The 42,216-nt window shown below is 48.2% G+C and carries 35 protein-coding genes and 1 pseudogene; 11 read left to right on the top strand and 25 right to left on the bottom strand.

The features are described from left to right. Positions 1-155 precede the first annotated feature (155 nt). From HZB31_11395 to HZB31_11365, 7 genes are all read left to right on the top strand, one after another. Entirely contained in the window at positions 156-1,199 is a 1,044-nt protein-coding gene (locus HZB31_11395) for an NAD-binding protein (protein MBI5848529.1), read from the top strand. A 73-nt stretch (positions 1,200-1,272) separates the two neighbouring features. Continuing rightward, entirely contained in the window at positions 1,273-2,157 is an 885-nt protein-coding gene (locus HZB31_11390) for a TIGR03619 family F420-dependent LLM class oxidoreductase (GenBank protein ID MBI5848528.1), read from the top strand. A 57-nt stretch (positions 2,158-2,214) separates the two neighbouring features. Further along, positions 2,215-3,621 carry a dihydropyrimidinase gene (hydA, locus tag HZB31_11385; GenBank protein ID MBI5848527.1) on the top strand — a complete coding sequence of 469 codons (1,407 nt, stop codon included), beginning with the start codon at positions 2,215-2,217 and terminating at the stop codon, positions 3,619-3,621. Between the two features lie 90 nt (positions 3,622-3,711). Next, the gene (locus HZB31_11380; GenBank protein ID MBI5848526.1) at positions 3,712-4,920 is read left to right on the top strand and encodes a hypothetical protein; all 1,209 of its coding nucleotides are present in this window, start codon (positions 3,712-3,714) and stop codon (positions 4,918-4,920) included. Between the two features lie 160 nt (positions 4,921-5,080). Further along, entirely contained in the window at positions 5,081-5,509 is a 429-nt protein-coding gene (locus tag HZB31_11375) for an NUDIX domain-containing protein (GenBank protein MBI5848525.1), read from the top strand. A 394-nt stretch (positions 5,510-5,903) separates the two neighbouring features. After that, complete coding sequence (locus HZB31_11370; protein MBI5848524.1) at positions 5,904-8,594, top strand: cytochrome c3 family protein; 2,691 nt, start codon at positions 5,904-5,906, stop codon at positions 8,592-8,594. A gap of 124 nt (positions 8,595-8,718) precedes the next feature. Continuing rightward, on the top strand, positions 8,719-10,860 hold the full coding sequence (locus tag HZB31_11365) for a bifunctional (p)ppGpp synthetase/guanosine-3',5'-bis(diphosphate) 3'-pyrophosphohydrolase (protein MBI5848523.1): 2,142 nt from the start codon (positions 8,719-8,721) through the stop codon (positions 10,858-10,860). A 42-nt stretch (positions 10,861-10,902) separates the two neighbouring features. On the opposite strand, the gene HZB31_11360 is transcribed toward HZB31_11365, so the two are convergent. The 8 genes and pseudogenes from HZB31_11360 to HZB31_11325 all read right to left on the bottom strand — a co-directional run bounded on the left by HZB31_11360 (position 10,903) and on the right by HZB31_11325 (position 18,355). Next, entirely contained in the window at positions 10,903-11,139 is a 237-nt protein-coding gene (locus HZB31_11360; protein MBI5848522.1) for a hypothetical protein, read from the bottom strand. A 111-nt stretch (positions 11,140-11,250) separates the two neighbouring features. Next, on the bottom strand, positions 11,251-11,469 hold the full coding sequence (locus HZB31_11355; GenBank protein ID MBI5848521.1) for a hypothetical protein: 219 nt from the start codon (positions 11,467-11,469) through the stop codon (positions 11,251-11,253). 89 nt (positions 11,470-11,558) lie between these two features. Further along, on the bottom strand, positions 11,559-12,461 hold the full coding sequence (locus HZB31_11350) for a diguanylate cyclase (protein ID MBI5848520.1): 903 nt from the start codon (positions 12,459-12,461) through the stop codon (positions 11,559-11,561). Between the two features lie 212 nt (positions 12,462-12,673). Then, positions 12,674-15,349, bottom strand: coding sequence for a cyanophycin synthetase (gene cphA / locus HZB31_11345; GenBank protein ID MBI5848519.1), 2,676 nt, complete (start codon positions 15,347-15,349; stop codon positions 12,674-12,676). After that, positions 15,346-16,242 (bottom strand): cyanophycinase, encoded by an 897-nt coding sequence (locus HZB31_11340; GenBank protein MBI5848518.1) that lies wholly within the window; start codon positions 16,240-16,242, stop codon positions 15,346-15,348. The genes cphA and HZB31_11340 overlap by 4 nt, the downstream gene beginning before the upstream one ends. Beyond that, positions 16,217-17,029, bottom strand: a complete 813-nt coding sequence (locus HZB31_11335; GenBank protein ID MBI5848517.1) for a cyanophycinase — start codon at positions 17,027-17,029, stop codon at positions 16,217-16,219. Before HZB31_11335 ends, HZB31_11340 begins: the two co-directional genes overlap by 26 nt. A 459-nt stretch (positions 17,030-17,488) precedes the next feature. Continuing rightward, positions 17,489-17,968, bottom strand: a pseudogene (locus HZB31_11330) (ATP-binding protein). Between the two features lie 141 nt (positions 17,969-18,109). Beyond that, positions 18,110-18,355: a helix-turn-helix domain-containing protein gene (locus HZB31_11325; protein ID MBI5848516.1), complete on the bottom strand. Its 246-nt coding sequence runs from the start codon at positions 18,353-18,355 to the stop codon at positions 18,110-18,112. Positions 18,356-18,501: 146 nt separating this feature from the next. On the opposite strand from HZB31_11325, the gene HZB31_11320 reads away from it, so the two are divergent. The 4 genes from HZB31_11320 (at position 18,502) to HZB31_11305 (ending at position 23,502) form a co-directional block, all read left to right on the top strand. Next, positions 18,502-20,280 carry a transposase gene (locus HZB31_11320; protein ID MBI5848515.1) on the top strand — a complete coding sequence of 593 codons (1,779 nt, stop codon included), beginning with the start codon at positions 18,502-18,504 and terminating at the stop codon, positions 20,278-20,280. Positions 20,281-20,408: 128 nt separating this feature from the next. Beyond that, complete coding sequence (locus tag HZB31_11315) at positions 20,409-20,708, top strand: hypothetical protein (protein ID MBI5848514.1); 300 nt, start codon at positions 20,409-20,411, stop codon at positions 20,706-20,708. 122 nt (positions 20,709-20,830) lie between these two features. Then, positions 20,831-22,630, top strand: coding sequence for a transposase (locus HZB31_11310; protein MBI5848513.1), 1,800 nt, complete (start codon positions 20,831-20,833; stop codon positions 22,628-22,630). Positions 22,631-23,199: 569 nt separating this feature from the next. Continuing rightward, entirely contained in the window at positions 23,200-23,502 is a 303-nt protein-coding gene (locus tag HZB31_11305; GenBank protein MBI5848512.1) for a hypothetical protein, read from the top strand. A gap of 862 nt (positions 23,503-24,364) precedes the next feature. Here the strand turns inward: HZB31_11305 and HZB31_11300 are convergent. The 17 genes from HZB31_11300 to HZB31_11220 form a co-directional block, all read right to left on the bottom strand. Continuing rightward, positions 24,365-24,730, bottom strand: a complete 366-nt coding sequence (locus tag HZB31_11300; protein ID MBI5848511.1) for a hypothetical protein — start codon at positions 24,728-24,730, stop codon at positions 24,365-24,367. Between the two features lie 164 nt (positions 24,731-24,894). After that, positions 24,895-26,295 carry an amidase gene (locus HZB31_11295; protein ID MBI5848510.1) on the bottom strand — a complete coding sequence of 467 codons (1,401 nt, stop codon included), beginning with the start codon at positions 26,293-26,295 and terminating at the stop codon, positions 24,895-24,897. A 511-nt stretch (positions 26,296-26,806) separates the two neighbouring features. Then, on the bottom strand, positions 26,807-28,756 hold the full coding sequence (locus HZB31_11290; protein MBI5848509.1) for a caspase family protein: 1,950 nt from the start codon (positions 28,754-28,756) through the stop codon (positions 26,807-26,809). Between the two features lie 145 nt (positions 28,757-28,901). Beyond that, on the bottom strand, positions 28,902-29,966 hold the full coding sequence (locus HZB31_11285) for a hypothetical protein (protein ID MBI5848508.1): 1,065 nt from the start codon (positions 29,964-29,966) through the stop codon (positions 28,902-28,904). 64 nt (positions 29,967-30,030) lie between these two features. Continuing rightward, on the bottom strand, positions 30,031-31,116 hold the full coding sequence (locus HZB31_11280; GenBank protein MBI5848507.1) for a hypothetical protein: 1,086 nt from the start codon (positions 31,114-31,116) through the stop codon (positions 30,031-30,033). A gap of 309 nt (positions 31,117-31,425) precedes the next feature. Beyond that, positions 31,426-32,154, bottom strand: coding sequence for a hypothetical protein (locus HZB31_11275; protein MBI5848506.1), 729 nt, complete (start codon positions 32,152-32,154; stop codon positions 31,426-31,428). 158 nt (positions 32,155-32,312) lie between these two features. Continuing rightward, entirely contained in the window at positions 32,313-32,777 is a 465-nt protein-coding gene (locus tag HZB31_11270) for a pyridoxamine 5'-phosphate oxidase family protein (protein ID MBI5848505.1), read from the bottom strand. Between the two features lie 407 nt (positions 32,778-33,184). After that, positions 33,185-34,105 carry an aldo/keto reductase gene (locus HZB31_11265; GenBank protein ID MBI5848504.1) on the bottom strand — a complete coding sequence of 307 codons (921 nt, stop codon included), beginning with the start codon at positions 34,103-34,105 and terminating at the stop codon, positions 33,185-33,187. A 44-nt stretch (positions 34,106-34,149) separates the two neighbouring features. Then, the gene (locus tag HZB31_11260) at positions 34,150-34,821 is read right to left on the bottom strand and encodes an SDR family NAD(P)-dependent oxidoreductase (protein ID MBI5848503.1); all 672 of its coding nucleotides are present in this window, start codon (positions 34,819-34,821) and stop codon (positions 34,150-34,152) included. A 910-nt stretch (positions 34,822-35,731) separates the two neighbouring features. Next, positions 35,732-36,124, bottom strand: a complete 393-nt coding sequence (locus tag HZB31_11255; protein ID MBI5848502.1) for a VOC family protein — start codon at positions 36,122-36,124, stop codon at positions 35,732-35,734. Positions 36,125-36,176: 52 nt separating this feature from the next. Further along, a complete protein-coding gene (locus HZB31_11250; GenBank protein ID MBI5848501.1) occupies positions 36,177-37,091 on the bottom strand; it encodes an NUDIX domain-containing protein in 915 nt (304 codons plus the stop codon). 52 nt (positions 37,092-37,143) lie between these two features. Further along, the gene (locus HZB31_11245; protein MBI5848500.1) at positions 37,144-37,668 is read right to left on the bottom strand and encodes a hypothetical protein; all 525 of its coding nucleotides are present in this window, start codon (positions 37,666-37,668) and stop codon (positions 37,144-37,146) included. Between the two features lie 88 nt (positions 37,669-37,756). Continuing rightward, positions 37,757-38,371 (bottom strand): hypothetical protein, encoded by a 615-nt coding sequence (locus HZB31_11240; protein ID MBI5848499.1) that lies wholly within the window; start codon positions 38,369-38,371, stop codon positions 37,757-37,759. Between the two features lie 225 nt (positions 38,372-38,596). Beyond that, on the bottom strand, positions 38,597-39,190 hold the full coding sequence (locus HZB31_11235; protein ID MBI5848498.1) for a hypothetical protein: 594 nt from the start codon (positions 39,188-39,190) through the stop codon (positions 38,597-38,599). Positions 39,191-39,335: 145 nt separating this feature from the next. Further along, a complete protein-coding gene (locus HZB31_11230) occupies positions 39,336-40,406 on the bottom strand; it encodes a radical SAM protein (GenBank protein ID MBI5848497.1) in 1,071 nt (356 codons plus the stop codon). A gap of 285 nt (positions 40,407-40,691) precedes the next feature. Next, positions 40,692-41,288: a hypothetical protein gene (locus HZB31_11225; protein ID MBI5848496.1), complete on the bottom strand. Its 597-nt coding sequence runs from the start codon at positions 41,286-41,288 to the stop codon at positions 40,692-40,694. Between the two features lie 140 nt (positions 41,289-41,428). Next, positions 41,429-42,097 (bottom strand): histidine phosphatase family protein, encoded by a 669-nt coding sequence (locus HZB31_11220; protein ID MBI5848495.1) that lies wholly within the window; start codon positions 42,095-42,097, stop codon positions 41,429-41,431. Positions 42,098-42,216: the final 119 nt, after the last annotated feature.

Here is a 42,216-nt window from a genome sequence, read left to right as displayed (position 1 = left end):
TCTGGCCGATAGTAACGCTTGGGAACTTCGGAATTGTCTTTGGCTCGTCTCATCCACACACCTTTGCGTCGTAGGGTTCTTGAGAACCCATTATACCGCATCAGAGGCGTGTAGGTGGAATTTTGCGGTTACTGTTTTAAAGATAATGCAATAAAATGAAAAACAAGATTCGTTCACTTTTCCGGCGTTGGCGCGCAGCGTGGCGCGATACGTCATTATTGCTGCGCGATTTTCGCACGCCGTTGGCGCTCTTTTTGCTGCTCATCGTCGGCGGCGGTCTGCTTCATTTTTATGCGGCGGAACAAGCGGGCGAGCAACTGGGCAGTCCTATCGAAGCCATCTATCTCGCGTTGACGATGGTTTTCTTGCAGACCAACGGCGACTTTCCCAGCACTTGGTATCTACAAATTTTCTATTTTGCGATGCCGCTTTTGGGTATCGTCATTATCGCTCAAGGATTGACAGAATTCGCCTTGGTATTTTTCAATCGCCGGTCGCGCAGCAAGGAGTGGCAAATGGCAGTCGCATCGACTTTTGGTAATCATATCGTGCTGATTGGTTTGGGGCATCTGGGTCATCGCGTCGTGCGGCAACTGCGCGAGATGAATCAAGAAGTGGTCGTGGTCGATCTGCATCCGCGCGATGATCTCATCGTCGACTTGCAAAAATTGGATGTGCCGATCTTGGCGGGCGATGCCACGCGCGAAGCCATGCTCGATGCAGCCGGCATTAAACGCGCACAAGTCTTGGTACTCTGCACGCAGAACGATAACTTGAACATGCAAATCGCGGTCAAGGCGCGCAGTCTCAATCCCGATATTCGCGTCGTGATGAGAATCTTTGACGACGATTTTGCGCAAGCGCTCGAAAAACAATTCGGCTTTAGCGCGCTGAGTGCGACGAGCATGGCAGCGCCTGCATTCGCCGCAACCGCAGCGGGCATGGACATTTCCAACCCGATCACGGTCGATGGCGAATCGTTGAGTCTGGCGCGCTTGGACGTTACGCCGAAATCAAAATTGGTCGGCATGTCCGTCGGCGATGCGGAACAGCACTATAATATTAGCGTTGTGCAATTGGTCCACGATAGCCAGCGCGATATGCATCCAGCAGCCGACATCCAATTGTGCGAGGGAGACACGCTCGCCATTCTCGGCGGACCGAAGGAAATCAATCATTTGGTTCAGGAGAATCGTTGACTCGTTGGATCGTTGGATCGTTACATCGTTCAACGATGCAACGAACGAACCAACGAATTAACTTGGAGGCAGAATGATATTCGGTGCAGGTTTGCCAAATTACGGCAAGGGCAAAACGTTTGACGATATTCGGCGCGTGGCGCAAGCCGCAGAACAACTGGGTTACGATTCCGTGTGGACGACCGATCACGTCATCGTGCCGCAAGAAAATATCGAGCCATACGGACATATCATGGAATCGATTGTGACGCTGGCAATGGTCGCGCCCATCACCCAGCGCATCAAACTCGGCACGTCGATCTTGGTGCTGCCCCAGCGCAATCCAATCCTCGCCGCAAAACAAATCGCCACGATTGATGTCGCGTCGGGCGGACGCATGATCGTTGGGCTGGGCGTTGGCTGGAACGAAACGGAATACAAAAACCTGGGAGCAAATTTCAAAAATCGCGGCAAGCGACTCGACGAGGACATTACGCTTTTGCGCACGCTCTGGTCGAATGAGGACGCGACGTTTCACGGCAAGTACACCAACCTCGATCACGCCGTGTTTGCGCCGCTTCCGCCCAAGAAAAATATTCCGATTTGGATCGGCGGCAACGAAGAGCCAGCTTTTCGCCGCGCGGCACGGTTTGGCGATGCATGGCACGCGACCGGCGCAATGCCTGAGGTTGTTGCGAAAGCCGTCACGCGCATCGCAGAACTCAATCCGTCGAAGCGCTTGACCATCTCCGCGCGCCTCAACATCGACCTGAATCCAGCAACGCCGCCTACGTACGAATATCGCGGTGCGCCGCGTCGCCGCTTGAGTGGAACGGATGACGATATTCGGCAAACATTACGCCAATACGCGCAAGCCGGATTGGAACACGCCGCGCTGTGGTTTCCGATGAACGATGTGTCGATTGGACTGGCGCAAATGGAACGATTCATGAAAGACATTGCGCCGGAATTCGGGTAATATTATGGTTGTCATTCTTCGCTCCGCTCAGAATGACAATTCCCAGTAGGATTCTAAATGAGCACTACACTAATTCGCGGCGGGCGCGTCATCACCGCGACGGATGATTATATCGCGGATGTATTGATCGACGGCGACAAGATCGAATTGATCGGACGAGACTTGCCGCTGCAAGCCGATTCCGTCATCGACGCGACTGGGCAATATGTGATTCCCGGCGGCGTGGATTGTCACACTCACATGGAACTCAACGTCGGCGCTGCCGTCTCTTCCGATGATTTTGAAACCGGCACGATTGCAGCGGCGCATGGCGGCACAACCACCATCATCGATTTTGCAACGCAGCAACGCGGCGGCACGATGCATGCTGCGCTTGATGAATGGCTTGCGAAATCAGAACCCAAAGCCGTGATCGATTTTGGCTTGCACATGATCGTGTCGTACTTGCCCGATAACCTCTTGACCGAGATGGACGCGCTCGTGCGCGAAGGCGTTACGTCATTCAAGCTATTCACGGCGTACCCAGATCGATTACAGCTTGACGATGGCACAATTTTCAAAGCGATGCAGCGCACCGGCGAAAACGGCGGATTCATCATGATGCACGCCGAGAACGGCAGCGTGATCGATTATCTCGTGCAGAAATTTATTGCGGACGGCAAAACGACGCCGAATTATCATTTGCTTTCGCGCCCGCATCAAGCCGAAGCCGATGCGACCCAGCGCGTGATTTTGCTCGCCGAACTCGCCGGTGTGCCGGTGTACATCGTTCACGTCTCATCGCATCGCGCCATGGAAGCGATTCGCGCGGCACGGGATCGCGGGTTGCCCGCATATGGCGAAACGTGCCCGCAATATCTCGCGCTCGCGTACGAACAATATGCCGACGGCAGCTTCGACGGCGCGCGCTTTGTGTGCTCACCGCCGATTCGCGAACGCGCCAACCAAGAACCGTTGTGGCGCGCGCTCGCCGCCGACGATTTGCAAGCCGTCGCAACCGATCATTGCCCATTTTGTATGCACGAAGGTTACAAAGGCTTGCCCAAGCAAAAGGAACTCGGCATCGGAAATTTTGCCAAGATTCCAAACGGCGTCCCAGGTGTCGAGAATCGACTGCACGTCGTTTATCAAGGCGGCGTGATCGAACGCGGCTGGAGCATGAATCGATTTGTGCAAGTCACTAGCACCGCGCCAGCCAAAATTTTCGGATTGTTCCCGCGCAAAGGAACGATTGCCGTCGGCAGCGATGCAGACGTGGTGTTGTGGAATCCCCATCGGCCGTACACGATCAGCGCGGCGACGCATTACATGCACGTCGATTACAATCCGTACGAAGGCATGACGGTTGCTGGCTCGCCGTCGCTGGTGATAGCGCGTGGGCGAAAAATTTTTGAGGACGATCAATTCCTCGGCAAGCGCGGGCAAGGCGAATATTTAAAGCGCGGAACGTATGCGTTGCCATAATTGCGGAAATTACTCGACGCTTGTATAATTGGTTCCGATGATTCAAATTTTGGATTCAGCAATTGATTTCGCCTCACACTGAGATAGGGAATGCCTTCAACCGTTTTTTCAAATGATGTCTGGGATTACCTCAGCGATATGCCATATCTGCCCTCGCGTCGCGACCGCGACGAGTTGCGCGACCAGGCAATGAAAAATCCCAAACTCGAAAAACGCCTCCAGATTTGGGATTACTTTTTCCACATCCGGTCTGCCGACGTGGGTAAACCCCAAAAGCAAGCAATCGATTCTGTAACGCGCGAGAAGGACAAGCAAATAACCGCCCTTCGGACGAAGATGGGACAGCAGATCAGAGTTCTCGGCATCGCAGCCGGAGTTCTCGCTGCTGCCGCCGCCCTTACTTATCGATTCGGTTTCGAACAAATCGCATTCGGTGTAATCGCACTTGTACTTCTGGATCTATTAGGAATCTATGTCGTCTGGCAACAGACCAATAGCAAGATTTCCAAAGCTATCCGAAACTCGAATGAGCAAGTCGCAATGCTGCAAAAGCAGATCGTTTATTTGCAGCGCCAAGTCCCCGAACCCACAACGGTCGAGCAGATGCGGCAATGGCTCGAAGAAGACATCGATTGGCTCACCAAGCACGCGCTCGCACAGACGGGGTTGGAAAACAAACGTGTGATGTTGGACGATCAGACGCCCAATCCGATATGCATCATTGGACCCGGTTATCTCCAACGCAATAAAGCAATTCCCGAATTACTGCTTGACCCGCGCGAAGTGGATCGCAACAAACATCTCGCCGCATCCAGGTTGGACTTTATCAGCAACGATCGCTTTGTCGATTTGTACGGCGTCTACTACGTCGAGTTCATCATCGTCGCGGAAGAAGTGTTGGGCAATTATGGCTGCTTTTGGGATTTTATCAGCGGCCGAATTTACAACGAACATACCGCCGAACTGTATTACAACGATGTGGTTGCACTGTCTACGCGCCAGCAATTTCGCAAAGTCGATTTGAGTTTTTTCAAAATGGTGTTGGAGAACGCGCCGACATTCAGTCTCGTTTTGTCGAGCGGCGACAGCATTCAAGTGACCTACGCGAGCAGCGAGTACATCAGAAATTGGCATCGCATGTTGACCATGTCGCCCAATGGCGAATTTGCATTCGATTTGAAAAACTGGGTGGGCAATCCCGAGGTCGTCGCCGAAAAAGCGGTTAAGGCGTTGCGCAAGCAATTGCGCAGGCGCAAGGGTTCCGGCGTGGAAGGCGAAGCCAGAGCTGAGGTCGGCTAAAGCAAGCAGAACAAAAACTCCTCGCGGAGAATATTTGCTGTTCGATATTTGGGCAATTTGCACCTGTTGTTAGTTGCGCCTGTGCGCGTCTGACAGCAGGTGTTGATTATTAGCGAGCATGGATCGTTGCAATTCTAGAATCTAAAACACATGAGGCATTATGCGTAGTCAGTTTCCTGTCGCCATTCATTTGTTTTTCTTCCGTGACGATCACATTTTGTTGTTGCGCCGTTTCAATACCGGTTGGGAAGATGGAAACTATAGCGTGCCTGCCGGACATGTCGAGATTGGCGAGACGGTCACTCAAGCAGCCATTCGAGAAGCGCGCGAAGAAGTCGGTGTCGATTTGAAGCGACAAGAGCTTCAAGTCGTCCATGTCATGAATCGCAAATCCGAAGAAGAACGAATCGATTTTTTTCTTGTCGTGAAAAGTTGGACAGGCGAAATCGTCAATAACGAACCGAACAAATGCGATGATTTGCAATGGCATCCTTTGAGCGCTTTGCCAGGCAATTTGATTCCGTATGTTCGCAAAGGGTGGGAAAACTATCGAGACCGGATTCCTTTCAGCGAGTTTGGTTGGGGATGATAGCGGCAATCTGGGGGATGGGTAATTTTAGAGAAACGTGACCCGGTCAAATCTCTATAGTCTCTAAATTACTTGGATTTTAGAGGGAAGTTGCAGATTTTTGTGTTTAGCCGATCCCAAGTCTATCACCCACCAAATAGTGACATTTGTACTCTAAATTGATACTTTAGATACTCGAATTTGTGTTATGATTCGATTGTAACTTTATGGCGATACTGAGGATGGTATCGTAAAACAACTCGCCGAAGGTGGCGAATGCCTTCGTGCGCGCATCGGCGCGTGTGCGGAGGCATTTTTATTTTCCGAAAACCGGAGAAAGCGAGGTGGGTATCGAATAAAAATTGACCGTTGTCCTCTAGCTTTATTCAACATTTCTCCAACGAAGGAGTATGGTATGCTACGAAAAGCAATCTGCATGCTGATGCTGGCTGCGGTGGTGCTGGGAATCGCGCTGGTCGCCGGATGCACGGCTGCACCCGTTACAACTACAACCGGACCTGCAGGTCCAGCCGGTCCTGTCGGTTCGCAAGGTCCGCAGGGACCTCAGGGGGCACAAGGTCCTGCCGGTCCTGCCGGTCCTCAAGCAAAAGCGGCACCGCTTGCACCAGGCACTGACACGGGAATGGATGTCAGCGCGGCGCTGTCCAAGCCCGCAAACGGCACTCATTACGTCGCGGGCGAAAAACCCGCACTGACGGTGACGCTCAAGGACAAGTTTGGCGGCTCGCTCACCAAAGACGATTTCGCAACACTTAACCTCTATGCGTATGGACCGCAAGAAACGAGCAAGACGGTTACCGTTTCAAAACTGCTCAACGCCAACACCGATCGTTCAAAAACTCCACACCACTACATCGACCTCCTCAAAGACACCAACATTCAAATCGACGGCAACAATTTGAAATATACGTTCCAAGCCGTTAGCAATGAAGCACCGGGGACGTATACCGTTTCGATCTGGGCGGTCAAAAAAGGCGACCCGCCCGTCAATCAAGCGTTTACCCTAGTCGATTTTCAACTCGGCACAGCCACCGCCGAAAAACAAATTGTCGATAAAGATAAATGCGCGGCATGTCACTTGGGCACATCGAATGGTCAGTTCTACCTGCATCACGTCGATCCGGGTCGAACGCCGTATGGCAGTCCATCGATTGATTCTGTTCCTGTGCGCACCTGTAAAGCTTGTCATAACAACGATGGCTATGCCGCTTATACCGTCGATGGCAAACCGGTGCCCGATCCTATCGTCGTGCGGGCACATGGCGTGCACAAGGGCGAAGAACTCAAGAATCCCATCAACACCGATCCCAAGACCGGCGTTTTCAGAAATTACACTGGTGTTGTTTTCCCCGCCAACATAAAGAACTGCAACACATGCCACGTCGATGATCGCTGGAAGACGGCGGTTTCACGCGAATTATGCAACACATGCCATGACAATGTCTGGTTCGGCGACACGGCGAGTATGCCCAAGACCAGTGTCGCGCACAAAGGCGGACCGCAAGCGAATGACTCCACTTGCGCAGGCTGTCACCCACCGGACACGGGCGGAGCCATGTCGGTTGCTAACGCGCACAAGGTCACTCCCTCCGCCTCATTGACCGGCGCTACCCTGAACAAGATCGACTTTAGCTTGACGCCTCCCAAGAATGGCAAATTCTACACCGAGGGCGACAAGCCGATGCTCACCATCGTCATCCGCGACGATAACGGCAAACCCATCGATCACACCAAGATCGATGAGACATCCTTCTCGACCGCCAGCTTTTTCGTTTACGGTCCGCGTGCCCTTCCTGTGCCGGTGCTGACCAATGTCGCCAAAAACGCCGACAGCAAAGCACGTGCTTCGGCTTCGAGCAGTATCGCAGCGGCGGGTACGCCGACCAAAGGCTGGACCTTCGCCGAGGGTGATACGTTCAAGATTGCCGTCAATGGTGGACCCGTGCAGGTGCTTGCTGCACCTGCTGGGTTGCAAACGCCTGACCAAGTTCGTGACTGGCTCAAGGCGAACCTCAAAGGCGAAGTCACCATCACCTCCAACAACACGGCGGGCAGCGTCACTATCGCGAGCACTGTCCTCGGCGCGCCCACTTCGCGCTTTGAAATTTACAACAGCCCGGTCACAACCAAGATGGGATGGAAGCCCGGTCCTTTACCGCTCGCCAAGGGTGGCATGACGGCTGGCACTACCATGGAGCCATACGTGGTCATGGCGAACGCGTCTATCCCAGCCAATGACTTGCGACCCCGCAGTGATCCGTTGAACTTTACCGATCCGCTGGTCATTCGTAGTGCGGACAAAGTTACCTACCAACTCGATGACGTCAAGGGATTGAAACCTGGAACCTACATGATCTACTCCTACGTGATCCCGAATGGCGTCGTGGCAGGCACGCTAGACAAACCTGGACCCGCAGGCGCGCCTAATGCTGCGGCGAAAGCGTTGAACGTTAGCCGTACAGCCATTGGTTTCCTGACCTTCCAAGTTGGTACGGAAACGCCAGAAAAGAAAGTGGCGTCTGGCTGCGCGAGCTGCCATGCCGATACCATCTGGCATCTCGATGAGGGACCGATTCATCCTCAACCGTTCGATGCCGACTATTGCGTAGCGTGTCATGACTACCAGCGATGGTCTGGCACTGGCGATCTCTTCCCCCGAACAGGTGGTAACTCGACGAGCGGCTGGGCCGGCTTTGGTGCTAAACCGACTTCTGCTCGTGTGCACAACATTCACTTTGGAAGATACCTCGAGCATCCGGAGTACGGCTATGCTGGCAATCCCAATGCCTTCGCCGAGATCATCTTCCCGCAGGATGTACGCAACTGCGAAAAATGCCATACCAAAGAAACCAGTGGGACATGGAAGACGAATGCGAGCCGCTTGGCGTGTTCATCCTGCCATGATAATGACAAAGCGATTTCGCATATGGATATGATGGTCAAGAACCCCAATCCCGCCGACCCGTACGATAGTCGGCGAGTAGAGACCTGTTCGATATGTCATGGCGCGGGCAAGGAATTCTCGCCGGACAAGGTCCACAACCTCTCCAGTCCATACAAACCGCCGTACGCACGCGAACCATAAAATCACAGCCAATGTGGCATAGCTCTTAGGCGACTTGCGCGACAGACTTTTCGTCCGTCGCGCAAGTTTTTTCGACTATTGCCAAAACCCCATCGTTTGAGTAAAATCATCGCAAGGAATTGCGATGGATATTCAAGAACTGCTCGCCAAAATCAAATCCTACAACCCCAACGCGAACTTTGAGCGCATTCAGCGCGCCTATGATCTGGCGTATCGTGCACACGAAGGCATTATGCGCTCGACGGGCGATCCCTACATCTCCCACTGCGTCGAGACTGCGAATATCCTTGCCGACCTCTGCCTCGACGAAGATACGATCGTTGCCGCGCTCCTCCACGATGTCCCCGAAGATACCGACGTTCCCCTCGAAAAAATCCAAAAAGAATTTGGCGTCCAAGTCGCAACGCTTGTCGATGGTGTCACCAAGCTGTCCGGTCTGCGCTTTGGCATGGAGCAAACGCAAGCGGAATCGCTCCGCAAAATGTTCATGGCGATGGCGGAAGAGATTCGCGTCGTGCTCATCAAGCTCGCCGACCGCTTGCACAATATGCGCACGCTCTACGCACGCCCGCCGGACAAACAAAAAAAGATCGCGCGCGAGACGATGGAGATTTACGCGCCGCTCGCGAATCGCTTGGGCATGTACAACATCCGCCGCGAGTTGGAAGACTTGGCGTTACGGTACCTCGAACCCGACAAGTACGACTATATCGAAACGTTGTTGGCGGACGATAAAGACGATCAGCAAGCATACATTCAACAAGCGATCACCATCCTCACCGAACGCCTCGCGCAAGAAGGCATTACGCCGCGCGAAATCAGCGGACGCCCCAAACACATTTACAGTATCTACAACAAAATGATCCGCAAAGGTCGCGACTTTGATCAGATTTACGACATTCGCGCGATTCGCGTCATTGTCGATTCGATTCGCGATTGCTACGTCGTACTAGGCACGGTGCATTCTGTGTGGACGCCTATCCCCGGCGAATTCGACGATTACATCGCCAAGCCGAAAGAGAATTTGTATCAATCGCTCCACACGGCAGTGATTGGCCCCGCGGGCAAACCGGTCGAAATTCAGATTCGCACAGTCGAGATGCACGAGATTGCTGAGTTTGGTATCGCAGCGCACTGGCGCTATAAAGAACCTGGGGCGAAACACGATCCGGTGCTCGAAACAAAAATCAATTGGCTGCGGCAGTTGATGGAATGGCGCAAAGACATTGCCGATGCGCGCGTTTTTGTCGATTCGCTCAAGACGGATATTTTCCAAGACCAAGTGTACGTCTTTACGCCGAAAGGCGCGATTATCGAAATGGCCGCCGGTGCCACGCCCATCGATTTTGCGTACCATGTGCATACTGAAGTTGGCAATCGTTGCCGTGGGGCCAAGGTCAACGGTAAAATCGTTCCGCTCGATTATCGACTCAAGACCGGCGAGCGCGTTGAAATTCTCACGGCGAAAAAAGGCGGACCCAGCCGCGATTGGTTGAATCCTGGGTTGAATCTCGTTCGCACCGCGCGCGCCAAAGAAAAGATTCGCTATTTCTTCAAACATCAAGAACGGACGCAAGCCATCGCCGAGGGGCGCACCTTGCTTGAAAAAGAGTTGCATCGACTCGGTATGGACCCGCGCAACTTTGAAGAACTGGCCAAGCTTTTTAATTACAAAAATGCCGACGACTTGTTCGAAGCCATCGGACACGAAGACCTCAGCATTCAGACGCTCGGCATCAAGTTATTGGAAAGCGAAGGCACGAAACCGGAAGAACAAGCGCCGGTTGCGCCAACACCTAAATCGCCTGAAGCCGCTGCCACCGTCGAAGGCATGGGCAACTTACTCGTGCGCGTCGCCAATTGCTGCAACCCACTCCCCGGCGATCATGTCGTTGGCTTTATTACGCGCGGGCGCGGCGTCACCATCCATCGGCGCGACTGCCGCAATATGCTCAACGTGGACGACGGCGAACGCGAACGCTTGATCGCCATCGATTGGAGCCAGACGGACCAAAAAGCGTACCCCGTGTTCGTCCAGGTCAAAGCATTTGATCGCGCCGGACTCGTCCACGATATTTCCGGCATCGTCACTGCCGAACACGTCAACATGATTTCGGCGAATGCGCAAGGCGGTCGCAAAGATCACATCGCCATCATCACGGCGACGCTAGAAATCGCGAGCGCAGACCAACTCACGCGCATCTTGAACAAGATCGACCGGTTGCCGAATGTCATCGAAGCGCGGCGCGTTACGAGTAGAAATTAAGAGCACCCGGGTTTCGTGAAGAAACCCGGGTGCTCATCTCGTTCAGTCGCGCGTGAAAATCTCCAGCAGTTTTAGAAATCCCCAGATCAAACCCACCATCAGCCAAAATCCCAAAAAGAAAAGCAGGGCGGTAAAGAGCCCTGGGATTCCCCAGAACAGCGCAATCAAACCGCCGCCGACGGCTAGCCCAACCAAGACTCCGCCGAAAATAAGTTCGCGTTCTACCTGACCTTGGTACTTGCGTGAGTTGAAAGAGTTTTCGGATTTTTTTGTCATCATTTAAAACAAGACCCCAAAGGTTTCTTTGTTAACCAGTACCTTTGTTAGCCAATGCAACTCTCGTCACCAGTAGATTGACCAGACAAAGAAACCTTAAGGGTCTTACCTGCTTTACTCGTACTCTCCCACCTGATCTTCAGTGAGAATGCCAATGCCTTGTTCTTTCAAATGCCGAAGCATTGTTTGAACCGACTTGTCTTCTTTTTGCAAGATACCGGTAAAATCCTCGATCCCGTTCGCCGCCATCTCGATCGCGAGTTCGCCGAGATAGCAATCCAGGACTTTGTGAAGCAATTCCGCCTCATCGTGAGTCAACTCTAATTTGATCATTGTTTGTTCTCCTTTCGAACCGAATGATCGATTTAGCTGCCTCACTTCCTCGCTTTAATTATACTCCGAAATGTTCCAGCGGTAAATTCTCAAATCGACGGCGAAGTGAACACACAGACACAATTCCGCCCCTTGCCTTTGGCTTGATACAGCGCCTCGTCGGCTTGTTTCAACAAGCTATCGATCAGAAATGGCGGCAGGTTATTTTGCGTCGATGTGATTCCCAGACTTGCGCTCAACGTGATCTTCGTTTGGTCGTTGACCGGGAGCTGAATCGAAGCCAACAGCGCGCGCAAACGTTCGGCGACGACCACGGCTTGATCCAAATTGGTGTTGGGCAAGACCATCAAGAATTCCTCGCCACCCCAGCGCCCCACCGAGTCGTACGCACGTTTGTTTGTGCGCAATATTTCAGCAACCCGCTGCAACACTTGATCGCCCATCGGATGTCCGTATTGATCGTTGACCAACTTAAAATGATCGAGATCGACCAAAATCAAGCTAAGCGGGCTTGCTTCCCGCGTCGCCTGGCTCACCGCAGCTTGCAGTGTTTCGTAGAGCGCGCGGCGATTGAACAACCCGGTCAACAGGTCTTGGCGCGCCATCGCCGCCAATCGCGCTTCGAGATCAAGAATCCGCTGCGCGATTCCCAAACGCGCCACCAATTCGGCGGGATCAAACGGCTTGGTCACATAATCATCCGCGCCGGCGTTAAGCCCCGCCACCACTTGGTCTTTGGTATCTTGCGAGGTTAAGAGAATGATATACGTATAAGAGGCCCAATTTGCCGCGCGAATCCGCCGAATCAATTCTGGACCGGTGAGTGTGGGCATCATCCAATCGGTAATGACCAAACGAATATGTTCTTTCTGAAGCAACTCCCAAGCGACTTGGCCATTAATTGCTTCGACCACTTCATGCCCAGCGCTTTTTAAAACCATGCGCAGAATTCTTAGCTGAACGTCGGAATCATCGACCGCGAGTATCTTCATTCGCTCTTGTGCCTTTCGAGGTATCACAAATTTTTCCGCAACGTCGCGGATAAAATAAGATGCAGCTAGTGTACCATACTGAGCGCAAGCCGTCAAAATTGATCAACGTGCGCTGCTCATTCATTGGAGATAAAGAGACCTTCCAGAGTTCGTAATCTTCTGGAAGGTCTGGCTCTATTTTCCATCACAGGCGGAGCATCCCATTTTCTCGGTCACAGCGCGTCGCCCACCATTTCAAGCTTCGGCGCGAATGCCAGCGCATACTCCTTGGCATCGTCGACCGGCACTGCGCCGAAATGTTCTAACACGCGCTGCGCTTTTTCAAAACTATCGTAAAACATGACGACCAGTTCACCCGCTTGCATCTCTTGCAACGCTTGCGCGAACGATTGCTCTTCATCCAAAACGACCGTGCAATCACATTTGGGATTTTCGTTTTGAATCGCTTGCTGCAACAGTCTCGCGATTTCACCGGGTTGGCGACCGCGCAAATCATGATCCTCGCGCACAATGATTCGATCAAAGCCACGCGCTGCTGCTTGCCCCGCTTGCTCCAACACCCGGTCCGCCCGGTCGCCGGGGACCGTTATCACTCCGGTCACCCGTCGTTTCTGTTGTTCGGCTGCCATTTGCGCGATGGCTTGAAATGCGTGCGCGTTGTGTCCATAATCGAGCAGCACATAGCCGCTTGCAACGCGATACAAATTGGCACGCCCTTCGTTGTGCGTCAATCCCAGGAATTTTACAATGCCACTCGCGACGCGTTCGCGCGAAACGCCCAAGGCGCGACAAGCTGCCACAGCCGCAATTGCATTCATAATATTAAAGTGCGCCTGCCCGCCCAGCGTGACAGGAATTTGGGCCACTTGCACTATTCGATATTCGGCATAGCTGTGCGCTTCGACAATCCAGCCTCTTTGTTCAAAGAAAACAGTCTTGTCTTGCAGACGATGACGCTCGAGGTACGGATTGTCGGATGATTGCGCCAGGTAAACGATCTGTCGTTTGATTTTTTGCACGCGAGGTGCATCGACAATCGACCTCACATTTTCGTCATCGGCGTTTAGAATGAGCGTCCCATGTTCCTTGACGCGTTCTGCCACCAGGGATTTGATATAAATTAAATCGTCGATACTCTCGATGCCATCTTGTCCGATATGATCGGCTTGAATATTGGTGATGACGCCTACATCCGACCAATCGTATCCCAAGCCCGAACGCGCAATGCCGCCGCGCGCAGTTTCCAATACGGCAATTTCGACGAGCGGATCGCAAAGCACAATCTGCGCCGAACGCGGACCGGTATCGTCACCGTGCGTGACCATTTCGCAATTGATCGACACGCCATGGGTTGAAGTCATGCCTACGACATGCCCTGCTTCACTCAAGATATGTCCGATCATGCGCGTGACCGTCGTCTTGCCGTTCGTGCCCGTAATCGACACAATGGGAATGCGTGTAGGTTTTCCGCGTGGAAATAACAAGTTGATAATTGCATCACCGACGGGACGGGATTGACCCTCACTTGGAAAAACGTGCATCCGCAACCCCGGCGACGCGTTGAGTTCCAAAATGCCATTATGCGATTCAAGCAGTTGCGAGATATCGTCGGCGACCAAGTCCACCCCGCAAAGATCGAGCCCCATGATGCGCGCTGCTCGTTCGCAAATTTTAATCGTCTCCGGATGCACCCGGTCGGTCACATCGATGGCGGTGCCACCCGTCGAAAGATTGGCGCTTTCGCGCAAAATCACTTGCTCGTCTTTTGCCGGAATCTGCTCAGGCGTCATACCATATTTCGTCAGTCGCTCCATCACGATCTTGTCCAACACAATGCGCGTGAGCGGTTTCGTATGCTCTTCGCCGCGACGTGGGTCTTGGTTGACCATGTCCACCAACTCGGCAATCGTATGCACGCCATCGCCGACCACCATCGTGGGCAGTCGCTCGCTCGCGGCAATCATTTTACCATTCACCACCAAGACGCGATAATTTTTTCCGCGATACAATTCCTCGATCAACACATTAGGCGCAAGTTCATGCGCGAATTTGAACGCGCGTCGAATCTCTTCTTCGCTATTCAGATTGAGCGAGACACCTTGCCCTTGCGAACCATTGAGCGGCTTGACCACGACCGGTTCGCCAAGCCGCTGCCACGCTGCGACCGCCTCCTCTTCATTCTTGACTGTCTCTCCCCGTGGAACCGGAATAAAGGCGCGCTCCAGCAATGCCTTGGTCAGTTGTTTGTCGCTCACCACTTCAACCGCTACTGCCGACGTCGTATCTGCCATCGCCGCCTCGATTAATTTGCGATGCTTGCCATAGCCAAGTTGCACGAGACTTCCTTGGTTCAAACGCAACCACGGAATCCCTCGGCGCTGCGCGGCCTTGACGATTTCGCGCGTGCTGGGTCCCAGTTCGGTGTCGTCGACCAGGCGGCGCACGGCACGCAATCGTTCTTCAAGTGGAAACGATTCACCTTTGATTAACGCTTCGACTAACGCGACGGAGATTTCCAATAAAGAACGCATCCCCGCTTCATTGGGACACTCGACGATCACATTGTATGCGGTTGATTCACCCGCATAACGCGTCTTGCCAAAGCCGACGGGAATTCCGACTGCGCCCGATAATTCCAACGCGACATGTTCGACAATATGTCCGCAATACGTCCCCTCACGCATCCGCATGACGAATCCACCGGGTTGTCCTTCGGAGCATCGATGTTCCCGCAAGCCCGGTGACTGCGCGAGCAACCGATCCGTAAAACTGGGAAGCTGTGCGCTCGACGTGTTCACCAGATCGTCCAAATAAAGTTTCATCACCAGCACCGGATCGTAACTATAGATATTGGGACCCGGAATACTTTTGAATCCACCGATTCTCATTTCGTCCTCTGATTCTTGCTTTTCGACTTTTTACTGTGGTCACGTTTCTGGGTTGATTTTTTCCGTTCTTCTTTTTGTTTTTCTGCCTCACGCTTCATCAGAGGTTGATGCGCTTCCAAATCAAAGCCATGCCCCGCTGGCAGAATATGCATTTTGACATCATACAACGCCAAACTCTCGCCTTCTTTCGCGTCCGGCACGTTCGTATATTTTGCCGAACCAACGTCAATCACGGTTACCGCGCCCTCACCTAGGACGCGGAATTGATGGTCTTCGAGCAAGATCGCCGTATTTTCATCGATGCCAATGCCTAAATCGTGCGGATGCTGAGCGACCGCCGAAATCAGGCGACCATGACGCCCGCGCTGTGAAAAATGCGTATCGATAATTGCGCCCATGATAAATTCTTCGCCCGGCGCGATTTGCACATCGCTCAAGCGAGGATTGGCATCGCTTTCACCGTCGATAATAATCGCATGAGACATCATCGCCGCACCTGCGCTAGTTCCCCCCAAGATCATGCCTTCTTCATATCGTTTGTGCAGTAAGCGATCGATTTCTGTACCGCCGAGCAAACCCGTGACATCCAAGGCATCGCCGCCGGTAAAGAATACGCCGGTCGCCTTCTCAATTGCCAGCACCGATTTTTTGGTGTGGGTATCTTCCCGCGTGCTAATATCGACCACGGTTATATCCTTTACACCAAAATTTCTAAATACGCGTGCATATTCTTTACCCAGTTCTTTTGCATTTTTAGCGGCGATGGTCATGACGACCAAGCTGGCTTTGCCTTTTGCCAGACGCACGAATTCTTTCAAGATCTCGCACTTGGCTCCTTTATCTTCATGTCCACCGATGGCAAGCAGTCTACCGCGCGGAGCTTCGAGTTTCATTTGATTGCCTCCAATCGACAATTGGCTTGCGACTTTTTAGATCGTATCCCATATTCTCGGTCAACACGTGAACGGTTAGACCGCACAAAGCCAAAATCCCATCGTCACTCGCTTCCGGCCGACTCACATGCGTGATGCGCTTACCGTCGATCACCGTCACTCCGCCAGAACCAATCACCTGAAACATTCCATTTTGGACGATGATCGCCGTGTCTTCGTCGATGCCGATGCCTAATTCAAAAGGATACTGCGCCACCGCCGCCAACAATCGCCGAAAGCGCCATCGTTGTTGAAAGTGCTGATCGATGATCGCGCCCGGCAAAAATTCCATGCCCGATCCCAGTTCGACGTTGTCCATGCGCAGCGAACCATATCCCAGCCCGCCGACAATCATGATCGACGACATGATGGCTGCGCCCGCACTGGTTCCGCCCACGACGAGACCCTCGCGGTGGCGCGTAATGAGCAATCGATCCAGCGCCGTGCCGCCGATCAATTGCGAAATGCGCACTTGATCGCCGCCGGTAAAAAAAACGCCGGTGGCTTTATGAATCGTTTCCAAAGCGCGCGGCGCGACCACATCTTCGCGCGTCGCGAGATCTAATAAAGTCGCCTGCTTGGTTCCAAGTTCTTTGATGATTTGAACATACGTCGAACCGACGACGGTGGGCGTGGCGGATGCAACGGCAATGATAACAATGCGCGCGTCGCGTCCACCTGCCAATTCGACAAAGGCGCGCAGGACTCGCCGCTCACCAGAGCGGTCTTCCGCTCCGCCGATAATCATGAGTGAGCCGCGCGCTTTGGCCAACTGTCGAACTAGACGCGATACGCTTCGCTTGGATACGCGTTTAGGCACAATGATATCATTCCATCAACAATCCAATTTCGGTCCTTAACCTGAACAATCGTCCCAATATTAAAATTTCGCACGATCCAGTTGGCACTCATTCTACGCTTAGGTTCCTTGACGACATATAGGGTGTGAAACGAGGTTTGTGTAATAAATTAGCAAGTTCAGTTGTCAGAAAAATACTACAATGCAAACCGAACGGAGGGAATATGGGCAAATATCGCATCTGCTTTGAGATATTACCGGTTGCGACGACATCGGCAACCGCTACCATTCGGAAACAAGAATCCGTTTTTGGAACGGACGGTGATTAGGCAAACGGAAATAAATAAAGCGCGAAAAGTTTTACCTTCCCACGCTTTCAAAATAATCCCATCCCTCATCACTAGCGATTCAGTTCTGCTTCCTGGGTCGATACTGAATCGCTTCGGCGAGATGCGGCGTCTCGATGTGGTCACAGCCCGCCAAGTCCGCAATCGTGCGCGCCAATTTCAAAATGCGATGGTATGCGCGCGCACTCATTTGCATTTGCTGCATCGCCGCGCGCAACAAATTTTTCCCCGCGTCGTCGACCACGCAATATTTGCGAACTTCACCTGGTCCCATATCGCCATTGCATTGCAAGCCCGTCCCACCAAAGCGTTTGTGCTGACGTTCGCGCGCCACTTCCACTCGCGCGCGGATCTTTTCCGACGTTTCGCCCAGTCGGTCGCCAGACAATTTTTCGTAATCGACGCGCGGCACTTCGATGTGAATATCGATGCGATCTAGGAGCGGACCGCTAAGACGTTTTTGGTAGCGCATCACATTGGTCAACGAGCAGGTGCATTCTTTGACCGGATCACCATAATAGCCACATGGACAGGGATACACACAATGTGCGATTCAAGATACGATGTAGCCTCGAGGGAGGAATAGTGCTACATGCGAACGTCTGGACTGCAACAAGTCTGTCCTACAAGAGCACTCAATTGCATAAATTGAGCTGAGTTCCTGCGATGTCAGACAACTTGACTAGCGCGAGCTAGACTTGCCTCGGCTTGTCTTTCGATTCCGTTTCTGTTTCTTGGGAGTATGGACAACCACCGGTTGGAGCAAAGCTTCTACGTCTTGGCGCTTGAGTCTATATCCTGCAACACCTTGGATTGTGTACGCAGGAAGAGTGCCCTCGCGGATAAGTTTCTTAAGGGTGTTGCGTGCAACTCCGAGGATTTTGCACGCCTCAACGACTGAAATCCAATCTGACCCGGCTTGGTTCATTGCACCATCTCTGCGCTACTGGCGAGTATGCGAACGAGCACATTATAGCCCAGTTGCGCTTTTGAGCAAAAACATCTTACGAGTGCCCAGGTTCGCCTTGAAAGTGATTCAAACAACCTCTGATATAATGCTCTCCGGAGGTCACAATGCCCAAACCCCAAAGTATGTCAAATGCCGAAGAAAACCATTCGCCCGAATTCAAACTAAGAGCAGTGCTGGAATACGTTCGCAGTCCCAAAAGGAAAAACCAAATTTGTCAGGAATATAGAATCGGCGAAGAGTTACTTGTACAATGGCATCAAGAGTTCCTTGCCGGAGCAAGCCAGATTTTCTCGGGTTCTATGAATTCTCCTGCGCAATCCCAATCGGCAAGTCAAGAGATTGGCGCAACCGATTCTCTAAAAGTCGATTCCAGGGTTTCACCCACTGAGCTATCTTGGGGCATTCGACTCAATAAGGGTACGTATGGCTCGTTTCACCCTCCGTCTTGTTCAACCAAACCACCGTCTTGGCTTCCTAAATCTTATCAGGAGGAGTGGATCAATGAGCGCGGCGTCCTGATTTGGGATGAACACATGCGGAAGCTCGAAGATCTTTCTGCTGGTGAAGCGCTAAGGTTATTGGCGAAATTGCGCAAGAACGATGAGTGGCGAAAAGAAGGTATCACCATTACAAGACTCGTCACGCTCCTCGACGTGTCGGAAGATCCGAAGCAAAAACGATCCGGCAAGAAAGAAAAGGCAGAGGCTGATCTAGCCCTTCAACAGAAACAGCCCAAGCCGGAACTGGTCGAGGAAGAACGATTCCGCCTGAAAGTGGAGGTCGGCGATGAGGTATTCGCTTTCTTGGAGAAACACGAAGCTCTTCTGAGGGAAATGGCGGAGGAAGACGACAAACATCGACGAAAGGTCTTAGGTCAGGTTTATACAATGATCCTGGGTTGGGTACAGACAGATGAAGAGAACAAGATTGATCTGGCGAAACGGACATTGCCGTGGTTGCGTCGCGCTGAATCACACACCTGGGTCTGCGATATGCCTCCGAATCGCGGAACGGTCGTTCTCGACAAATCGAATTTGTGTTGGTCCAGTTTTATTGAGCGTCCCAATCGTTTCAAGCACGATAGTCCGTTCTTTCCAGATTTGGAAGAAGCGCTGCGGTGGACCGAACAAGAACTATTGACGATCCAGAACGAGGGGACCGAAGCCACTGAAAAACAAACGTTGGCAAAGACTGAGATGGTGACGGTGTCTAACAAATCCAGGATTGATCTCACACCTTACCGCATCGATCCTGGTGTGCTTGAGCCGGAGCAGGTTACGTATCGGGTGTTGATCGACTTGACGCATCAGCCGGAACACTTCAAGACGATGGAGATGTCATTTGGCAAGCTCTGGCGATACGATGAAGAATTTCCTGGTCCGATGCGGGTCGCTGGTGAATTGGGAATCAGTGACATTGTCGCAACGATTGAGCAACCGGCAGGTCCGAATTACGGGTACAATCTCATTCATTCGACCGCAATCTACTACCAAGCACAAATCGCCACGACGCAAGCACAACATCTGTGGGATGCAAGTGGAATTCAACGTCTATACAAAGAGGGTAAGATCACGCAGGCACGTTATGGAATTGAGGAAGTTGAAACTCAATACTGCACATGGTTAGGAGGATTGGAAGACCCTGAACAACCCTGGCGGTCACCGCGAACCAGAGAGCAACACATGGCAGATTGGGCACTGGAACAAACTCTGGCCTATGCGCTAGATGTGGATGGATTCAGGGAACGACTGCACCTATCGCCTAATCTCATTACCGATGACAAGATACTGGATATTTTACACCATAGGCGTGCGCAATCTAAACACATTCCTGTGGCGGCGCGAACGGAAAGCGAGCAATGGATCAAACGGCATTCAGAATAGGGTTGACCCTTGCAGCGAGCAGTAGGTTCCCAGATTGAGTGACTTTACTTTTGGAAAAGAGTCAAAAATCCAAAGATGTTGCATGTGACAAAATTTGTCGGTCCATGTTTGTGTGGTAGAATTCTGTTATGGACGAAAATACTCAGACAAACCCAGACTCCAATTCTTCGATCCAATTCTCCATTCCAAATGGGTTTCACTTGGAAACACCTTACAACCGCATAATCGAAAACGGACTTGCTATGGTCAAGGTGATTGAAGGCCTGCTTGTCTTGAAAGATTATTCTGGGTCTTGGCGCGAAACCCTCCTGATCAATCTCACTCTCAGCCTGTACCAACACCGGTTGAGGCAAGTGATCAAGATATTGCCAGCTGAGATCGGGGATGAAATACTGCTAGCGGGAAAGAAAGAGGAGCTTGGTCTCTAGGACCTGGGAATAAAAAACGGCGGGGCTTGCGGCTCCGCCATTTGTTTACGCCTGCATTATATGTTTTTTCTTTCTGGTGTCAAATTTCTACATGCCAAGTGGGGCGGTGACCGGAGGTTAGGATGCCCAAGCGAAAAGCGAAACCACAGGTAACGGTAGAATACTCGCCCGAGTTCAAGTTGCGGGTCGTGCTTCAATATTTGCAAGACCCGCAACAAGCCAAGCAGATTTGTGTTGAGAATCAAATCGGAGAAGAGCTACTGACCTTTTGGCATCAGGAGTTTATTGCGCGCGCCAATCAGATTTTTGGTTTTTCTTCGCCAGCGCAGGTAGCGAGTGCAGTAAATAGTTCAAATGGCGGACCAAGATACACAGGACAAGTCGAGAAGGTCGTCCCTTCCTGGGGCCTACGGATCAACTATGAAAAGTACGGCTCATACAAGTCTGCCTCCAGTTCCAATGAACCACCGGCGTGGCTGGGTCCAGTGGAGCGTGAAAAGTGGAAGTCCAAGCGTGGGGTTGTCATCTGGGATAATCCCCCTCAAAAGCTTGAAGTCATTTCGGCGAAACAAGCGTTGGAACTGGTAGAGACATTTGGCAAAACAACGGAGTGGCGAACCGAAGGAATCCCCATCATTCAACGCATACCATCTTCACCCATGCCGGCAGCGCCCGAACTAAAGCGTCCAGCAAAGAAATCCAATGCGAAAGCAAAAGAGGAGAAGGTAGTATCAGATCGCCCGCATGCTGAAGTTGAACGCATGCGACTGAGTCCGCAAGCAGCACCAGAGTTTCTGGCTTTCTTAGCCGAACATGAATCGATATTGCAACAAATGGCGGAAGAGGACGCCAAGGAGCAGGAGCAATTCTGGAAGACACTCATCCATTTACTCTTGTCCGGCGCACGCGAAGGTTCCGCCAAAGATATTGATCTCTCTACCCGACCGTTGTCTTGGGTGCGAGACGATTCGTCTGAAACCTGGGTCTGCGATTTGCCTCCTAACCGTGGTACCGTGGTCGCGGAGTCAAATGGGTGGTTTTGGCAGAGTTGCATTGAAGAGCCCAATGAATTCAAGCGCTACAGTCCGTACTTTATCCGGTTGGGAGAAGTCCTGGCATGGACGGAACAAGAGCTGATGGCGATCCAGAAAAAGAACGAAGATGCCAAACAAAAGATTGAATTGTCGAAGGACGAAACGGCAATCAGACCCAGGATGGACCTAACGCCGTATCGTATTGATCCGAGCGCGCTAGAACCTGCGCGAATTACATATCGCGCCGTCATTGAATTAGAACACGCACCGGACAGCTTCAAGACCTGGGAGATGTCTTTTGGAAAATTGTATCGCTACGACGAAAAGTTCCCATCGGTTGCAGGGATTACTGGTCGCCTGCAGTTAGACCCAAAACAAATTGAGGTCGAGAAGCGCTTTGGAATTTCAGATGGTGGATATCTGATTTATTCAACCACTACCCAGGACGATGAAAAGACTGCCAAGCAACTAACGCGCCAGCTTTGGGATCACAGCGGGATTCACCAACTATACAAAGTCGGAAAGGTGATGCGAGCGCGATATGGGATCGAAGAAGTTGAAACTGGCTACATCACGTGGCTAGGAGAACTAGAGGATCTAGAGCATCCTTGGAAGAAGGCAGGCAGTCGCGTGGAGCATATGACGAATTGGGCAATGCTCGAAACCCTCGCATATGCGTTGGATGTCAATGGATTTCGTGAGCGATTTGGGATACAGGTAGACTCCATGAGTGACGATGATCTTTTGGCTGTCCTGCATGAGAGACGCGCACGATCGATCTGTGTTCCTGCAAACGTGCGAGGGGAAAGTGAGCAGTGGCTTGGAGATCACGACCATGAGACAATGCGCGGAAAGAAAAAACTAAAAGCTCCGAAAGAAATGGAGTAAAGCAATTCCACTCAAAAAAGATGACGGAAACCCAGGTGGAGGTTCATGTGGCGATTGTGGCGGCAGATCACTAGAAGTTGTAACAAAACCAAGCCGTCTGACAACAACTTTCATTCGTAACAACTTCCAGTGCATAAACACGAGCGTGCTTACGGCATTAGCGCGATTTTTGTCTTCATCAGGAACGCTTTCTCCAGCAAGAGTCTAGGTGAGCGCGAATTGGCGTTATGGCAACAGAGGCACAGCAAAAAATGTACGGCAGGGACAACTCCTGCCGTATGTGCAATATTCTTGATTGCCACAGTGATGTGTTGAATTTTCTGACATCTCATTGAAAACATCGGAATTCTAAACACCTGAAGACGCTGGGGAATCTGGATTCGTCTCCAAGAACAACAAAAAATGCTCGCTGACAAAGAAGGGATTGGCTGCCCTACAAGGACTGGAAAAAATCATAAACAGTGAGCCAAAAATCCCAAAGCTGATACTGAAGTTGTGAGCAGCAATAATCCAAAGATGTTGGATATGACCCAGTTTGTCATTCCATCTTTGTGTGATAGAATTCTGCCATGGACGACAATACTCGGAAAAACCCAGATCCCAATTCTTCGACAACCCAGTTCTCCTTTCCGAATGGTTTTCACTTTGAAACACCTTACAACCGCATAATCGGGAATGGTCTTGCTATGGTCAAGGTGATCGAAGGTCTGCTTATCCTAAAGGATTATTCTGGGTCTTGGCGCGAAACCCTCCTTATCAATCTCACTCTCAGCCTGTACCAGCACCGGTTGAGGGAAATGATCAAGACACTGCCAGCAGAGATCGGGGATGAAATATTGTTGGCGGGAAGGAAAGAGGAGCTTGGTCTCTAAGACCTGGGAATAAAAAAGGCAGTGCTTGCGGCACCGCCATTTATTTACACCCGTATTAGCTTGGAGGTGCTGTCTCGCGTCGAATACGTTACACCTTGCCGCTCTGTTGGGAACGACGCGAGCATTGGTGGCATTGTAGTACAGTCGCAGCGCGAGCGGTGCATTTCTATTATGGGGATTGGGTTGGCGAACTCGCTCAGTGGTCATTTGTCCCAGAACATTGTGTTCATCAAGTAGTCAATTACACAACACCTTACCCATCACTTTGATGGCGAGACTGGTTATTGGAATGGGGGACTGCACAGCTAAGGTGAATACCATTCCTGTTACTGTTACGTTGGCTTGAAGAATCAAAAGTCCACGCTTGATAAAAGGCGTGGACTTTTTTAATGCGTCATAAGATTAACAATTATGGCATAGCGTACATTCGGTTGGTAGAACCCCACTCAATCGTCGAGTAAGTTTTCTCTTCATCGTTCCGCGATTTTGGAAAAGCCGATTCACTTGACGTTAGAAAGTAATTTTTCAGATATAATACTGGGGGAGGGTTGACATGACCATACGAAAAACTCAGGTCGAGAATGATGCTCAATACTCACCCGATCTCAAGTTGAGAGTCGTGCTCGAGTATTTACGAAATCCCCGAAGACGAAAAAACATTTGCAATCAGAATCAGATTAGTAGGAGTTGTTGACCCAATGGCATCAAGAGTTTATGGAGCGAGCTGATGAGATTTTTTTCAGTGCTCGCACGAATCTTGGCAATGCCAATCCAATCGAGCCACTCAATGACACGGCGATCAAGCCCACCGGGGACGAGGCCAACTCAGAGACGATTGCCTCATGGGGTATACGACTCAACTCTAGCTCCCGTTTTCATTCTTCACGGAATGCTCATATACCCCCTCTTGAAATACTTGAATTGTCGCACTTAGTGAGCATGTGATATCTTGCTCTGCAAGATATCTTTCAGCCAAATTCACAAGTGCTCTTGCAAGCTCTGCAATCGCTGGACGTTGGTTACTACGAGAAGACAGGTGCAGTCTCACCTCGATATCGATGTCCTTGCGATTCAAGATCCAAGGTGTTTGAGGTATGATTTCCACTGACACATGCTCCGGCAGTGAGTCAAGGTGACATGCCACTACCCGAGCAACATCTTCTGCGATGCCACATAATTGATGGCCTGCCACAACACGTTCTTTGAACTTGATGTCAACTACCGGCATTTTTGGTTACCCGAATAACAAAATTTTGAGGCACGGAATAATCTCGGTTCTTAGTTCAAGATTTTCACTGAAATGACGAGGAAGCTCATAATAATGCATGCATTCCATGTTTAACTCGTTTCACTCTTGTTCCCAAAGTGCATGCAGTCCAGTGCGACAGAAGTTTAACTTGGAATGCCAGGACGTTGCTTCGACCATGGATGAGATTGCTCATAGAATCTTGCTGTTGCAACAAGAGTCGATTCGTACCACTTTTTTGCCACCAACTGCATGCCAATTGGAAGTCCAAGAGATGTAAACCCACATGGTAATGATATAGCCGGATTGCCTGTAAGGTTAAACAAACATGTCAACAGTATCAAAGGACGATTTTCGCTATTTGGTACTTTAATGATATGAGGGGCTGGCACCGCCGTTGTTGGAGTAATAAGAACATCGATCTTTTGAAATAGGTGCTCCAAACATTTAGTCCAACTCGATTGTATTTGCTTTGCTTTTGAGTACTCTGTGGCTTTGTACTCTTGCCCTCGCCTTAGCCTTCCGATCACGGTATCGCTGAAAATCAAAGCATTTGATGCAAGCGACTCCTCGTGATATGCTGCCGCATCACTATACATGATGATTGCATGAGCGTTGACTGCTTCTGCGACATCCGGTAACGATACTTCGTCTACTATCGCTCCAAAGTTTGTAATATCTTCTATGGCCTTGTGGAGAGCATTCTGGACTTCCTTATCCAAACCATCAAAGAAGTATGTCTTGGGTATGCCTACCCTAAGTCCAACCAGGTTGTCTGAGCACCGAATTCCATCAGCCTGCACTATTGAAGCACTGATCTCGTTGCTCTCTACAATGTTTGTTGGCTTCTGCGCTATTATTTTAAAAAGCGTTTCAACATCGTCAACTGTTCGCGCTATAGTCCCTACATGATCTAATGACCAACTTAGTGGGACCATCCCGTTTCTACTTACTGAGCCGAAAGTTGGTTTTAATCCAACCACTCCACACAGCGCGGCAGGTATTCTGATAGACCCCGCTGTATCACTTCCGATTGATCCAAGATCCAGTCCAGCGGCAACTGCCGCAGCTGAACCTCCACTTGATCCTCCTGAGATGCAATCCACATTCCAAGGATTATGAACTGGTCCAAAATGTGACTCACGATTAGTAGCTCCGCAGGCCCATTCGTGCATATTGTGTTTCCCTAACAAGATCGCCCCTGCATCCTTTAACTTTCTGGCAATAGTACTATCGATTGACGGAAATGTAGTATGGGAACTTCCTGCGGTGGTTGGCATTCCGGCAACATCAAAAACGTCCTTGATCCCCATGGGAATACCGTGTAAAGGCTTCAATGCATTTCCTTGAGCAATTTCCTCTGTGGCAGACCGAGCACTACTCAAAGCCTCATCGTGTGCTACCGTAATATAGGCATTTAGGATAGGATTGAGTTTTTCGATTCGAGCCAGACATGCAGAAACCAATTCAATTGGAGATAGCTGCTTTCCTTTGATAGCTATCGAAGCTTCTAAAAGAGTAATCTCGGAAAGATTCGGATACGCCACAAGAACACCTCGGATTTGTAGCTCAGTAGTAGTAACAAATCACAAACGAGACTTCGGCTGAAAGCCCGTACGCCGCACTATTGTTGCCGCTCAAGTATGAACTCAAATGCTACAATACTGGAAATGTGATAGCATATTGAAATATTAGTTGATTTAAGCGCAGGGGTTTCCTTCGGTCATTGTATAGTATTCCTCTGCAGAAACTATCACAACCCCGAAGATTTTTCCCGCTAATCACACGAATCCACACGAATCAAAATTAAAGATTAGTGCAGATTAGCGAGATTCGTGGGAAATGATTTTGGTTGCGGTCACGCTGCTCTATGCATGGAGTTAGCGAACTTGTCTAACATGGAACGAAGCAAGCAGTTTTTTTCGTAATCGACATTCAACACCAAACACGACTCTACAATCAGTATATGAACAGTAACGCAAAATCTTTCTTTTGCAATATCCTCTTCTTGCAAAGATTTATGCCACACGACTTGGCAACATTCGAAAACCGAGTCGTTCAGACCCTAAATAACCTATAGCCCTTCCTATATTCGCCGGGTTTTATTTCGCGCCCTATATGATCTTTGGCGATACCAGAGTTCCAAGATAAAATCCGTCCCCATACTTCCAACTCTAAACACCGGAAAAAGAGACTTTCAGTTACACGAGGTTTCTCGCCATATAAAAAGGGATGTTGTAACAGTAATACATATTTGCGAATACAATCTCCAATTCCTTGAACCTTGTTCAGATCATACAACTGAGCAATGAGAAATCCCAAATTGTTTATCCACAAAATCGTCTTTTGCTCATTATGTATTTCGAAAGCCACTTCTTTTCGTGCTACCTCATGATTAGGATATACTATTTTATTTCGAGCAATCAATCTTTCCATGAGACGTATGCTGCCGGAAATCCCCCTATAATCGTGTATTTGAAAGTCCTCTATTGAATGGTCAAGGAGCACAAGGATCCCCCACCAAACATTACTTTCATCATCCAGCATCTCAGTAAACAGATTCTTGCTACTGGGATCAATCAACTGCTCCAATTCATGTTTGGTTTTTTGGAGCAGAAATTGTTCGACTTTGGCGGAACCACCATGATCAGCATAGTCGAGCTTTTTGATTAGATAGAGAGCCGACATAAGCTCTGGGTCGTGTGCGGTATTTGTGAATCTTGTTAAGGCCAAGGTCGATTTTGCGAAATCCTCCACACGCTTGAGGGTTAGTGCAGCATCTTCTTCATCCCCCATAGTATTGAGTATGTCTTGAACAATGGACTGCCATCTGTTTTTTGTCTCGAGTTGTATTTTATCATCAGGAAACCTAGCCAAAAGGTTCTTAAGTCTACGGAAGTAAAGCTTCAATCTTGGCTTGCAACTTTCTAACTCTATGTCATAATAAGCTGAATGAAGAAGAGATACATATGCTTCATGCTCCGTTGCATCCATCGGAAAACCCAGGCATGAGAATATGTCTCTACTCCCTAGAGCCTGTAGAAGACCGCTTTCAGAATGGCTTTCCGCAAGTTGATCCAATAGTTTCATGAAGTGCCTTATGTATTCCCAATTGTCATTCCACTGAGATTGGATTTGAATAATGGTATCATCAAAGTCCGGCTCTTGTTTTCTAGAAACAGCATTATTATCGAGGTGGATGCTATTTTTCAAATATCTAGGTTCATCCGATCCACTCTGCGGAAAGCGAAAGACGAAGGCTCCTTCGCTACTACTCCCAGGGATTGGTCCAAATTGTGGTATCTGCCCCGAGGCGTGAAGTTGGACGTTATTGCGCACGTATCCTGCCAAACTATAACTAGTAATTATTCCATTCCAATCAGCTTTTCCCAGGATACCCTGAGTTAGGAAATACGTAAATGGCGAAAGGTTTGTTTCTCCGTATGGGAGCCGATCATACACAAAATCCCTGGCTCCTCCTGCTGTTAATATTTCTATCGCGCGCTTGCGAGTTAGGTTCTGGGCTATAGTTCCAATGTCGTCAGACGGCACGCTCATAGTGTCACCTTGTCGAGCAAGAGCTAATCCGCTAAAGCAAGCATCAAGTGCCAAAAAAATATGTTTGGCTTTAATGAATTGAAATTCTCGTATAATATCTTGAAAATAAAGAGCTTTGCTATAATTTTTGCCCGTATCATATAGCCCCAAATAACCTACCTCTTCGTTTGAAACATTCTTTCTCCGCATACCGTGACCTGCAAAATATATGAAGACCCGATCATCCTCTGCTGAACTTTCCGCGAATTCAGCGAGCGCTTTTCGAATGCTTGAGGCTGTGGCTTTGCTATTGTAAATCCCCATGACTTTGTAATTCTGAAGTGCAAGAAGGCTTGCGACTTCTTTGGCTCCAGCAACGCAAGTCTCAAGTTTTCCTAGATTTAAGTAGTTGTCAATGCCAATACACAGAGCGAATGAGTTCCTATATAATGGCTGATATGTTTTTTCCATTCGTTGTTCCTCGCCACAAGTCATCTGCTTCTGAGCAGATGAACTCTTAACCGTGTGTACTTATACGATCCAAACATCATGGATTGTGTCCATTTAAGCCTCGTGATACGGATACTCAAACGAGAAAAGACTCCCTGGTGCCAATTCACGAAACTATCGGGCCTATGTTAAGTGTTCGATCGAGGTGTACACCTTCGCTGTCATCTTCAATGAAATCTGTGGATTTTCTCGAATAGAACTGCAACATTCTTTCACGCGTGTCATCAATAACTTTCTCGGCAACGGTCCCAGATTCTGAACGGAACAAAACCGAGTTTTGCTCTTCAGCATTTTTCTTTGCCGCTATCAATCCCTCTATTATTTCGTCTCGCTGAGGCGAAATAAGAAATGGTGATGTTCGGACAACGGTAAGCAGTGTTTCTACACATGCAAGATATTTCTCTCGAAGGATGCTAGACCTGCTAAGCTCTACATTGAAATCATTGAGGGCATTCTTTATATCTGGGATTTCAAACCAGTCTTCGCGACGTTCTGCAACTTCAATGGAGAATACCAAATAACTGACGCGCGAAATATCCCCATTCTTAATATGCAATTGTCCGCCAATCACGCTGAGGTTCTGTGGCGTCCAATCACTTAAACCAGGTGGCGCTACAATGATGTGGGTCTGATTTAAGAATTCATGCTGTCCAATTTGCCCACTCCAACCCAACCTCATCTCACAGGTATTTAGACCCAACACGGTATTTATTCCCCGCCGAAGTAGATCCGCAATCCCAACTGCTGCAACAACGTCCAAACGTCCAACAGCTCCGGAAAGCCCACTCAAAAGGTTGAGCATTCCCTCAGCCAATTCCTCGCCTGGAACAGCAATTAACGCCAACCCGATCTCGAAAGGCGCTCCGGTATGAGGAATAGGTGGAGTAACTACTTGCGGACTCATTTGTACTAGACGCTTGTCACCGCGAAACGCTCCCAATTGTTGGGGTCCAACAAGTGTCTGAACGTATTCTCCATTGAAACTGTATTGCAAATGAAACGAGGGATGTAATCTTGTTGTAAACACCCAGTCACGTGAGAGGCGCATTTCAATCAATCGTATTCGCCAGTACCCTCCGTTTGCCCGAATCATTTGTCCTGAGACCCCGGGCAGGGATACAACAGTCATGCGTTCGGATTGCTTCCAAAAAGGGATGTTCGGGAAAGGCATTTCTCAACCTCTTCTCTAGTGAATCGAACTGGTTACTTCAAGGTAATTCTATGTTCAGTAAACGTTATTGATGAAACACATAACTACCTGGCCGTAAAGAAATGCCACGTTCATCAAGCATCCCTTTGCCATCTTTCCATGCAAGCATTCTTCCCCAGACCTCAGATTCCAAACATCTGAAGTACAAATGGCTAGGTTGGCGCATTTTTTGCCCGAACAAGAACGGTTTTTGGAATTCAAGAACCTGGTTGCGAATACGCATCGGATAATCTGAAATTTCATTATCTTGGATAATATCTGCGATTTGAAAAGCAGCACTACCAATAAATAATACGGTCTTCTGTTCTGATTGTATCTCAAAGGTGATTTCTTTCCGAGCCACCTTACCCTTGGGATAAGTTATGCTATTTCTTGATAATAGCCGGTCAATTATTTTTAGAAATCCATCCATTCCTGAATACTGATATATGACAAAATTTTCCCGCTTCCAGTCTAGGAGCGTGAGTAATCCCCACCAAATGTTCGCCTCATCATCTAGCAGTGAACTGAAAAAGTTTTTGCTTGAAGGATCGATTAGTACCTCCAATTCGCGTCGAGCCATTCCAAGTAAATATTCTTCCGCCGTATGTGTTATACCTCTACCCTCTTTATCGCTCATCTCAAGAAGATACAACGCAGTTACCAACTCAGGATCATGCCAAGTTGCAGTAAATCTTGTTAACTCAAGGGTCGATTTCGCGAAATCTTCTACCTGTTTCAAAGTAGAATTGGAATCATCAAGCGCCCCCATATCTCTAAGAAGACCCTTAATTGATGTTTCCCACCGCATTTTGGTCATTTGATCGATCGTAGGGTCCGGGAATCTCTCAAGGAGCCTCAACAGTCTTGAAATATATTGAATCGATCGACGCTTGAAAGTCTCTACAATATGCTCGCCATAACTCGAATTCAATACATCAAGAAATGCCTGATGTTCATTCGGACTAAAAGAATAGCCAAGATATTGAACAAAATCACGGCTTTCTAGCACGCGTCGCATACTGCTAGATGGGTTCTTACCTATGATAACATCTAACTGGTATAGAATTTCCTTGAGTGCTTTCCAGTTATCTTCCTTTAGAGTTCGCATCTGATCAAAAACAGCATCCACTTCAAACCTCGCCAATCAAAAATACAGATAAAAAGTTAACAATTTCCCAATCTAGCGTGATGTTGATTTCTTCATAGTTGAAGATTGCGACTACTGGGTATGCAATTCTCCCCAAAGCTGCCCGAGCGCGCTTGGCTGCTTGTTGTCGACATCAAACTGCATTTAAACTGGTTCGCGTACACCAGGCTACCCTTGCCAGACAGACTCTTCCGCCGGAAGGTCATTTACCACCAAAACGTCAATGGCTACTCCATGGGCAAGTGATACTTTTAAGATAGGTTAAGTGTTTAGAATTTTACGAAGTACAATCTATAAATAGTACGGTCGTATGTTTTTTTTGAGAGCGAGCATAGTATGTGCAGTCGAATAAGAAACTGCTTGAAGAATATACGACTGCCAGTCGCTGATTCTTTTAGCAAGGTAATCAATGATCCTGGCAGAGAAAATTGCGCCAGCTCCGGTTGTTCTGATATCGTATAACGGCTCGACTTGGACTTCATGTATAGTGTCGTTCCACATTATGAAAATATTCTTACTGTCTCTAGTAAGCACGATTGCATGTTGTCGACGTGGCTTGATTTGTTTTGCCAGATCCTGCATCTCTACCTGAATCTTCAAAGATACTTGAATTATTCCCGGAACGTTCAAATACTCACTTAGTCGATTAACTGCTCCCAGCTCATTACAATCCCCAGCATTGCAGTAAAGCAGCTTTGGGGAGAATACTCCAAATTCGGCAAAGTATGGCTTGATATCGCAGGTGTCTAGCCAATGATCTGTGTAAATTATGTCAGGACTTTCCGCTTTGTATTTTTTCAAAGTCAGGACAAGTTCCTCAAGTTTCGGCGGAATTATGTTTGAGATCCACGTGCGGCTTCCATTATTGGATTGAATAATTAAGTCCATTGGCGGGCTGGGAGGATCAGAGCCAATCTCGACCAAGATATGACCATCTGAATTTAATCTCTTTCGCAGGTCTCGGGCTTCAATTGAGTTGCCCAGATTATTCCCGAACAGTCGCACTCTGTTTCCATCCATTATCATCCGAGAGATCATCGCACAATCCCAGATGAACATCTTTTGAAAACCTTTGCAAAAACAGCCTTGGTTTTCTGTGGGATAGTGCTCGACTAACAGATCGATCCCCCAGCCAATGGGCCCAATCAACCAGATCATGGGAATGTAGGCATTTGCCATTACGCTCGAAGATCAAAAGAGAGAATCTGGGCGTCTTTGAATAAATTCTTGTTAGTAAACTTTATGCTGTGCGCCTCAATCACGTAAACAGTGCCCCCTTTCATAACTTCAAGGAGATTAGGAAGACTACCATAGTCAGCCAGAAATTCTTTGAATTTCTGACCGTAATTTACTACTATTTTAGTAGCATCGTCCAACCTGGCTGGACGGCAAAATCCGCGTCCCTGAACTCCTACGATAACAGCAGATGGTGTTTGTGCTGAGTCTGCAACTGCGAAAGCAACAATCGCGCCATTTCCGATATCTTTGGCATGTTGTGTATCCCGCTTCGATGTGAAATAGAAGCGGCCGTCTGAATACCCAAAATATACACTACAAGTCCAAGGATATTCCTTTCCGAGTGTTGCAACTGTCAAAAGAATTTGGGATTTTAAGTACGCATTCAGTTCGTCGTAGAGATTCACTTTTCCCCCCGTATTTCGCAAATTGGATTTGAGTTAGTGACTTCCTAATTTACTCTTGGGATGCGTAACTGCGAAGTCACTGACCATTGATTCTGATTTTCGAATCAAATGGCTCACAGAAAGATATCGAGACCATCGGTTCCCATTAAATGAGAAAGCAGAGCAAGTGGACCACAACAAGTCGTCCTGAGCTCTGCTTTCAATCTGACAAAAGCATCTTACATACATCTCCAGATGAATTCTGATAAATCCGAATGCCGTTGATTAGGTTCTGAATACCAAACGCTAACAACAGCGGTAACGTTTCACAAAGTCAAAGATCTGTTAGTACCTAGGCAAGAGTCCGCTTATTCGTCCTTATCTTCAAATAGAATTCCTTTTCATTACTATTCCAATACTCTATGACCCTAGACCTGCAATATTTGAGAAATCTCCTCCTTTGTAAGAAGAGTAGCTCGGAATGTCCCTAAATGTTCTTCTAGCTGTTTCGAGTTCCTAGGGCCCGGAATCACGGTAGAAACTTCATTAAAAGAAAGAATAAATTGCAAAGCTGCTTGCACCATAGACCTGTTTGCAGTAGCAAGAAAGGGCAAACGACCGAGTTTGTGAAGGTTGCTTTCCAAAAACTCACGTGTCCACTCGCGCGAACGATGATCGTCAGCGGGAAATTTCGAGTCCAAAGTGTATTTTCCGGTCAAAAGCCCTTGAGCCAATGGCTCTCGTACAATTAATGCAACGCCTTGCTTTTTGCAGAGAGCAAACACTTCGGGACCGTTGTTCTGGTTCAATATACTAAAGGGATACTGGATTGCCTCAACTATCTTGGATGAAAGCGCTGTTCTCACTTCGTCCAGGGTGTTCAACGAAACCCCACATGCACGGACCTTACCAAGTTGCTTGGCTCTAGCGACAAACTCGAAAATATCTCCTTGTTTCATTTGATCTATGGTGGGACCATGCAGTTGATAAAGGTCAACATTATCAGTTTTCAGTCGACCGAGGCTTCTGTCTAATGCCACCGCGAGGTACTTGACATCAAAGTTTTTCGATATCTTAGGTGGAGCAGAGTAGAAATCACGTCCACCTTTGGTAGCTATATAGAACTTGGTGCGCATTCCTGCAAGGGCCTCTGATAGCAATGTTTCGCTTTTGCCCAATCCGTAAACGTCTGCGGTGTCAAAAAAGTTCACACCGAGGTCAAAAGCTCTTCTGATAGCCGCGATAGAGGATTTGTCGTCAGTCGGTCCCCAATTGCCACCTATTGCATATGTTCCTGTGCTAATCGCGGAGACGTTCCATCCGATTGACCCAAAGCTACGATACTGCATTGTACACCTCCTGATTTCGACATTATTCGTTAGGCTCGACAATCCTATTCGCTGAATGGCAACAAAGTACAGTCAGCTATCTCGAAAGTGCCCTTCATTATTGCGGTGTCTAAAATCCATTTTGCTAGCTCATCTGGTTTGATGCAGCCGGGTTCTGGGTTAGGGGACCAAGTGTTGATAGAGCCGGCATAAATGTTCATGATTCGAAAATTAGTGCTTTTGAACTCGTCTCGTAATGCCGAGAAGAATGATGCTTCTGCAGCTTTTGCGGAACCATAACCTGATCCACCTGCCTTGTTCCTCAATGCACCAGTCGAAATGATATTAACGATTGTACCCTTTTTAAAGTTGGTTACAAATCCTTTGGTCATGTTGACCGCAGACAAGTAGTTGTCTTTTATGAGCTGCAAATACGTCGCCGGGTCTGTCTCCGTGAGCAAACCTTTGTAATAGGTGCCTGCGTTGTTGATGAGAATAACATCTGTATCTGAATGACATTTCCGGCTTAGAGCTACCCAGAATACTCCTGTTGCAACCGCATCCGAACAATCCAATTGGGTAAAATCAAAATTACATTCAAATGACAGACTGGAGGATTGTGGCGATTTGCTGATTGCTTCGACAGTACCATTTCTCTGGATTGCTTCCTTAACGAAGGATAAACCCAATCCCTTATTTGCACCGGTTATTACATAAACACTACGCTGCATTTCCATCTTCTGTTCTCCCTTGGACACTCCAAGACTGTCCCCAACATGGGTAGAATATTCTACGATTTCGGCTACGGAATGTGTCAATAAGTGGATACTGTTGGCGAATCTTATGTCGTGTGGAAATTAGCGCATGAAATGGTCGCTTGAATTGGGAGAACTCGGTAAGTCGCTAGGAAAAACTGAATTCGCCAACAGTATCATAGGTTTGAGACAACTCGTTTCGGAATTTACTGAAGCGGCGGTACTGCATCACCCAATGGTTTGGGCAGATTGATCCACACTGCGCATTTTTATTATACACGAGGGAGTCGAAGCTTGCAAATAAGCCAAATCAGAAAATTGTTGAATTACTTGGCCGACCAAAACTTGGCCTTGGTTTGGGAACCTGGTATCCATCAACATTCTTCTGCGCCCCGAGCCTTTTCAATTATTTTGATACCAGCTTGCCCCTCTCGGTACTATCCATTGGCAATCTCTGACTAAATTCCTTTTCAAATCCGCTAAAGCAAATTCAGGAATGCCATCGCTTCTTGGGATTCGTGTCCTATCTCATTGCAGGATCAATGTCACTAAAGAGTCAAACAGGCAGGATATCGCTTGGAGGCTTGTGGCAATCGCATCGAAAGAAAACCTATTCGACCGCATAAAGCTAATTGTCAATAATCACGACATCGTGGACAATTTTCCGCCTTTGGAAATCTTTAGACGACCCTTGACGATCGTTGCCACACGAAAAAAGTGTCCACGATGTCGTGATTATTGAGAGCTAATCGGTAATCCAACGACATATTCGAATCAGGGGTCGAAAATAATTCGGCATGTTGCACGATTTGATGGCGACACTAAACATACTCACAAAGTGGGACATGGATTCACGTCGTATATAGATAAGATATCTCCTCTCTTCATAAAGTCAAACATTTTTCTTGACTACTTGCCACTTGTTGCCTTCGGGATCACAGAATTCAGCGACTCTGCCCCAGGGTTTATCTGACGGCATAGATATGAAATGCACTCCTTTGGCGATAAGCTCGGAGACGACTTCGTCGCAGTCATCCACGAGAAAAAGAAGGATAACTGAGTTCTGTGGCATTTCTATTGACACGGCAGTCGGTAGTGGTTTCACCGCTAGAAGTGAGAACGGAACACCTAACACTTCGAAGTTTACAAAATCTTCTGTGCGTTCAGATATCACCCATCCAATCTTCTCTTTGTAGAATTCACAACAACTTTGCAAATCCCTTACAAGGATTTCGATATGGCCGATACCTTTTAATCCCAGGGGCGAATACTTTTGTTCTTTCATTGCCACCTCATAGAAAAAATGGTCCTAACGTGACAAATTATTGATACCTTGCCTATAGTGATTCGTACCAAGGCAGGAAGGACTTGATTTGGTGCACCGTGGATGACCAGTCTCCGTTAAAAGTCATACCCTTATCATCCAAGTAAATATCTGCTATAGGCTTGATAAAAATAGCATCCGGGTCGTGCGATTCCTTATTTATATCATCGAAATATAAATCATTTTCTTCCATGTATTTTCTGATGGAGTTAATTCTTCTGCGGCTTGTGTATATCACTATTCGCCAACCAAGATTGTGTAGCAGCTTAAGAGCACCTTTTGTTCCTTTTAATGGTTTACCAAAGACACTTTCCCCGTAATACCCCCCGGAAATATCGGCTATTACACCATCAAAGTCGATGCATATAGTTCTAGAAAAATTATTACTCTTTCCAAAAAGATCTTTCCCCAGTCTGTTGGATTTCCATCGTTTCTGTGAAGTAAAATAAGTCGCGGCCAAATCTCGAAGTGCTTGATGAGTACTTGGAAACGCTAGACTGTCCCATGGGATCTTGCTAATTTGAAACCAACTTGCCTCCAAGGTCTCTTCTCTCGATAGTACACGGCCTTTAAACCTAGGAAAGGCATAGACCGTTACCACGGTCTTTAACTGAATGTCATTATATACCCCCAGAAGATCACCGATGTTCACTTTCGCGCCAAGCTCTTCCTTGACTTCGCGTTTCAAGGCGTCTTCGGTGCTTTCGCCAATTTTGACAAAGCCCCCTGGGAGACACCATAGACCAGCACTAGGGTCATATCGCCGCTTTTCTAGCAAAACCTTGTCTTTTCTTATTAACAAAGCACAGACCACAGATGCGGGAGATAAGTGTATGACATATCCACATACATCGCAAACAGCCAAGTCTTTCCCTCTCCATCCTTGTGTAAGTGGCGTCCCACAAGCTGGACAATAGTTAAATCCCAATTGTCTTTGCCTTTTCTTCCTCGAGTCATGTGGATAAGTAATGGAACGGTGGCTATGCAGGAAATTCACTGTTTGCATCTCGCATTACAATCCAGAAGATCAACGCCAGCAATATTACTAGAACGATAGCAACAGAAAACAGCGCGATGATTGGAGATGAAGACCAGTCCCAAACTAAAGCAACAAGCAGAGGACCGAAAACTGCAGATAGTTTGCCCCATCGTTGAGCATTTTCGCTTATGCTATTATCTGTTTGTGAAAGCAAATCTGTTAATGGATATAGCGCAGCCCATGCCCACATAGTAGCCACAGCCAGCGCTATCCATCCAATTATGGAAAAGCCGCTGTTATAGCAAGCAAGGATGATTACCAAAGCACATACGGAGGTGGTCACACTGACCAGAAAAAGTTTGAAGGGTATTGCTCGCTCCATTACCTGATTTGCTAATAACTGGCTCGGTAACTGCACTCCTCCAAAAAGCAATAGACCTAAAGCAAACAAGATCGAATTGGAAACGAATGCTTGAAATAATAGGGTTGGAGCCCATAGAAAAATCGCGTAGTAAAGAATATTCATTAGTACCCAGGATAAGATCGCAAGTTGCTTGGCCGAAGACCTGGACCGTGAGATCGATACTCTAACGGGTCTGTTTATCTCTATGAGATCAGCTGTAAGATCCCCCGATGTTTGATACTGCTTTACAAATCTTGCGGGAGTGGATGGCAAAGTAGCAACTATTCCCAAAGATATTAACGCAAGTAGTCCACACATGAAAAACAGAAGCGCAGAATTGCTGCCGCCAAGGAACAATATTCCAATTCCCCCTGCACATCCAAGAAAATATCCCGCTGGCCAGAAAAGATCGAAACCATACATGGCCTTCGCGCGCGAGACGGAAACCACCGAGAAAACGGACAATGGTCAGTGTCCAAAAGTCATCAAAAATGATAGATATTATTGATGCGAGTCCTACAATACCTAAGCCAATAAGGATTGTATTTTTCTCCCCAACAAGCGTGGCAAACTTTGTTGACAATGGCATTCCAATATACAGAGACCCTAGACCTGCTATCATGTATACAGAGAGTGATAAGTTGGTAATTCCTTGCGTAAAAGCTAGAGGCACTACAAAACCAGCAAGCATTATTCCAAGAGAAAGCGTTGCCCATGCAATTCCTACCGAAACCACAACGCGAATATGAAAACCATTTAGCGTGGCATCAGATGATGTCTTAGTGAACATTTTTTCCACGGCTCCTTTACAATCAATAGTTAACATATATTCGAAGCATTCAGACCATTTCAGAATAACGTTGGCCAAGGCAAACTAACCGGATCCTATGTTTGTCCGCTACAGAGAGTGTGATTCTCTTTCAACCGTTGATAAGGTATGGTGGGATTATAGCGTTCAGATTCGAATATGAATCCGGACTCGGCCAAAACACGTTTTGCACAAACAATGTATGCCAGTTGTTCAAATCATTGATGTAGATCCTCTACTGAATTAAGGATCCAATGATTGTAGCGAACGAAATACAACTTGGGCAACTGCATTGTTCGAATCTGCGCCCAGTACGAAGTGGACGACTTCAGCGACATCTTCTGGTCGCAAATAATTGGCAGATATTTCTGCTCCCCAGGTATTTGTTGCATTCGGACATAAGAAAGACACACAGCCCCCGACACAGTTTGGCAGGTGTAGTCCCGCTGATAGGTGCAGACGAATGGGGGCACTGTCCGTCAAGCGGAGCGCGTCCTCGGGATCAATCAAGGCGGCACTCAACGCTCGACGCACGCCTTCGATACACACACTTAGGGACCGCCGGCGGCGATTGAATCGACTATTCGACAACAAGTTGGGAAAGAGCGTCAAATAATGTTGGCGGACAAACGCCAGTGCGAGTTCTTCGTTGCCATGAAAATAGGTATCGCTAATCAGGCTAATCGTGATGACTTCGCTGTCGGCGAAAGTCGGCATCGGTCCGCTGGCACGCAATCGCTGATACAGAAGATTGAACGTATCGTCGACCAGGACAAACCAAACGGTGAAAACGTCAATCCAGGCACATTCCGTGATATAATCGGTCAAGCTGCGCATGGCACACCTCCTGAGGAAGTTGGTTGCTTCACTCATCAGTGTACCGTGCCGGCTACTTTTGTAAAGACTGTGAACTAGCAATTACCGTAATTAGCACTTCGAGACCGCATTGATCTTTTCACAATGCTACGATACTATTAGACTTTCATATTGATCTATCATCGCAATTTCCAGCGGCATCGACCAGACATTGTCCATTTGATATTCGAGATTGAGACAGATTAAAGAGAACGGATGGATTATCAAATTTACCAAAAACGTTCGGATCCAAGCAGTTATCGCATTGCGAAGGATGGTTCGTTAAAATAGATTGGCGCAATCTATCCGGCAATAAGCTAAAATCGTTAATAGAGTGAACATCACTTGTCTGGATCCCAGTTTGAGCAGTTATAAAACTACACGGACCGATCCTTCCAAATTGATCGATGAAAAGAATACGAGACCCGGGATAACAATTGGCAATTGAAACTGGCTCATCGGAAATATACTTCTGAATTCGAGCGAAATAAAGATCTGACCCCAAAAGTTTGACATTTAATTCTTCGAATAATGGACGACCAAGTTGATGAATCTTCGCCAGAGAATCTAGATGTTCAGGCCTTAATCCCAGCGAAGCATATAGTTCGCTCTTTTTATCGCTAATAAGTTGGTTAAAGGTGATCTGATTGACTCCCGCTGAACCCAAACGACGACAAAGTTTCTCGAAATCATTGATCGAAACCGACGAAAGAATAGAATTCACCCTAATAGTATTCAGCGCAGATGGAATCGTTGCCCGAAGTTTATCAATCCTACTTATCGCCTCTAGAAGCTTTTCGAACAATCCTTCCTGACACCTTAGCTGATCGTGTACTGAATTAAATCCATCAATGCTGATTGTTATCTCATCAAACACACGGACTACTTGTTCCGCTATGTCTGGTAATCCCAAAAGGGTACCGTTCGTGGTCGCAGAAACCAATAAACCATGACTCTTCAGGCTCCGAGATACATCGAATATGCCTTTCCACAAAAGAGACTCGCCACCTAGCCAACTCACTAGGATCCTCTTGTTTGTCAGGCGAGAATACTCTGCAAGCAAAAATGAAAATCGTAAAATCTCTTCCGTGCTAAACGAAGTTCGAGAAAAAGATAAATTCTTCCTGAATTCACAGAAAGGACATGTTAGATTGCAATGCTCAAGAACCCGCCACACCACAACAATGTCATATGGCATAACACTAGACCTCTTCAGAACTATGGCAGAACAAATTGGATACGCTCACTTCCCTTTGGTCACTCACCATAAACTGCATAAAACAAAAGGCGAATCAATAATTGGCACTGAAAACGAGACGCTTTGATTATACTGTTAGTCCGAATAAATTTTCAAAACTGAAAGGATGTAAAATCTGTTCAGCTCCAAGTCAGCCCCAACCAGAGCTTTTATTTTGGCAATCCGCTTGGCCAATGTGTTTTTAATGTAATGGAGATTGACGTCTCGAACTAGGAAAAACAATCCTTAATACCAGCCTTTACTAATAATCTCCCTGACACGTAACCCAGGATGTGCTCTTCTTTGCCAAGTGACTCCAAATAACTCATCGCTAGGAGTTGCTTGGATGACAAGCGCGGCATGGGATTTCATCGGAGGCAACGCTATTGAAATAATTGTTTCTCCGGGTTCTACTGCACCCGCATCACATGCCATCAACGCACACTCGATCGCGACTTTGACCCCATCCCCAAATAACTTGAGGGTTTCGGCAACAACAAGATTTAGATTTAAGCCAGAAGACCATAGGATGCCTCTAAAAACCTCTGTACCTTGAACAATTCTTTTCACTCCGAGCTTGTACAATTCTTGTGCGACCGCCGAATCCGGTGCAATACCGCAAGCATAATCACTTTCTGTGACTTCAAAAGGCCATTCTTGGCGAAATGTATCTCTATAGCTTTCGGGGATTTGATCAATTGGCCACCATGAGTGTGCTCGATCCGTAACTACAATGATATCAAATTCGTTAGGATTGAAATACTGAGCACACTCTTTGGCAGTGCGACCAGCAGATGAGACTACAATAATTTTCCTGACCCCAAGTGAAGTGGCGCGTCTCATGACCTCACCTAGTATCGGTTGAACAGGATAACCTCGATCAGACATTCTTGTTTTTCCTTAATATTACGATGGGATGTTTACATTACATCGTGGCTTTGTTCATTAAAGTCATTACTAATATCACCTTATTCTAGGGTGTGTTAATCGTCCGGATAATTCATGGCACGGTTAAGAAAATCTGATCGATTGTCAAAGGTCAACCTAGCTCCGTGAGGTTGGCTCACTTCAAGCAGTGTGATTGAGCCAGGATCAAGCCGATACCTAGTATAAGGTTTATCTCTCAAATATGTATTTTCCAAGAGAATATTGATTATTGCGATTCCAACAGATCGCGAAACAACAACAACTGCAACATCCAAATCAGAACAAAGAATTGGCTGAAGCGCTAATCTAATTCTGTCCAAGAAATCCCTCATTGTCTCGGCTTCCGGAATCCCGATTTCGTTTACATCCAATTTTCCCTGACGCCAAAGCGCAAGACGACGAGCTGCATCGGGATACTTGGAATTAACCTCATCATCTGCCAAACCATCGAAAACCCCCACATGCAAATTTCTTAGATTTTCATCGACATGCCAAGGAAGACCGGTAGCACCCGACAATAACTCGGCTGTCTCATAAACCTGTCTAACGTTGGATGAATAGATTCCTGCTCTTTTCTCGGCACTACAGATATTCGCCAATATGAACTTGGATATATTCTCAATGTCTTTTTTCCCAACCTCGGTCAATGGATATCCTTGGACTCCATGACGATTTTCAAGAGTCTTGAATGATTCTGTATGCCGAAGTCTGATTCCCTTACCAATTTAATTAAAGCCGCTTGATGACAGGCGCTAAACGAATTGGCGTTAGGCAGGCGTTGAAGACAGGCAGCCGCTGCATCGCCGTCGCCACGCAGCGCTTGAGCCAACGCAGACCGAGTTGG

It is taken from the genome of Nitrospirota bacterium (assembly GCA_016235245.1).
Classification (GTDB): domain Bacteria; phylum Nitrospirota; class Thermodesulfovibrionia; order Thermodesulfovibrionales; family UBA6898; genus UBA6898.
Note: the sequence above shows the minus strand (reverse complement) of the source record. Positions and strands in the feature narration are given on the sequence as shown.

Coding starts and splice junctions, on each gene's coding strand:
- HZB31_11395 (MBI5848529.1), top strand. CDS start 156: ATGAAAAACAAGATTCGTTCACTTTTCCGGCGTTGGCGCGCAGCGTGG.
- HZB31_11390 (MBI5848528.1), top strand. CDS start 1,273: ATGATATTCGGTGCAGGTTTGCCAAATTACGGCAAGGGCAAAACGTTT.
- hydA (MBI5848527.1), top strand. CDS start 2,215: ATGAGCACTACACTAATTCGCGGCGGGCGCGTCATCACCGCGACGGAT.
- HZB31_11380 (MBI5848526.1), top strand. CDS start 3,712: ATGCCTTCAACCGTTTTTTCAAATGATGTCTGGGATTACCTCAGCGAT.
- HZB31_11375 (MBI5848525.1), top strand. CDS start 5,081: ATGCGTAGTCAGTTTCCTGTCGCCATTCATTTGTTTTTCTTCCGTGAC.
- HZB31_11370 (MBI5848524.1), top strand. CDS start 5,904: ATGCTACGAAAAGCAATCTGCATGCTGATGCTGGCTGCGGTGGTGCTG.
- HZB31_11365 (MBI5848523.1), top strand. CDS start 8,719: ATGGATATTCAAGAACTGCTCGCCAAAATCAAATCCTACAACCCCAAC.
- HZB31_11360 (MBI5848522.1), bottom strand. CDS start 11,139: ATGATGACAAAAAAATCCGAAAACTCTTTCAACTCACGCAAGTACCAA.
- HZB31_11355 (MBI5848521.1), bottom strand. CDS start 11,469: ATGATCAAATTAGAGTTGACTCACGATGAGGCGGAATTGCTTCACAAA.
- HZB31_11350 (MBI5848520.1), bottom strand. CDS start 12,461: ATGAAGATACTCGCGGTCGATGATTCCGACGTTCAGCTAAGAATTCTG.
- cphA (MBI5848519.1), bottom strand. CDS start 15,349: ATGAGAATCGGTGGATTCAAAAGTATTCCGGGTCCCAATATCTATAGT.
- HZB31_11340 (MBI5848518.1), bottom strand. CDS start 16,242: ATGAAACTCGAAGCTCCGCGCGGTAGACTGCTTGCCATCGGTGGACAT.
- HZB31_11335 (MBI5848517.1), bottom strand. CDS start 17,029: ATGATTATCGGCGGAGCGGAAGACCGCTCTGGTGAGCGGCGAGTCCTG.
- HZB31_11325 (MBI5848516.1), bottom strand. CDS start 18,355: ATGAACCAAGCCGGGTCAGATTGGATTTCAGTCGTTGAGGCGTGCAAA.
- HZB31_11320 (MBI5848515.1), top strand. CDS start 18,502: ATGCCCAAACCCCAAAGTATGTCAAATGCCGAAGAAAACCATTCGCCC.
- HZB31_11315 (MBI5848514.1), top strand. CDS start 20,409: ATGGACGAAAATACTCAGACAAACCCAGACTCCAATTCTTCGATCCAA.
- HZB31_11310 (MBI5848513.1), top strand. CDS start 20,831: ATGCCCAAGCGAAAAGCGAAACCACAGGTAACGGTAGAATACTCGCCC.
- HZB31_11305 (MBI5848512.1), top strand. CDS start 23,200: ATGGACGACAATACTCGGAAAAACCCAGATCCCAATTCTTCGACAACC.
- HZB31_11300 (MBI5848511.1), bottom strand. CDS start 24,730: ATGCCGGTAGTTGACATCAAGTTCAAAGAACGTGTTGTGGCAGGCCAT.
- HZB31_11290 (MBI5848509.1), bottom strand. CDS start 28,756: ATGGAAAAAACATATCAGCCATTATATAGGAACTCATTCGCTCTGTGT.
- HZB31_11285 (MBI5848508.1), bottom strand. CDS start 29,966: ATGCCTTTCCCGAACATCCCTTTTTGGAAGCAATCCGAACGCATGACT.
- HZB31_11275 (MBI5848506.1), bottom strand. CDS start 32,154: ATGGATGGAAACAGAGTGCGACTGTTCGGGAATAATCTGGGCAACTCA.
- HZB31_11265 (MBI5848504.1), bottom strand. CDS start 34,105: ATGCAGTATCGTAGCTTTGGGTCAATCGGATGGAACGTCTCCGCGATT.
- HZB31_11260 (MBI5848503.1), bottom strand. CDS start 34,821: ATGGAAATGCAGCGTAGTGTTTATGTAATAACCGGTGCAAATAAGGGA.
- HZB31_11255 (MBI5848502.1), bottom strand. CDS start 36,124: ATGAAAGAACAAAAGTATTCGCCCCTGGGATTAAAAGGTATCGGCCAT.
- HZB31_11245 (MBI5848500.1), bottom strand. CDS start 37,668: ATGAATATTCTTTACTACGCGATTTTTCTATGGGCTCCAACCCTATTA.
- HZB31_11240 (MBI5848499.1), bottom strand. CDS start 38,371: ATGTTAACTATTGATTGTAAAGGAGCCGTGGAAAAAATGTTCACTAAG.
- HZB31_11235 (MBI5848498.1), bottom strand. CDS start 39,190: ATGCGCAGCTTGACCGATTATATCACGGAATGTGCCTGGATTGACGTT.
- HZB31_11230 (MBI5848497.1), bottom strand. CDS start 40,406: ATGCCATATGACATTGTTGTGGTGTGGCGGGTTCTTGAGCATTGCAAT.
- HZB31_11225 (MBI5848496.1), bottom strand. CDS start 41,288: ATGAGACGCGCCACTTCACTTGGGGTCAGGAAAATTATTGTAGTCTCA.